General features: G+C 71.2%; 45 protein-coding genes (2 of these 45 running past the window's edge). 19 read left to right on the top strand and 26 right to left on the bottom strand.

The annotated features are described in order from the left end of the window. Window positions 1-339, top strand: partial view of an RICIN domain-containing protein gene (locus ACIA1L_RS21575; RefSeq protein WP_396074643.1) — the 3' end only. 1,326 nt of this gene lie to the left of the window's left edge; 339 of the gene's 1,665 nt are visible here — the last part of the coding sequence; the start codon falls outside the window, past its left edge; the stop codon is at window positions 337-339. Here the strand turns inward: ACIA1L_RS21575 and ctaD are convergent. Then, a complete protein-coding gene (ctaD, locus tag ACIA1L_RS21570) occupies window positions 315-2,060 on the bottom strand; it encodes a cytochrome c oxidase subunit I (RefSeq protein ID WP_396074642.1) in 1,746 nt (581 codons plus the stop codon). The two genes, ACIA1L_RS21575 and ctaD, sit on opposite strands and share 25 nt — an antisense overlap. A gap of 160 nt (window positions 2,061-2,220) precedes the next feature. Here ctaD and ACIA1L_RS21565 point away from each other — a divergent pair, with 160 nt between their 5' ends. The 7 genes from ACIA1L_RS21565 (at window position 2,221) to ACIA1L_RS21535 (ending at window position 13,270) form a co-directional block, all read left to right on the top strand. After that, window positions 2,221-3,213 (top strand): Ppx/GppA family phosphatase, encoded by a 993-nt coding sequence (locus ACIA1L_RS21565; protein ID WP_396074641.1) that lies wholly within the window; start codon window positions 2,221-2,223, stop codon window positions 3,211-3,213. Between the two features lie 126 nt (window positions 3,214-3,339). Further along, complete coding sequence (locus ACIA1L_RS21560) at window positions 3,340-6,957, top strand: HAMP domain-containing protein (protein WP_396074640.1); 3,618 nt, start codon at window positions 3,340-3,342, stop codon at window positions 6,955-6,957. A gap of 74 nt (window positions 6,958-7,031) precedes the next feature. Then, window positions 7,032-8,648, top strand: a complete 1,617-nt coding sequence (locus tag ACIA1L_RS21555; protein WP_396074639.1) for a methyl-accepting chemotaxis protein — start codon at window positions 7,032-7,034, stop codon at window positions 8,646-8,648. Window positions 8,649-8,788: 140 nt separating this feature from the next. Then, complete coding sequence (locus tag ACIA1L_RS21550; RefSeq protein ID WP_396074794.1) at window positions 8,789-9,574, top strand: peptidylprolyl isomerase; 786 nt, start codon at window positions 8,789-8,791, stop codon at window positions 9,572-9,574. Between the two features lie 610 nt (window positions 9,575-10,184). Beyond that, window positions 10,185-10,571 carry a hypothetical protein gene (locus ACIA1L_RS21545; RefSeq protein WP_396074638.1) on the top strand — a complete coding sequence of 129 codons (387 nt, stop codon included), beginning with the start codon at window positions 10,185-10,187 and terminating at the stop codon, window positions 10,569-10,571. 196 nt (window positions 10,572-10,767) lie between these two features. Beyond that, window positions 10,768-11,058 (top strand): hypothetical protein, encoded by a 291-nt coding sequence (locus tag ACIA1L_RS21540; RefSeq protein WP_396074637.1) that lies wholly within the window; start codon window positions 10,768-10,770, stop codon window positions 11,056-11,058. A 232-nt stretch (window positions 11,059-11,290) separates the two neighbouring features. Further along, on the top strand, window positions 11,291-13,270 hold the full coding sequence (locus tag ACIA1L_RS21535; protein WP_396074636.1) for an ATP-binding protein: 1,980 nt from the start codon (window positions 11,291-11,293) through the stop codon (window positions 13,268-13,270). Window positions 13,271-13,285: 15 nt separating this feature from the next. Here ACIA1L_RS21535 and ACIA1L_RS21530 read toward each other — a convergent pair whose 3' ends face one another. The 9 genes from ACIA1L_RS21530 to ACIA1L_RS21490 all read right to left on the bottom strand — a co-directional run bounded on the left by ACIA1L_RS21530 (window position 13,286) and on the right by ACIA1L_RS21490 (window position 24,127). Continuing rightward, a complete protein-coding gene (locus ACIA1L_RS21530; RefSeq protein ID WP_396074635.1) occupies window positions 13,286-13,753 on the bottom strand; it encodes a hypothetical protein in 468 nt (155 codons plus the stop codon). A 99-nt stretch (window positions 13,754-13,852) separates the two neighbouring features. Continuing rightward, complete coding sequence (locus tag ACIA1L_RS21525; RefSeq protein WP_396074634.1) at window positions 13,853-14,518, bottom strand: copper resistance protein CopC; 666 nt, start codon at window positions 14,516-14,518, stop codon at window positions 13,853-13,855. Next, window positions 14,431-15,624 carry a Dyp-type peroxidase gene (locus ACIA1L_RS21520; protein ID WP_396074633.1) on the bottom strand — a complete coding sequence of 398 codons (1,194 nt, stop codon included), beginning with the start codon at window positions 15,622-15,624 and terminating at the stop codon, window positions 14,431-14,433. Before ACIA1L_RS21520 ends, ACIA1L_RS21525 begins: the two co-directional genes overlap by 88 nt. After that, window positions 15,621-16,196, bottom strand: a complete 576-nt coding sequence (locus ACIA1L_RS21515; RefSeq protein ID WP_396074632.1) for a copper chaperone PCu(A)C — start codon at window positions 16,194-16,196, stop codon at window positions 15,621-15,623. The genes ACIA1L_RS21520 and ACIA1L_RS21515 overlap by 4 nt, the downstream gene beginning before the upstream one ends. Window positions 16,197-16,264: 68 nt before the next feature. After that, complete coding sequence (locus tag ACIA1L_RS21510) at window positions 16,265-16,633, bottom strand: MmcQ/YjbR family DNA-binding protein (protein ID WP_396074793.1); 369 nt, start codon at window positions 16,631-16,633, stop codon at window positions 16,265-16,267. Between the two features lie 114 nt (window positions 16,634-16,747). Continuing rightward, entirely contained in the window at window positions 16,748-20,143 is a 3,396-nt protein-coding gene (locus ACIA1L_RS21505) for a Neogenin (protein ID WP_396074631.1), read from the bottom strand. A gap of 110 nt (window positions 20,144-20,253) precedes the next feature. Continuing rightward, entirely contained in the window at window positions 20,254-21,177 is a 924-nt protein-coding gene (locus tag ACIA1L_RS21500; RefSeq protein ID WP_396074630.1) for an ATP-binding protein, read from the bottom strand. Window positions 21,178-21,226: 49 nt separating this feature from the next. Beyond that, window positions 21,227-23,464: an ATP-binding protein gene (locus ACIA1L_RS21495; protein ID WP_396074629.1), complete on the bottom strand. Its 2,238-nt coding sequence runs from the start codon at window positions 23,462-23,464 to the stop codon at window positions 21,227-21,229. A gap of 123 nt (window positions 23,465-23,587) precedes the next feature. Further along, on the bottom strand, window positions 23,588-24,127 hold the full coding sequence (locus ACIA1L_RS21490) for a hypothetical protein (protein WP_396074627.1): 540 nt from the start codon (window positions 24,125-24,127) through the stop codon (window positions 23,588-23,590). Between the two features lie 259 nt (window positions 24,128-24,386). Here ACIA1L_RS21490 and ACIA1L_RS21485 point away from each other — a divergent pair, with 259 nt between their 5' ends. The 4 genes from ACIA1L_RS21485 (at window position 24,387) to ACIA1L_RS21470 (ending at window position 30,867) form a co-directional block, all read left to right on the top strand. Next, on the top strand, window positions 24,387-24,746 hold the full coding sequence (locus ACIA1L_RS21485; RefSeq protein ID WP_396074626.1) for a hypothetical protein: 360 nt from the start codon (window positions 24,387-24,389) through the stop codon (window positions 24,744-24,746). Further along, window positions 24,743-25,963, top strand: a complete 1,221-nt coding sequence (locus ACIA1L_RS21480; RefSeq protein ID WP_396074625.1) for an acyltransferase family protein — start codon at window positions 24,743-24,745, stop codon at window positions 25,961-25,963. Before ACIA1L_RS21485 ends, ACIA1L_RS21480 begins: the two co-directional genes overlap by 4 nt. Before the next feature lie 180 nt (window positions 25,964-26,143). Further along, window positions 26,144-29,851: a hypothetical protein gene (locus ACIA1L_RS21475; protein ID WP_396074623.1), complete on the top strand. Its 3,708-nt coding sequence runs from the start codon at window positions 26,144-26,146 to the stop codon at window positions 29,849-29,851. Then, a complete protein-coding gene (locus ACIA1L_RS21470; protein WP_396074622.1) occupies window positions 29,848-30,867 on the top strand; it encodes a metallophosphoesterase family protein in 1,020 nt (339 codons plus the stop codon). Before ACIA1L_RS21475 ends, ACIA1L_RS21470 begins: the two co-directional genes overlap by 4 nt. Here ACIA1L_RS21470 and ACIA1L_RS21465 read toward each other — a convergent pair. The 4 genes from ACIA1L_RS21465 to ACIA1L_RS21450 form a co-directional block, all read right to left on the bottom strand. Next, window positions 30,836-31,990, bottom strand: coding sequence for a glycosyltransferase family 4 protein (locus ACIA1L_RS21465; protein ID WP_396074621.1), 1,155 nt, complete (start codon window positions 31,988-31,990; stop codon window positions 30,836-30,838). The two genes, ACIA1L_RS21470 and ACIA1L_RS21465, sit on opposite strands and share 32 nt — an antisense overlap. Further along, window positions 31,987-32,850, bottom strand: coding sequence for a glycosyltransferase family 2 protein (locus ACIA1L_RS21460; protein ID WP_396074620.1), 864 nt, complete (start codon window positions 32,848-32,850; stop codon window positions 31,987-31,989). Before ACIA1L_RS21460 ends, ACIA1L_RS21465 begins: the two co-directional genes overlap by 4 nt. A 61-nt stretch (window positions 32,851-32,911) precedes the next feature. Continuing rightward, the gene (locus tag ACIA1L_RS21455; protein WP_396074618.1) at window positions 32,912-34,027 is read right to left on the bottom strand and encodes a glycosyltransferase family 4 protein; all 1,116 of its coding nucleotides are present in this window, start codon (window positions 34,025-34,027) and stop codon (window positions 32,912-32,914) included. 17 nt (window positions 34,028-34,044) lie between these two features. Continuing rightward, the gene (locus tag ACIA1L_RS21450; protein ID WP_396074617.1) at window positions 34,045-35,331 is read right to left on the bottom strand and encodes a lipopolysaccharide biosynthesis protein; all 1,287 of its coding nucleotides are present in this window, start codon (window positions 35,329-35,331) and stop codon (window positions 34,045-34,047) included. A 105-nt stretch (window positions 35,332-35,436) separates the two neighbouring features. Here ACIA1L_RS21450 and ACIA1L_RS21445 point away from each other — a divergent pair, with 105 nt between their 5' ends. Then, the gene (locus ACIA1L_RS21445) at window positions 35,437-36,891 is read left to right on the top strand and encodes a thymidylate kinase (RefSeq protein ID WP_396074616.1); all 1,455 of its coding nucleotides are present in this window, start codon (window positions 35,437-35,439) and stop codon (window positions 36,889-36,891) included. Then, window positions 36,888-39,146 carry a hypothetical protein gene (locus tag ACIA1L_RS21440; RefSeq protein WP_396074615.1) on the top strand — a complete coding sequence of 753 codons (2,259 nt, stop codon included), beginning with the start codon at window positions 36,888-36,890 and terminating at the stop codon, window positions 39,144-39,146. The genes ACIA1L_RS21445 and ACIA1L_RS21440 overlap by 4 nt, the downstream gene beginning before the upstream one ends. Here ACIA1L_RS21440 and ACIA1L_RS21435 read toward each other — a convergent pair. After that, window positions 39,058-39,930, bottom strand: a complete 873-nt coding sequence (locus tag ACIA1L_RS21435) for a glycosyltransferase family 2 protein (RefSeq protein ID WP_396074614.1) — start codon at window positions 39,928-39,930, stop codon at window positions 39,058-39,060. The genes ACIA1L_RS21440 and ACIA1L_RS21435 overlap by 89 nt on opposite strands. 118 nt (window positions 39,931-40,048) lie before the next feature. Here ACIA1L_RS21435 and ACIA1L_RS21430 point away from each other — a divergent pair, with 118 nt between their 5' ends. Continuing rightward, complete coding sequence (locus tag ACIA1L_RS21430) at window positions 40,049-40,663, top strand: hypothetical protein (RefSeq protein WP_396074613.1); 615 nt, start codon at window positions 40,049-40,051, stop codon at window positions 40,661-40,663. Window positions 40,664-40,734: 71 nt separating this feature from the next. Here the strand turns inward: ACIA1L_RS21430 and ACIA1L_RS21425 are convergent, their stop codons facing one another. The 4 genes from ACIA1L_RS21425 to ACIA1L_RS21410 form a co-directional block, all read right to left on the bottom strand. After that, entirely contained in the window at window positions 40,735-41,424 is a 690-nt protein-coding gene (locus ACIA1L_RS21425) for a response regulator transcription factor (RefSeq protein WP_396074612.1), read from the bottom strand. Between the two features lie 73 nt (window positions 41,425-41,497). Continuing rightward, window positions 41,498-42,262: an EAL domain-containing protein gene (locus tag ACIA1L_RS21420; RefSeq protein ID WP_396074610.1), complete on the bottom strand. Its 765-nt coding sequence runs from the start codon at window positions 42,260-42,262 to the stop codon at window positions 41,498-41,500. 170 nt (window positions 42,263-42,432) lie between these two features. After that, entirely contained in the window at window positions 42,433-42,870 is a 438-nt protein-coding gene (locus ACIA1L_RS21415) for a glycosyltransferase (protein WP_396074608.1), read from the bottom strand. Between the two features lie 65 nt (window positions 42,871-42,935). Continuing rightward, on the bottom strand, window positions 42,936-43,415 hold the full coding sequence (locus tag ACIA1L_RS21410; protein ID WP_396074607.1) for a hypothetical protein: 480 nt from the start codon (window positions 43,413-43,415) through the stop codon (window positions 42,936-42,938). Between ACIA1L_RS21410 and ACIA1L_RS21405 the strand changes: the two genes are divergently transcribed. After that, on the top strand, window positions 43,401-44,477 hold the full coding sequence (locus ACIA1L_RS21405; protein ID WP_396074606.1) for a hypothetical protein: 1,077 nt from the start codon (window positions 43,401-43,403) through the stop codon (window positions 44,475-44,477). The genes ACIA1L_RS21410 and ACIA1L_RS21405 overlap by 15 nt on opposite strands. Window positions 44,478-44,483: 6 nt before the next feature. Here the strand turns inward: ACIA1L_RS21405 and ACIA1L_RS21400 are convergent, their stop codons facing one another. The 6 genes from ACIA1L_RS21400 to ACIA1L_RS21375 all read right to left on the bottom strand — a co-directional run bounded on the left by ACIA1L_RS21400 (window position 44,484) and on the right by ACIA1L_RS21375 (window position 51,907). After that, entirely contained in the window at window positions 44,484-45,512 is a 1,029-nt protein-coding gene (locus tag ACIA1L_RS21400; protein ID WP_396074605.1) for a 5'-3' exonuclease H3TH domain-containing protein, read from the bottom strand. Between the two features lie 40 nt (window positions 45,513-45,552). Continuing rightward, window positions 45,553-46,476: an ABC transporter substrate-binding protein gene (locus ACIA1L_RS21395; protein ID WP_396074604.1), complete on the bottom strand. Its 924-nt coding sequence runs from the start codon at window positions 46,474-46,476 to the stop codon at window positions 45,553-45,555. Between the two features lie 11 nt (window positions 46,477-46,487). Further along, window positions 46,488-48,461: a putative bifunctional diguanylate cyclase/phosphodiesterase gene (locus tag ACIA1L_RS21390; RefSeq protein ID WP_396074603.1), complete on the bottom strand. Its 1,974-nt coding sequence runs from the start codon at window positions 48,459-48,461 to the stop codon at window positions 46,488-46,490. 43 nt (window positions 48,462-48,504) lie between these two features. After that, the gene (locus ACIA1L_RS21385; protein WP_396074602.1) at window positions 48,505-49,074 is read right to left on the bottom strand and encodes a TetR/AcrR family transcriptional regulator; all 570 of its coding nucleotides are present in this window, start codon (window positions 49,072-49,074) and stop codon (window positions 48,505-48,507) included. Window positions 49,075-49,087: 13 nt separating this feature from the next. Next, window positions 49,088-50,320, bottom strand: coding sequence for a PEP-utilizing enzyme (locus ACIA1L_RS21380; RefSeq protein WP_396074601.1), 1,233 nt, complete (start codon window positions 50,318-50,320; stop codon window positions 49,088-49,090). A gap of 78 nt (window positions 50,321-50,398) precedes the next feature. Further along, the gene (locus ACIA1L_RS21375; protein WP_396074600.1) at window positions 50,399-51,907 is read right to left on the bottom strand and encodes a glycosyltransferase family 39 protein; all 1,509 of its coding nucleotides are present in this window, start codon (window positions 51,905-51,907) and stop codon (window positions 50,399-50,401) included. A gap of 164 nt (window positions 51,908-52,071) precedes the next feature. Between ACIA1L_RS21375 and ACIA1L_RS21370 the strand changes: the two genes are divergently transcribed. Then, entirely contained in the window at window positions 52,072-54,132 is a 2,061-nt protein-coding gene (locus ACIA1L_RS21370) for a diguanylate cyclase (protein WP_396074599.1), read from the top strand. A 92-nt stretch (window positions 54,133-54,224) separates the two neighbouring features. Next, window positions 54,225-55,073 (top strand): ATP-binding protein, encoded by an 849-nt coding sequence (locus ACIA1L_RS21365; RefSeq protein ID WP_396074598.1) that lies wholly within the window; start codon window positions 54,225-54,227, stop codon window positions 55,071-55,073. Window positions 55,074-55,106: 33 nt separating this feature from the next. Here the strand turns inward: ACIA1L_RS21365 and ACIA1L_RS21360 are convergent, their stop codons facing one another. Then, complete coding sequence (locus ACIA1L_RS21360; protein WP_396074596.1) at window positions 55,107-56,675, bottom strand: diguanylate cyclase; 1,569 nt, start codon at window positions 56,673-56,675, stop codon at window positions 55,107-55,109. Window positions 56,676-56,859: 184 nt separating this feature from the next. Between ACIA1L_RS21360 and ACIA1L_RS21355 the strand changes: the two genes are divergently transcribed. Beyond that, window positions 56,860-57,671, top strand: the 5' portion of a protein-coding gene (locus ACIA1L_RS21355) for an ABC transporter ATP-binding protein (RefSeq protein WP_396074595.1). 295 nt of this gene lie beyond the right edge of the window; 812 of the gene's 1,107 nt are visible here — the first part of the coding sequence; its start codon is at window positions 56,860-56,862; its stop codon lies off the right edge, out of view.

Below are 57,671 nucleotides of genomic sequence, written 5' to 3'. Positions count from 1 at the left end.
GCGTGGGACAACACCGCGAACGGGTTCACGGAGAACTCCAACGCCGGTGCGCTGCGGGTGACGCGCAATGCCGCGTACCGAAATGGCGGGGCCGGGTTCTTCTTCCACGACTCGCAGGCCGCGCTGACCGGCAACCTCGACCTGGCAAACGGCAGCAAGCTGGTGCTCGGCGACCGGGTCGCTGAGCAGGGCAACTCGTGGAACGGCGGTGGCGCGCCGGCGGTGGCCGGCACGGACCCGGCGGTGGCGCAGGGAGCCCGGCGCGCCGACGGTGGGCTGCCGGCGACCGGATTCCTGCGCGACAGCAAGCAGGTCTACGGCGCGCGGTCCTCCGGGTAGCGGGCTCCGCCGTCCGACTCGTCGCTCAGCGGGCGGGCTCCGCCTTCGGGTGGGCCCGCCACCGACTGCTGTCCGGCGGCCAGCTCGGGAAACTTCGCGTCGAACGCCGGGCGTTCCGAGCGGATGCGCGGCATCCGGTCGAAGTTGCGCAGCGGCGGCGGGCTGGACGTCGCCCATTCCAGCGAGTTGCCGTGTCCCCACGGGTCGTCCACGGTGACGAGCTGGCCGGCCTTGTACGACTTCCACACGTTGTAGAGGAACGGCAGCGTGGCGGCGCCGAGCACGAACGAGCCGACGGTGGAGATCATGTTCAGGGTGGTGAACCCGTCGGTGGCCTGGTAGTCGGCGTAGCGGCGGGGCATGCCTTCGGCGCCGAGCCAGTGCTGCACCAGGAAGGTGCTGTGGAATCCGACGAAGGTCAGCCAGAAGTGCACCTTGCCGAGTCGGTCGTCGAGCATCCGGCCGAACATCTTGGGGAACCAGAAGTAGACCCCGGCGAACACCGCGAACACGATCGTGCCGAACAGGACGTAGTGGAAGTGCGCGACGACGAAGTAACTGTCCTGGACGTGGAAGTCGATGGGCGGCGAGGCCAGCAGCACGCCGGTGAGCCCGCCGAGCAGGAACGTCATCATGAAGCCCAGCGCGAACAGCATCGGCGTCTCGAAGCTGAGCTGGCCGCGCCACATCGTGCCGATCCACACGAAGAACTTCATCCCGGTGGGTACGGCGATGAGAAAGCTCAGGAAGCTGAAGAACGGCAGCAACACCTGGCCGGTGGTGAACATGTGGTGGGCCCACACGCTGAAGGACAGCATCGCGATCAGCAGCGTGGCGCTGACCAGTCCCTTGTAGCCGAACAGCGGTTTGCGGCTGAAGACGGGGATGACCTCGGTGATGATGCCGAAGAAGGGCAGCGCCACCACGTACACCTCGGGGTGGCCGAAGAACCAGAACAGGTGCTGCCACAGCATCGGACCGTTGGTCTCCGGGGCGAAGACCTGCGCGCCAAGGATGCGGTCGGCGGCGAGCGCGAACAGCGTGGCCGCCAGGAACGGGAACACGACGATGACCAGCAGGCTGGTGACCAGGATGTTCCACGTCATGATGGGCATCCGGAACATCGTCATGCCGGGCGCCCGCAGGGTGAGGATCGTCGTGATCATGTTGACCCCGCCGAGGATCGTGCCGAGCCCGGACAGCGCCAGCCCGACCACCCACATGTTCCCGCCCAGCCCCGGCGAGTGGGTGCTGTCGCTGAGCGGCGTGTAGCCGGTCCAGCCGAAATCCGCCGCCCCGGACGGGGTGAAAAACCCGCCGACCGCGATGATCCCACCGAACAGGTAGAGCCAGTACGCGAACGCGTTGAGTCGCGGAAACGCCACGTCGGGGGCGCCGATCTGCAGCGGCACCACGAAGTTGGCGAAGGCGAACACGATCGGCGTCGCGAAGAACAGCAGCATGATCGTGCCGTGCATGGTGAACAGCTGGTTGTACTGCTCCGGCGACAGCAGTTGCATGCCCGGCCGGGCCAGCTCCGCCCGCATCAGCAACGCCATCAGCCCGCCGACGACGAAGAACGCAAACGCGGTGACCATGTACATGATCCCGATCTGCTTCGCGTCGGTGGTGCGCAACGTCCGGGCCAGCGCGTTGCCCCGGACGGCCGGGCGCACCGGGTAGGGACGCGGGGTGACGGGTCTCGGGGCGACGGCGGTCATGACGTCCTCCGGGGGGTGACGGCAAGCTCAGCGACCGCCCTGACGCTACGCCGATGACCCGACGCGCGCATCAAGCTCGTCGATGCGATGCCGGCGGTGGCGACAATGGGCCAGGATGAACTGGGTCCGGCGCGCATCCCGGACGAGGGTGGGGTGACTCGTGGGTGGCCGGACGGCGCAGCGCCAGGCGGTGCTCGACATCGGCTCCAACACGGCCAATCTGCTGGTCACCGACGCCGACGGCGGGCTGCCGCTGCCCGCGTTGAGCTGGAAGATGCGCACCGGGCTATCGGAACGGCTGGCCCCGGACGGCACCATCCCGTCCGCCGGGCGCAAACGGCTGGTCGAGGCGGTGGGCCGGGCCGCCGTCGAGATGCGGCGCGCGCGGGTGGACGTCTTTTTCGCGTACGCGACAGCTTCCGTCCGCGACGCGCCGAACCGGGACCGGGTGCTCGCTGAGGTGGAGGCGAAGACCGGCATCCGGCTCGGCACGCTCACCGGCCTGCAGGAGGCGCAGCTGACGTTTCTCGCCGCGCGCCGCTGGCTGGGCTGGTGCGCGGGGCCGATGCTGCTGCTCGACATCGGCGGCGGCACCCTCGAGGTGGCCTTCGGGCGGGACCGGCTGCCGGATTCCGCGCTGTCGCTGCCGCTGGGCGCGGGACGGCTGACCCGCGAGTTCCTGCGCGACGGTGACCCGCCGTCCGCCCGGGCGGTTCGCAATCTGCGGCGCCATGTCCGGGAGCAGGTACGGGAGATCGCGGCCCGGGGTTCCTGGGAGTCGCCCCGGACGGCGGTGGCTGCCTCCAAGACGTTTCAGCAGCTCGCTCGGCTCACCGGGTCCGCGCCGCTGCGCCGCGGTCCGTTCGAGCCCCGGGACCTTCGCCGGCAGACCCTGCGACCGTGGATTGACAAGCTCGCGGCTACCGCATCGGCGGATCGGCAGCGGCTGCCCGGCGTCTCGGCGCATCGTGCCCGGCAGATTCTCGCCGGTGCCGTGGTCGGCTACGAGGTGATGCGCGGGCTCGACGTCGAGGCGGTGCGGATCTGCCCGTGGGGTCTGCGGGAGGGCATTCTGCTGCGCCGGCTGGAGTCCGAACCACCCGAGCCGTCGAATGCGCAGTGGCGGAGCCGGACCGGTTCGTCCGTGATCTGACAGTTCCTTCTCGCGTTTGTCCGCATCCCGTGTCCGACCTCTTGATCTTCCGGCGGTGCATACTGTCCGCCGGTCGCCGCTGCCACCCCTGGCAAAGGCGGCGAAAACGGCGAAAGGGTCGAAGCGGTGAGTGACTACACGCCCGTACGGCAGCGTCAGGCGCCGGCCGCCGCCGTCGCCGACCCGGACCTGCGCCGGTTGCTGGCCGGGCTGACCGCCGTGCGCGATGGCGACTTCCGCACCCGCCTGCCGCAGGACGGGGACGGACTGCTCGCGGAGATCGCCACCGTGTTCAACGGCATGGTCGACCAGCTGTCCCTGTTCACCTCCGAGGTGACCCGGGTGGCCCGCGAAGTCGGCACCGAGGGCCAACTGGGCGGCCAGGCAGAGGTCCCCGGCGTGTCCGGCACGTGGAAAGACCTGACCGACTCGGTCAACGCGATGGCCGGCAACCTCACCGACCAGGTCCGCGACATCGCCCAGGTCGCCACCGCCGTAGCCACCGGCGACCTGTCCCAGAAGATCACCGTCGACGTCCGCGGCGAGATCCTCGAGCTCAAGAACACCATCAACACGATGGTGGATCAGCTGTCGTCGTTCGCCGATGAGGTCACCCGGGTGGCCCGCGAGGTCGGCAGCGAAGGCCGCCTCGGTGGTCAGGCGCAGGTCAGCGGGGTGGCGGGCACCTGGCGTGACCTCACCGACTCGGTCAACTTCATGGCCGGCAACCTCACCAACCAGGTGCGGAACATCGCCCAGGTGACCACGGCGGTAGCCCGCGGCGATCTGTCGCAGAAGATCACCGTCGACGCCCGGGGCGAGATCCTCGAGCTCAAGAGCACGATCAACACGATGGTGGATCAGCTGTCGTCGTTCGCCGACGAGGTCACCCGGGTCGCCCGCGAGGTCGGCACCGACGGGCGACTTGGCGGTCAGGCGCAGGTCAGCGGGGTGGCGGGCACCTGGCGTGACCTCACCGACTCGGTCAACTCGATGGCCGGCAACCTCACCGGCCAGGTCCGCAGCATCGCCCAGGTCGCGACCGCGGTGGCCCGCGGCGACCTGTCGCAGAAGATCACCGTCACCGCCCGCGGCGAGATCCTCGAGCTGAAAAGCACGATCAACACGATGGTGGACCAGCTGTCGTCGTTCGCCGACGAAGTCACCCGGGTCGCCCGCGAGGTCGGCACCGAAGGCCAGCTCGGTGGTCAGGCCGAAGTCGAAGGCGTCTCGGGGACCTGGAAACGACTCACCGAGAACGTCAACGAACTCGCCGGCAACCTCACCCGCCAGGTCCGCGCCATCGCCGAGGTCACCAGCGCCGTAGCCACCGGCGACCTCACCCGCTCGATCACCGTGGACGCGTCCGGCGAGGTAGCCGAGCTCAAAGACAACATCAACTTCATGGTGCAGTCGTTGCGCGAAACCACCCGGGCCAACCAGGAACAGGACTGGCTGAAAACCAACCTGGCCCGCATCGCCAGCCTCATGCAGGGCCACCGCGACCTCGGCGTCGTCGCCACCCTGGTGCTGAACGAGCTCGCCCCGCTGGTCAACGCGCAGCTCGGCACCTTCCTGCTGATGGACGAGAGCACCGGCACCGAGCTGCGGGTGGTCGGCTGCTACGGCCACGCCGGCACCGGACGGCGGTTCGCGCTCGGCGAGTCGCTGGTCGGGCAGGCCGCGGTGGGTAAGCGGCCCATCGTCGTCAACGACCTGCCCGGCGCATACTTCACCGTGTCGTCCAGCCTCGGTGCGGCCGTACCCATGCAGCTCGTGGTCCTGCCGATCGTGGTCGAGGACCAGGTACTGGGGGTCATCGAGCTCGCCGCCATGGCCGCGTTCACCGACGTGCACCGCGACTTCCTCGATCAGCTGATGGAGGCCATCGGCGTCAACGTCAGCACGATCGTGGCGAACGCCCGCACCGACGTGCTGCTCACCGAGTCGCAGCGGCTGGCCGCCGAGCTGCAGGCCCGCTCGGAGGAGCTCCAAGCGCGCTCGGAGGAGCTGCAGCGCTCCAACGCCGAGCTGGAGGACAAGGCCACCCTGCTGGCCCGGCAGAACCACGACATCGAGACCAAGAACTCCGAGATCGAGCAGGCCCGCCAGGAGCTCGAAGCCCGCGCCCAGCAGCTCGCCCTCGCCTCGAAGTACAAGTCGGAATTCCTGGCGAACATGAGCCACGAGCTGCGTACGCCGCTCAACTCCCTGCTCATCCTGGCCCAACTGCTCGCGCAGAACCCGTCACACAACCTCACCGCGAAACAGGTCGAGTACGCCGGCGTGATCCACTCCGCCGGCACCGACCTGCTGCAACTCATCAACGACATCCTCGACCTGTCCAAGGTCGAAGCCGGCAAGATGGACATCGCCCCGGAGGCGTTCGACCTGCGGGTCCTCGTGGAGTACGTCGAAGCGACCTTCCGCCCGCTCACCACCGCCCGCGGCCTCGCCTTCGACGTCTCCACGGCCGCCGACGTGCCCGCCGGGCTGTTCACCGACGACCAGCGCCTGCGTCAGGTCCTGCGCAACCTGCTCTCCAACGCGGTCAAGTTCACCGAAGCGGGCCGGGTCCGGCTGCGCATCGAACACGCCCACCCCGACGAGCTGTCCGCGCGGCTCACCGGGCAGCCGACCGTGCTGGCCTTCCGGGTGGTGGACACCGGCATCGGCATCGCCGACCAGCAGCTCAGTGCCATCTTCGACGCGTTCCAGCAAGCCGACGGCACCACCAGCCGGCGGTACGGCGGCACCGGCCTCGGCCTGTCGATCAGCCGGGAGATCGCCCACCTCCTCGGCGGCGAGATCCGGGCGCAGAGCGAGCTGGGCCGCGGCAGCACCTTCACGCTGTACCTGCCGGCCACGCAGGAGCCCGTGCCGGCGGTGGCTGCGGTGCCGGGCTTCGCACGTACCCGTCGATTGTTGGTGGTGGAAAGCCCGCCGAACGGCCTGCTGACGCTGTTGGCGGAGGGCGCGGCGGCCGCCGTGGCCGGGAAGCACGGTCCGGTCCGGGTCGTCACCGCCGTCGACACTGAGACCGCGATCGCCGATCTGCGGGCCGAGCCCTGTCACGCCGTGGTGCTGGACCTCGCCATGCCGGCGGATACCGGCTCCGCGTTCCTGCATGCCCTGCACGAGGATCCCGCACTGCGCGACGTGCCGGTGCTCGCCTATCAGGGGCAGCGCCTGAGCGCCGCCCAGGAGACGCTGCTGCAGGCGTTGTCGCAGACCCGCCCGCTCGAGGTGTTGCCGGGTCTCGACGAGCTGCGCGAGCGCATCACGGCGCAGCTGAGCGGAGCCGCCGCCGCACACCTGACGCCGGCCCCGGCCGCCGATTTCGGCCGGCTCTCGACGACGTTGGCGGGGCGCAAGGTCCTGGTCGTCGACGACGACGCCCGCAACGTGTTCGCCCTCACCAACATCCTCGAACTGCACGGCATTCAGGTGCGCTACGCGGAGAACGGCCGCCGGGGCATCGAGATCCTCGCCGAGCAGTCCGACATCGACCTCATCCTGATGGACGTGATGATGCCGGAGATGGACGGGTACGCCGCGACCGCCGCGATCCGCGCCATGCCGGAGTACGCGGACCTGCCGATCATCGCGGTAACGGCGAAGGCGATGCAGGGGGACCGCGAGAAGAGCCTCACCTCCGGCGCCAGCGATTACGTGACCAAACCGGTGGACGCTGCGGACCTGCTCGCCTGCATCGACCGGTGGCTGGCCGCCAAGCCCGAATAATTCCTGCTGGCGGCCGAAAGCGACCGCCCTCACTCCGACTCAGTCCGCCGGGGCGAGGCGCCGAAGAGAAAAGTGTGCGAAAGCGACTTCTCGACTTCTCCGTCGGTGCCCGCCTCGGTGCCGCGTTTCTCCTTGTCTGCGCCCTTCTGGTCACCGTCGCCGGTGCTGGCGCCTGGGGCGCCCAGCGCCAGCGCCAACTCCAGAAAGATCTGACCAAGCTTCGCGGCCTCGCCGACCAGGCCGAGGAGCTGCGCCTGCTCAACACCGACATCAGCGGCTGGCAGGGCTACATCATGGCCCAGGCGCTGACCGAAGGCGTCCCCGCGGCCGTCGACCCCGAAGGCATCAACCGCGGTGGCCTGCTGGCCTCCAAGAAGGCCGTCTACGAGCTGCTGCCCACGGTCGACCGGGCCTCGATGAGCGCTGCCGAAGTCACCGAGCTCGACCGGCAGCGCGGCCTCTGGGACACCTACTTCCAGTTCGACGACCAGTTCGTCGCCCTGCTCGCCAAGAACACGCCGGCGACGACGGACCAGGCGAACGAGATCGTCAACAACGAGCTCGATACCGCCTGGCGCGACCTGCTCGAGTCGACCGAGAAACTGATCGCCTCGGTCGCCGCCCGGGTCAAAGCGCTGACCGCCGAGGTCGACCGGATCGGCAGCCTGGTCATCACGACCGTGCTCGGCGCGGGCGGCCTGGCCGTCGTCCTGGCGCTGCTGCTCAGCATCCTCGTCACCCGCTCGGTCGTCCGGCCGCTGCAGCACAGCATCCGCGTCCTGGGCCAGGTCGGTGCCGGTGACCTCACCGTCAGCACCGGGCTCACCAGCCGGGACGAGACCGGACGGCTCGGCCAGGCCGTCGACGCCATGTCCGCCGACCTGCGCAGCACCGTCCGCGCCCTCGCCGAAAGCGCCGACACCCTCGCCGACGCGTCGTCGCAGCTCTCCGCCACCAGCGGCAGCCTCGCGGCCGGCGCCGCTGACACCGCTGCCGAGGCCGCCCGCGCATCCGGCGCCGTTGCCCAGGTCTCCGACCACGTCCAGGGCGTCGCCAGCGGCGCCGTCGAGATGGACGCCGCGATCGGCGAGATTGCCCGCAGCGCCTCCGCGGCCGCCGAATTCGGCGTCGAGGCCGTCAAAGCAGTGGAGGCCAGTTCCGCCACCGTCGCGGAACTCGGCGTCTCCTCCGCGGAGATCGGCGACGTGGTCAAGGTGATCACCTCGATCGCCGAACAGACCAACCTGCTCGCGCTCAACGCCACCATCGAAGCGGCCCGCGCCGGCGAGATGGGCAAGGGCTTCGCCGTCGTCGCGGGCGAGGTCAAAGACCTCGCCCAGGAAACCGCCCGCGCCACCCAGGACATCATCGCCCGGGTCAACTCCATTCAGGGTACGAGCCAGGCAGCCGTCCAGGCCATCAACCGCATCCGCGACGTGGTGACCGAAATCGATGCCTACCAGTCCACGATCTCCGCAGCAGTCGAGGAGCAGAGCGCCACCAGCCGCGAAATGAGCCGCGGCGTCTCCGAGACCGTCAACGGCGCCACCGAGATCGCGGCAGCCGTCCGCGGCGTGGCCGACGCAGCCCGCACCACCGACGCGGGCGTCGACCAGGCCCGTACGGCAGCCTCCGAACTGGCAGCAATGTCCGGTGGCCTGCGCGACCTGGTCGGCAGGTTCCGCTACTGACCCTTGACCTATCCATGAAGCTCGATTAGACCGGCAGGGTGACGATCAGCCGAGCCATGGAGGACGACGTGGTCCACGACAGCCCGCACCGCACTTTCAGCCCGAGCTCCGCCCCACTCCACGATGGCCGTCCGTTCGGTATGCGCCGCGCTTTGCGGTCCGCCGGCGGGGTGATTGCGGCGCTGGTGGTGCTCGGCGGCGGGCTGGTCGGTGCGACACCGGCCGCTGCCAGCCCTGCATCTACGCAGGGCATGCCCACGCGGGTCGGAGCTGGCCTCGCCGGTGCGGATCCCACCGATCCGACCGGCGGGCCGTGCGCCTACACGCCGACCCCGGAGGAACCCGCAGCCCGGCCGGTGCCCCTGCCCCCCGACCCGCGCCGCACCCCCAGTCGAGGCACCGTCCAGGTGCTGTTGCAGACCAACCTCGGACCGATCCCGCTCGAACTCGACCGCGCGGCGGCGCCGTGCACGGTGCAGAGCTTCCTGCACCTCGTCCGGCACCGGTTCTACCACCGCACGATCTGCCACCGGCTGACCGCGTACCCGACGCTCAAGGTGTTGCAGTGCGGCGATCCGAGCGGCACCGGCTCGGGCGGCCCGGGCTACCGCTACGCCGACGAACTGCCCACCGACCTGCCGCCCGCCCCGACCGACCCCACCGGTGAACGCAAGGTCTACGCCCGCGGGGTGCTAGCCATGGCAAACGCCGGCCCGGACACCAACGGCAGCCAGTTTTTCCTGGTCTACGGCGACTCCGCCCTGCGCCCGAACTACTCGATCTTCGGCACTGTCCCCGCCGCCGGCCTTGACACCCTCGACAAGGTAGCTGCCGGTGGCATCGCCCCGACGCCGGAGGACCCGGCGCCCGTGGACGGTGCGCCCGCCCTGACCACCACGATCAAGACCGCCAAAATCCAGCACTGACGCAGGCGGTCGGGGTTCTCCGGCGCTCCAGTGCGGAGAACCCCGCTGCCGAAAGCGTTTGCCGGTCCCGGTCCCGGTCCCGGTCGGCGGCGCTAGGCCTGGCCTGCACAACTGGTTCCGCGGCGGGCCGCTCGACCGATACGCACCGGCGGCCCGCCTGGCCTTGGACACCCTGGGCGACCGAATCCCCCGCGCTGCGGTCATCGCGGTGCTGGACGCCGCGCTGGAAGCCGCCCGGGACGGCCAGCCGGGCTCTGTGGAAGGCGTTGATCACACTCGCCCACGCCGCCGCTGCTGCCGAGCAGCGGCGAGTCATTGCCGAAGGTCTCCTCGACGCGGGCCACGGCGCACACCACCGACGCCCTGGCGGCACTCCCACCTCGACGCGGATAGCCGTCACGGAAATAGTCGATATCGCACGCCTCGCGACGAGCTGACTGAACATTCGTTATGGGGTTAACAGCTTCTTCTTCAGTTGGTGCGAGCTTTCTTGTTCGGGCGCCGCAATTGGACCGTACCGTCATTGTCGCCGCTCGGGAGAAACCCTCCGGCGGGTTCATCGGTCGAGCTGCGGGAGACCCCCGTAGCCATTTTCGAAGGAAGTCGAGAAATGCGAAGCGCCGTTTTGGTCGCGACCGCCGCCGTCCTGCTCGCACCCAGCGCCGCTCAGGCTGCGCCGCGCGAGACCACCACCCTGCTGGGCACGTACGGCTTCGGTCGTGCCGATGTCATCGCCGCCGGAGGTCTGGCGGCGGGGACGTGGAGCTCTGCGCGCGTCTCCTCACGCTTTGCCGGGGATGACCTGGTGGTGACGTTTGTTCCGCCGACTACGCGGTCCGCGACCGAGCAGCAGATCTATACCGCGATGTACAACGAGGTGTCCGACCCGCGTGCCGAGTGCGAGCGGGTCGGGGCGGACGGGGTCGCCAAGGGCGTGTGGATGACCTACCGCTGCCGCACCGGTATCGCGCCCAACTACACCCTTCTCGTGCGCTGACAATTCACCCAGAATTTGATGAACCGACAATTCTCAGGAGTAGACGATGAGGTCTCTCACCGCTCGCGCGTTCACCGTTTGCGTCGCTGCGGGAATCACGTGGGGTGTGGGCGGGTCGCCGGCATCAGCTGCCGATGACATTGAATTCCAGCTGACCGTGGGACGGACGACAGTCACCGGCATTTACGATCTCGCGATGAGTATTCCGGAACAGCCGGTGCCGCCGATCGTGGTCGATGGCGCGCTCGCCGTCCACAGCCGGTCCGGCTGCGCCGTGGTCCAGCTCGCCGCCAACGGGCCGGCCGACGAGATCATCTGGCCCACGATCGCCCACCAGTGCGGCCGGGGCGGCGCCGACTTCCAGGCCCGCACCACCTACCTCTTCGGCGGAGCGAAGCCGCCGCTGCGACTCTGCGCCGGCCCGACGCTGGCAGCCGCCGAAAGCGGCCGCCACTGCGACGTCTACACCCCGCCGGCCGACCGCTGACCTTGCTGGGGGACAGCCCGGTTCCCGTCACCTGTTCGGATGGCGGGAACCGGGTCTTCCACACCCCCGCGGCTTGCTGGCGAGGCGGTAGTGGCTGCTGAGCGGCTTGGGGCCGTCGATCGTGGAGTGCCTGGTGAGCAGCGCGAACTCTGGTCGCGGTGCTGCTGGCGTACGGAAGGGGGAAGTGGCTGTTCTCGCTTTTCGATGCCTGTGATCGCGCTTAGATGAGGACATGGCGTCGGTGCTGGTTGCAGAGGACGACCAGGATCATCAGCGGTTGATTGCCGGGGTGGTCCGGCGGCTGGGGCACGACGTGACGGTGGCCGACGACGGGCGCGCGGCGCTGGTCGCGGCGGCGCATCGGCGGCCGGATCTTGTGGTTGCCGACGTGGACATGCCGGAGATGGACGGGTTGCAGCTGTGTCGGGCGCTGCGGGGGGACCCGGTGCTGGCGGATGTGCCGGTGGTGTTGGTGACGGCGCTGTCGATGATCGACGAGCGGCGGTTGCGGGAGAGCGGTGCGCGGGCGGTCATTCGGAAGCCGTTCACTCTGCAGCAACTGTCTGCGGCGTTGGTGCCGCACCTGGCGCAGGGAGAGCCGCCGCGGAAGGGCCGGCCGCCGCTGGTGCGGGATCCGGCGCTGGAACAGGTGTTCGTGGAGGCGCTGCTGCAGAGTACCGACACCGGGCTGTGTGCCTGCGACGCCACCGGCCGCATGATCATGATGAATACCGTGGTGCGGGGCTTCTTCGGGGACGACAGCGCGGGGATTCCGTTGCAGGAGTGGGCGCAGCATTTCGCGTTGCGGCATCATGACGGGTCGCCGTTGCTGGCCTACGATCTGCCGATCAGCCGGGCGTTACGCGGTGAGGTGGTGGAGCATGCCGGGCTGCTGGCGACCGACCGGCGGGGCCGTCCGCGCTGGCTGACCATCAACGCCAGGCCGGTGTGTGATCCCGACGGCGCGGTGGTCGGTGCGGTCGCCGCGGTGCACGACATCACCGGTGAGTACAAGTCGAGTCTCTATCAGGCCTGCACCACGGAGGTCCTGAAGGCGCTCGCGGAGAGCCGCAGCGCGGCGGAGGCGCACCAGGAGGTCGTACGGACGATCGGCGGCACGCTGGGCTGGCGGTACGTCCGCCTGTGGCTGGTCGATCCGGTCACCGGGCGGCTGCGGCTGGAGGCGAGCTATACCGGTCCGCACGAGCGGCCGCTGCCTGCCCCCGCGAGCATCGCCCGGGGTCAGGGGCTGGCCGGGTTGTGCTGGCAGCGCGGCGAGCTGGTGTGGGTGCCCGACATTCATGCGGCGGACGCGCCGATCCTGCCGGAAGTCGTCGCGGGGAGCCGGTTTCGGGCCGCGGGGGCGGTGCCGGTGCGCAGCGGTGAACATGTCAGTGGGGTGCTGACCTTCTTCTCGTACGACCCGCAGGAGCCGGAGCCCGCCTTGGCCGTTCTGCTGACCGGGATCGCGGGCAGTGTGGGCGCGCACCTGCAGCAGCACCGGGCCGACGACTTGGAGCATCACCTGGCCGCGGCCACCGACGAGTACATCGCGCTGGTCGGGCACGAGCTGCGGACGCCGCTGACGTCGATCGGCGCGTATGTGGAACTCATCGCCGAGGCGCCCGAGTTGACGCCGGAGCTGCGCGGATTGGCCGAGGTGGTGGACCGCAACAGCCGCCGGCTGCGTCAGCTGGTGGACCAGTTGTTGGATCTGGCGGCCCTCGACGGCGGCCACATCGGCATGCAGACCTGCCGGGTCGATCTGACCGAGCTGGTCGCGGCCGCCGCCGACACGGTACGCGGCCCGGCGGCCGACCGCCGGATCGTCATCGACACGAACCTGGCGCCGGACATTGTCGTCCCGGGTGATCGGGGCCGGCTGCGCCAGGTCGCCGACAACCTGCTCGACAATGCCATCAAGTTCAGTTACGACGGTGCCACCGTCTCTGTGCAGCTGACCGGGGACGAGGAGACGGTGGTGTTGACGATCAGCGACACCGGGATGGGTCTGTCCGACGAGGAACAACCGGACCTCTTTCGGCGGCTGCACCGCGGTGACAACGTGCGGCACAGCGGCATTCCGGGCAACGGGCTGGGGCTCGCGCTGTGCCGGGCGGTGGTCGAGCATCACCAGGGCACGATCACGCTCAGCCGGGAACATCCGACCGGCACGGCGGTTACCGTACGGCTGCCGCGCACGGCCGGATGACGGTGGCGCGCCTCGTCAGCGGCCGCCGCGACCGTGACCGCCGCCTCGGCCGCCCTGGGGTAAGACGCCATTCTCGGTGGCCTTGGTGATGGCGGCGGCCTCCTCGGCGGTGAGGGTGCCCGCGGCGACAGCGGCGTCTAGACGGGTCTTGAGTTCGGTGGCCCGGTCGGCTTTGGCTTCGGCCTGGCGCGCGGACTGCACCTTCTCCAACGCGGCGGCGACCTTGGCCTTGTCGACGCCCAGCTCGGCGGCCAGCGCGGCAGCGAGCTCGCCCTGCCGCTCCGCACGGTCCGCTTGGCGTTCTGCTTTGCCGTCCGCGCCGGGCGTCGACGGCGCCGTCGCGGAGTTCGAAGAGGACGGTCCGGGCGCCGAGGGGTCCGCCTCGGCGAAGGCGGGTCCGGCGATGCTCAGCCCCAGAATGCCGGCCGTGCCGGCCAAGGCCGCGCCGGCCGCGAGGGTGGTCAGTTTCGTGGAGCGTTTCAAGTCAACCTCCAAAGACAGGTCCGTGACTCACTCACGGTGAGTCACGGACCTGTCAGGAGGCTGTGCCGGTCCGGGGGAGGACCTGGCAATCCGGGCAGCTCAGCTGCTGCGGCGCCGGAAGAGGAAGTACGCCACACCGCCGGCGCCGATGACGACGGCGACGACGATGCCGGCCACCGCCCCACCCGACATCGACGATTCGGACGACGCCTTCTCGGTCGCCGGGCCGGGAGCCGCCGCGGCACTGGTGGCGGGAGCGGCGCTGGGCACCGCCGCGGACGACGGCGGGACCGAGGCCGGGGCCGGGGCGGCTGCGGCGGGGTCGTTCACGGTGAAGTCGTACGAGCCCTGCACGGTGTGCCCGTCGTGGGAAACCACCCGGTAGGCCACCGTGTACTTGCCGTTGACCAGCGGATCGGTCAGCGCCAGCGTGGCCGTGGCACCGTCCACTTTGGGGTCGGCGGCGGCCACCTTCTGCTTGGCCTCGGTGGAGACGGTGATCGTGGTGAAGTCGGCGTTGAGCTTCTCCAGGAAGCGGAGCTTGACCGTCTTCGGTGCCTCTTCCACGACGGCGCCTTTGGCCGGCGTCGACTCGGCCAGGGCATTGTGCGCCCACGCCGGGGTGCCGGGCAGCACCAGCGCGGTCATGGCGGCGCCGGCGGCGAGCACCAGAGCGGCTAGCCGAGCAGCTGGTCGCCGATCCAGCCGTCCGCGGCGCAGCCCGGCGGTACGGCGAAGACTGCGGATCCGATCGGAGTGATCCATTGGTTCAACAGGTCCTTCTCGGCTAGGCGGCGCTGGATGGGCAGGAACTGCAGGGCGATATCCGCCTGGTAGGAGGCGAAGATCAGGCCGCTGTCCGGGCGTCCGGTCGCGTCCGGTGCGTCATCGTAGTTGTACGGCCGGCGCAGGATCTTGAGCTTCGGGTCGGTGACCCGGGCCCGCGTCATGTGCGAGAAGTCCGGGATGAGCGGCAGCCCGGCCGGGTCCAGGGCGGCGAAGTCCGGCTCGTCGCGTTCGAGTTTGCCGCTCAGCGGCGCGCCGGTGTCCATCCGCCGCCCGACAGCCGCTTCCTTGTCGGTCGTGCTGAGCAGGTCCCACGTCTCGATCTCGGCGCGGACCCGGCGCACCACGAGCTGGGTGCTGTTGTCCGGCGCCCACACGGCGGTGTCCATCTCCGGCCCCAGCGGGTTCGCCGTGCCGTCCAGCTGACCCAGCACGTTGCGTTGGGTGAAGCCGGCGGGCTGCACACCCGGGGTGTTGCGGAAGCCGCGCTGCACCCAGCGGACGTCGGCGAACGGCCGGGCGTCCTTGATCAGCATCCGCTGGGTGTGCGTGACGGTCATCGGGTCGTCGGCGCAGATCTGCAGGACCAGGTCGCCGCCGCTCCACCGCGGCAGCAGCCGGTCGATGCGGAACGAGGGCAGGTCCTGCACGGACGGCGGCCGCTTGTCCTCGAGGCCGGCCGCCTTGTAGAGGCCGGGCCCGAACCCGAACGTGATGGTGAGCCGGGACGGCAGCCCGGCCAGCGTCGCGTCGGTGTCGCCCAGGGCGGGCTCGCCACGGGTGAGCCGGGCCGCATCGTCGGACAGCATCCGCATCATCCGACCCAACGCGCGCCGGTCTGTGCCGGGTTTGAGGGTGAACGCGACGAACGTGCCCTGTGCGGGGGGTTCGGTGGTCACGCCGGCCTGGCGGGGGCCGTGGAAGGGGACTGTCTCCGTACCGAAAACGGCAGCCTCGGGCATGCGGCCGGCCGCGGCGACGTCGGGGGTCTGCCCGCTCGCCGCCGCGCCGACCGCGGCGCCTGCGGCCGCGCTCAGGCCGGCGACGGTGCCGCCGGCCAGGAGGGTGCGCCGGCTGAGGCTCACGGGTGCGCGCTCGCGGACGGCATCTTCATGCCCGGGTCGTAGCTCTCGCCCGCGCCCGCGAACGGCTTGGCGATCGCCTTGAAGGTGAGCGGGTTGCCGCTGGACAACTCGAGGGTGAAGGACACCTCGTCGCCCGGCTTGATCGCCGCGGCCGGCTTCATCAGCATCAGGTGGTCGCCGCCCGGCGCCAGCTTGTGGCTGCTGCGCGCCTTGATGACGAAGCCGCCCTCCTTGGGCATCATGACCATCTTGCCGTCCTTCATAGCCATGGTGTGCAGCTCGATCGGCGACGCGGGCGAGGTGGCGGCCTTGATGGTGATGTCGGCGTCACTGTCGTTGACCAGCTCGGCGAAGCCCGCGGTCATGCCTTTGTCGGCGGCCTTCACCCACGGGTCGCGGACGACGAGGCCGGTCACGGCCGCGGCCGAGCTCGCCGGGGCAGCCGTGCCGGTGGCGGTCGGCGTGGCAGCGTCCTTGTCGCCGCCGCAGCCGGTGAGGGCGGTGACGGTCAGGGCGGCGAGGGCCAATCCGGCACGGGTCCGGGCACGGCGGTTCTGCAACATGTTCGACATCGTCTTTCCTAGGGGATGGATGACTCGGTGGTTGGTCGTCGCGACCGGCGGGAAAGTTCCCGGAAGTTTCAGGCGCCGTCGAAGTCCGCGGCCAGCTCGTCCGGCGCGCGCATCCGCCAGGCGTCCGTGATGAGTTCTCGTAGCCGTTTCACCCCGACTTCGGGCAACCGCAGCATGACCAGGGGCAGGCCGTCGTAGCCCGGTGTGGTGAAGAACAGCTCCGGCTCGCCGAGCAAGAGGGCCTGCTTCTCGGCTTCATCGCCGACGAACACCACCGCGATGTCCGTACGGATGACGCGCGGCTGGCCCGGCACCCGCTCCGGGTACGACCACACGAAGCCCTTGTTCCCCACCCGGAAGTCGAATCCGGCACTGTCGATCTCGACGGTGTGCGGCAGAGCCAGCGCCAACCGGCGCACGTCGTCGGCGGAGGCCATCAGCGCAGCCCGGGCGGATTCGACCACATCGGGGCAGTGAACCACACGCTGACCTCCGGGTACGGACAGGGCCGGAACTGACGTCAGTCCCGGCCCTGCGCTGCTGCTGGTCGATCAGCGCTTGCAGTCCATCGCGAACGCGTAGTAGATCAGCGTCGACGACTCCGACGAGGTGAACGCCGGCTTCCGGCCCATCGACATCAGGATCACCTTGGCGACGTAGAGCAGGAACTGCCGCTTGGTGAGGTGCAGGTCGAACGCGCCCAGGATGTCCCGGGTGCCGTTGTCGCCGAGGTACTGCTTGGTCAGCGCCATCAGCCAGTTCGTGGTCGCCTCGACCGTGTACCTGATCGTGACCGCGGCCGAGGTGTTACCGGCCTTGTCCACGCCACCGGCACAGATGATCGTGTAAGCGCCGTTGCTGGACGTCTGCGTCAGCTTCGCCAGGGTGGCGACGCCGGAGCCCGAGTCGGTGGTCTTGCAGGACACCGCCGGGGCGGAGTCGGCGCCGTACACCTTGCCGTTCACCGCGCCGAGCACCGAGACCACCGGGGCGGTCTTGTCGATGTTCAGGTTCAGCGTGCTGGTGGTCGTGTTGCCGGCCTTGTCGGAGGCCGTACCGGGGACGCTGACCGCGACACCCTCGGCGGTGACCTTCGCGTCGACAGGGCAGGACGCCACGGCCGAGTCGCTGTCGGAGCAGGTGTAGCGAACGGTCGGGGTGGTGCGGTACCAGCCGTCAGCGTTCTTCGTGCCCTCGACGGTGGCGGTCACCTCGGGACCGATCAGGTCGACGTTGACCGTGAGCGCTGCCGTGGTGGAGTTGCCCGCCAGGTCGGTGGCCGTACCGGTGATCTTCTGGTTGGCGCCGTTCTTCGTCACCGTCACGTCGGCCGGGCAGACCGTCAGGCCGGAGCCCTCGTCGGTGCAGGTGAAGCGGACGGTCGGGGCGCTGTTGAACCAGCCGTTGGCGTTCGGTGCCTCCACCAGGGCGGCGGTGACGACCGGGGCGGTCTGGTCCAGGCTCACCGTGACCGAGGTGGTCGCGGTGTTGCCGGCCTTGTCGGCCACCGTACCCATGACGATCTTGCCGAGACCGTCCGCGGCGACCGGGGTGTCGGCCGGGCAGTTGACGATGCCGGAGACCTCGTCGGTGCAGGTGAAGTGCACGACCGGGGAGGTGCGGTACCAACCGTCGGCGTTCGCCTCGCCCAGCACCTCGGCGGTGATGGTCGGAACGGTGCGGTCCACGTTGACCGTGAGTCGGGCGGTGGCGGTGTTGCCGGCCATGTCGGTCGCGGTGCCGATGACGGTCTGCTCGCCGCCGTCGGTGACCATCTCCTGGTCCTCGGGGCAGGTCGCCATGGCGGAGCCCTCATCGGAGCAGGTGAAGTGGATCACCGGCGTGGTGCGGAACCAGCCGTCCGCGTTCCGCTCGCCGAGCACGTCAGCCGTGATCTGCGGAGCGACCCGGTCCACGCTGAGAAGAATGGCAGCGGTGGCGGTGTTGCCGGCCTTGTCGGTCGCGGTGCCGGTGACCTTCTGGTCGGCGCCGTCCTCGTGCAGGGTGATGTCGGCCGGGCAGTTCGTGACGCCGGCACCGGTGTCGGTGCAGGTGAAGTGCACGGTCGGCTTGGTGGTGTACCAGCCCGACTCGTTCACCTCGCCGGCTACCGAGGCGGTGATCGTCGGGGCGGTGACGTCCACGTTGAGCTTCACCGTCGCGCTGGCGACGTTGCCGGCCTTGTCGACGGCCTTGCCGGTGATCTCCTTGCCGACGCCGTCCTCGGTGACCTTGCGGTCCGCGGGGCACTCGGCAACGCCGGAGGTCAGGTCGGTGCAGGTGTAGTGGATCGTCGGGGCCGTGGTGTACCAGCCGTCGGCGTTCACGTCACCCTGCACGGTCGCGGTGATGACCGGGGCGACCTGGTCCAGGTTGATGATGACGGTGTCGGTCGAGGTGTTGCCAGCTTTGTCAGTGGCCGTGCCGGTGACGCTGTGGTTGGCACCGTCGATGGCGAGCGGCGTGTCCGCCGGGCAGATAGCCAGCGTGTTGACGCCCGACACCGTGTCAGAGCAGGTGTACTGCACCATCGGCGGCGTCTTGTACCAGCCGGCCGCGTTCTTGTCGCCCTTGACCGTCGAGCTGACCGACGGCGGCGTCTGGTCCACGGCCAGCGTCAGCGTGACGGTGGCGGTGTTGCCGGCGGCGTCCACGGCCGTGCCGGAGAAACGCTGCCCGGCGCCGTCCTTGCTGACGGTGATCGGGGCGGTGCAGCTCGCGATGCTGCTGGCGGCGTCCGCGCAGGTGAAGCGGATCGTCACCGCGGAGCGGAAGTAGCCGTTCTTGGTGGTCGCCGACAGCGTCGGGACGATGGTCGGCGGGGTCCGGTCGGAGCCGGTGGACACCGTCGTGGTGGAGTGCGTGGTCTCGACACCCGAGTCGGCGGTCGAACCGCCCGAGGAACCGGTGCCCGTGCCACCCGTGCCGCCGGAAGCGGTCGGGGTCGGGGTCGGGGTGGCCGCGGGCGTCGTGGGCTCCGGCTCACTGGTCGCCGTGGGAGCGGGCACCGTCGGCGTCTCCGCCGGCGCCCAGGTCGGCACCGAGCCGGAGGCCGGGTTGCTGCCACCGTTGGCGTTGTACGCCTTGACCTCGACGACCCAGGTCTTCGCCGGGTCGAGCGACAGCATCGCCGTGGTGGTGGGCACGTCGACCTTGACGTACTTCGTCACCTTGGTCTCGCCGTAGCCCACCTGGTAGTAGGTCGCGGCGGGACCGGCGGAGGTGCCCGCCTTCCAGACCACCTCGACGGTGCCCGGCGCGTCGGCGCGACGCTCCACGACCAGGTCGGTCGGGTCGGCCGGACGGAACCGGTCGACGGTCCACTTCGCCGTGTTGCAGGCGCCGTACTCGTTCTTCGGCGTCACCTGCAGCGAGTACGAGCGGGCCGGGTCGGCACCGGGGTAGCGGAACGACGTGTCCATCGAGGTCTCGTCGTACAGCACCACGCCGTCCGCGGTGCGGGTGAGCACCACGCGGTAGCCGGTGACCGGGGTGAGGCCGGGGTTCGACGGGGTCTTCCAGTCGGCGGCGATGACCTGACCGTCGTCCTCGCGGTTGACCGCCAGACCGGACACGTAGCCGGGTGCGGCGGACTTGAACGACCAGTAGTTCGTGCTGATGACGGTGCCGGTGGCGTCAGCCGTACCCACGCGCACCTTGTAGGCGTCGCAGTTGTTGGCCGCGTCCACCGTGTAGTTCAACGTCGAGGTGGGCACGTTGACCACGGTCTGCACGGCCCCGGCAATGGTGTCGACCACGAAGTGATCGGCGCCGGGGACGGCCTTCCACGCCACGTTGATCTTCTGTACGTCGTCCGCGGACCGGGCTGCCTTGAAGCCCCCGGGGTACGGCAGGGCAGCCTGCGCCGCGGTCGGAATCGCGACGACAGTCACCGCCGCTCCTACCACCCCGGCGCTCACCGCGGTGAGCAGTCGTCTGACGTCCATCTGGCCTCATCTCGAAGTCGAGCTCTTGGGGGGTCAGATCGGCGGCCAACCTCAAGCCGATCTCAAGCGAAGCTCTGGGGAACCTCAAATTCGTGGGGGAGAACAGGTGCTCAGCGCACCGCGTCGGCCGCGACGGGCCGCTGCCCGGCGTCGGTCTCCACGACCGCCGCAGGCAGGGTGAACCAGATCCGCGCGCCACCACGGAACTGCGGGTCGGCGCCGATGCTGCCGCCCAGCCGTTGCACGATCCGGCGGCAGATCGTCAGCCCCAGACCGGTGCCCGGGTACGCGTCCGGATGCGCCCGGTGCAGCTCACCGAAGATCGCCTCGTGCTGCCCGTCCGGGATGCCGACGCCCTGGTCGGTCACCTCGACGCGGACGAACCCGTCCGGGCCGGGCCGCACCCCGACGTGCACCCGCGCGGGCTCACCCGGACGGACGTACTTCAGCGCGTTGCCCAACAGGTTCTCCAGCAACCGGCGCAGCATGCCGTGATCACCGCGGACCGCGGGCAGCGGCTCCCAGGTGATGTGCGGAGCCGGCCGCGGTGCCGCACCCGGCCGGGGCAGCTCCACCGCGCGGTCCGCGACGACGTCGTCGATCAACGCGTTCAGGTCGATCTTCGTCAGGTGCAGCCGGGCACCCCGGACCGTCGAGTACGCGAGCACGTCGTCGATCAGCCGTCGCATCCGGTCCGTACCCCGGTTGATCTCCGCCACGAAGTCGTCGTAGTCGTCCGGCCGCGGGTAGCCGACGTCGAGGTGGGTGAGCAGCTGGGCGTACCCGCAGATGCCGGCGAGCGGCGCCTTGAGGTCGTGGCTGATCTCCCGGGAGAACGCCTCGAGGTCCTGCACCGAGCGGCTGAGCTCCTGGACGCGGTGCTCCAGGGCCGCGTTGCGCCGGCGTTCCCGCTCGAGCTCGGCGTACACGTCGCGGCGGGGCCGGGTCGCGGATACCACGTACCAGCGGGGGGACCGGCCGAGCTGGCGCCGGCGCAAGGACCAGCGCTGGGCGCGGGATGACACGAGTCGCATGGGGGTTCCGTCCCGGGTCGCGTCGGTCGGGGAGAGGCGGGGGTCAGAGTCAGACAGCACTGTCGGCCCTCTCGTCGGCGGCGAGGTAGCCGGACATCACGCGGACAGCACTGGCAACGGCGCTTTCCACCTCGGCGACCAGCGCGATCAGGTCCTTCTCGCTGGTGCCGGCGACGGCGTTGCGTTCCACCTCGGCGCAGGCCTCGGCGAGCGGGTCGGCGCCGAGCAGGGCGCTGGAGGACTTCAGCGTGTGTGCGGTCGCGCGCAGGGCGTCGTGGTCCTGCTTGCGCAGCGCCTCGGCCAGCGCCGAACGGCGCCCGTCGAGCTGGGACAGGAACGTGTTGACGGTGGTCACGACCAGCGCCCGGTCCTCGAGCTGTTCCTCGAGGTCGCGCAGCTTGCTCAGGTCGGGGGCATCGGCGTCGTCGTCCACCGCGGCGGGCTCGGCCGGTATCTCCGGCTCCTCCGGCGCGTTCAGATACGGCTCCAGCGCCGCCCGCAGCTCGGGCAGGGTGATCGGCTTGCTCAGGTGACCGTCCATCCCCGCCTCCAGGCACCGCTCGCGGTCCCCGTGCAGGGCGGTCGCGGTCAGCGCCAGGATCGGCGTGGAGTTGCCGGCCTCCCGGACCCGCCGGGTCGCCTCCAGGCCGTCCACCCGGGGCATCTGCAGGTCCATCAGCACCACGTCGTACGTGGACTCGCCGAGCAGAGCATCGACCGCGGCAGCACCGTCGGCGACGGCGTGGCACTCGACGCCCAGCAGTTCGATCATGCGCCGGAACACCGTACGGTTGACGTCGTTGTCCTCGGCCAGCAGCACCCGGCCACCGTTCAGCGGCGGGACCGTTACCGGTGCACCGCGGACGCCGGTCCGCTCCAGGTTGAGCGCGGCGACCAGGCGGCCGAGCACCAGCGGCGCGGTCAGCACGCCGGGCTTGCGCACGATGCCGGTGCGCGGGTCGGTGGTGCTGATCATCAGCGCGCGGCCCTTGGGGCCGAGCACCTCGATGACGGCGTCGGCGCGGCGCACGGCCGCGGGGTCGTGCGAGTCGTCGCACCAGAGCAGCGTGTCCACATCGGGGATCTGCTTGGTCAGCTCCTCGAAGCGGGTCGGCACCGGCTCGGCGCCCGCGCTGGTCAGCAGCCAGGACAGGGCCAGCTCCGCGCGCGGCGACGGCGCGACGAGGGCGACGCGGCGCCGGGTCAGCGGCAGCGGCAGCGCGGCGACCGGCTGGTCGCTCGCGGCCTTGAGCGGCAGCCGGATCAGGAACTGCGAGCCCTTGCCCGCCTCGGACTCCACGTCGATCCGGCCGCCCATGGCCTGCACGAGGCGCGCGGCCAGCGCGAGGCCCAGACCGGCACCCTCGTGGCGGCGCGCCGCCGAGGAGTCGGTCTGCACGAACGGGGCGAAGATCCGCTGCCGGTCCCGCTCGCCGATCCCGGGACCGCTGTCGGAGACGGTGATCAGGTACGAGTCGTCGCCGTCGCGCTCGGCCGTCACGATGACCTCACCGGAGTCGGTGAACTTCACCGCGTTGCCGACCACGCAGGTCAGCACCTGGCGCAGCCGGTGGATGTCGCCGAGGACGGCGGCCGGCAGGTCCGGGGCGGGCGCGGCCAGCAGCAGGATGCCCTTGCGGCGGGCCTGCTGCTGCAACGGCTCGACGATGCCTTCCAGCACCGGGCGCAGCGCCACGGGCTGGCGTTCCACCCGCAGGCTGCCGGTTTCCAGGCGAGCCAGGTCGAGCAGGTCGTCGGTGAGTGCCTTGAGCGAGTGCACCGAGCGGTGCACGCTGTCCACCACCTCGCGGACGCCCTGCTGCAACGGCTGGGCGCGGAGCAGGTCCACCGTGGCGACGACGGTGGTCACCGGCGTCCGAATCTCGTGGCCGAGCAGCGCCAAGAACTGCGACTTGGCTTGGGAGACAGAGTCAGCTTCGGGCTCGCCGGCGCTCGGTGCCGCGACCCGCTCGACCGTGATCAGCCGGCGGTGGGCACCGCAGTCGCTTTCCAGGTGGGTGACGCGGACGGTGTGTTCCGTCTGCTCACACCGGCACGGCAGCACCACCGGCGCGGCCTGCGGGGTCATCCGCTGCACCGCACCCGGGAGCTGGTGGTGGGCCGGACACCCGGTCTCGGCCGCCAGCAGCGCCCCCTCCGCCGGGTATGCGCCGCCGCCGTCCGGCCGCGACCATCGCCCGTTGGCGACCAGGACGCGGCCGTCCGGATCCACGATCGCCGCCGGACCGGGAACGACCTCGACCAGCGTGCGCGCCGTAAATCCCATGCGCTGACCTTTCGCGGGAGCGGGACCCGGGTGGTCGAGTCCGTGCCATCAGGTTGGGGGCGCCTGGGGGCAACGGGGTCAGCGTTCGGGAGCAGTCCGGTTTCAGCGGTCTGCGCCGGTGGTTCAGGCGATAGCGTGCCGCGAGCGGTAGCCGGCCGGGGCGGACGTGCGGGCGGCGGAGGTGGCCGGCCGGCGAGCGCGGCGGCGGCGCTGCAGGGCGCCGAGCGCGATGCCGACGAGTGCGATGCCCGCGACCGACCAGGGCAGCACGTCCGCCGGGCCGCGCACCGCGGCCCGCGGCGGCACCGCGGAAATGAGCACCCGGGCCGCGCCGGAGACGGACCGGCCCGCGACGATGATGCTCGCGCCGGGCTGCCCGGCGGCGATCAGCTCCTGCGGCACGGTGAGGCTCACCCGGCCGTTCTCGTCGCTGCGGGCCTGCTGCAGCGGGCTGTCACCGAGCCGCACGTCCACCACGGCCTTGGGCCGGTAGGCGATCCCTTCCACCAGCAGCTGCTCGCCGCTGGCGTCCCAGGTCAGCACGAGCTTGTCCGTGCCGGCTGCGCTGGCTGCGGTGCCCGGCGCGAGCAGGACGACGCTGAGGCCCAGCACCGCGAGAACGGCGACGAAGGCGCTGCGCACAGCCGGGGGAAGGTTCCGCATGTTTCCCAGCGTGCGGCACGCCACCCGGCTGAGGGAATGGCCTCGAGCCAAGCTTGCCCCGCGCCTGAGTCAACCTTGAGCTGGGCACCGGGGAGGCCGTCCCTGGCCTCATTCTGGGGCACTGACTGCCGATGTAAGAGAACAGTGACCCGTGCACCAACGGCTCGGAAAGCCTTCAGGTCCGCGAGACGGGGACCGATGGAGGGACGCCGGAGCCCACTCCGGCGCCAGTTCCGCGCCTGTCAGGGAGGGGATCGTCATGTCGCTCGATCTCGCTGAGGCGCCCGCCCCCGTCGCGGCGCCGGTCCCGGCGGTCACCGACCCGGAATCCCGGCCGCCCGCCCGCCATCGGCAGCACTTCACGCTGCGGGCCCTGCCCGCCCTCGCCGACCGGTTGTGGCGCCTTCCCATCGGTACGGCCGCTGTCATCTTCGCGTCGTGCGGCCCGGCCCATTCGCTCGGATACACCGACTACGTGTTCAACGCCGTGCTGGTCGGCCTGGGGCTGAGCGGGATCGCCCTGCCCCTCGGCGTGATCGGGCTGAAGAACAGTGCCGCGGACGAACCGGCCCCCGTCGACCAGGTCCCACCCCACCCCCCGGCAGGAAACCGCGAATGACAGCCACCATCCCCGCCCCGGCCCGCGCCGCGGCACCGGCCAAGACCGGCACCCACCGGGCACTCAACGCACTGCGTACGGTGGCAGCCGTCCTTGTCGTCGTCTACCACCTGCGTACCCTGCTGTTCGTCGACGCCGCCGCGGCGGGCGACGGTGCCCTGACCGGGTTCCTGTACGCGGTGACCGGCCTCGGCCCGGCGGCTGTCCTGGTCTTCTTCGTGCTCAGCGGCTACTGGGTGGGCGGCAGCGTGCTCGCCGCGTTCCGCAACGACCGGTTCCGGTGGGCGGGGTACGCGACCGCCCGCCTGAGCCGGCTGTGGATCGTGCTCGTTCCCGCCGTGGCGCTCACGGCTGTCCTGGACCACCTCGGCCTCGCCCTGCTCGGGCACACCTCGATCTACCTCGGCGACCCGGCCTACCACCACACCGTGCCGGCCGAGGACCTCGCGGGGCGGCTCGACCCGCTGAGCGCCCTGGGCAACGTCACCTTCCTGCAGACCATTGCCGTGCCCACGTACGGCACCAACGCCTCGCTGTGGTCCCTGGCCTACGAGGCGGCCTTCTACGCGATCTTCCCGCTGGCGCTGTACGCCTGGAAGGGCAGCGGCGGCGTACCCGCGCGGATCGCCAACCTGGTCCTGCTGCTGGCGGTGTGCGCGCTGGTGGGACCGGCCGTGCTGATGTACCTGCCGGTGTGGCTGATGGGTGCCGGCGTCGCCCTGTTCCGCCGGCAGATCGCCGAACGGCTCGTCGCGCTGCGTCCGCTCGTGCTGACCCTGGCTCGTACGGCAGCCGCGGTGGCGGTGGCGGCCGCGATGTGGTCCACCTACCTCAGCTACTCCAGCCGTAACGTGCTGGTGCTCGCCGGTGCCACCACGGTGCTGCTGGTGTTGTTGGTGGAGGACCTGCACTGGACCGGCCTGCCCGGCCGAGTCCTCGACGCCCTGTCCGGGTACGCCGAGTCGTCGTACTCGCTCTACGCGGTCCACCTGCCGATCGCCGCGATGATGGCGGCGCTGCTGGTTCCGCAGGCGGCACACCGGTGGGCGGCCACGCCGGCGCATTGGCTGGCCCTGCTGGCGCTCAGCGCGGTCCTGGTCGGGGCGGGCTGGCTGTTCGCGTGGGCCACCGAGCGCCACACTCCGCGCCTGCGGGCACTGCTCGACGGCGTGATCCGTGCGTTTGCCCGTCGCTCGCGGGTCGGTGCCCACCGCTGACGATGCGGTTACCAGACAGGCGGCCTCGGCCGCAGGGAAATCCCTGTTCCCAGCGGAATCAGCGTCCCCTGGCGGTCTCAGTCAGCGCCGCCTGACTCAGGGCAGCGGCACCGTGGCCGATCAGCACTGGGAAGCGCGCGACCGCCGGTCGAGGTGCGACCGGGCTGGGAGGGGGCGAGGGTGCATCGGGTTTTCCACCGTGCCGCCTGGCTCGCCGCCCGGCCCTACCTCATCGTCTTCGCCATTTCCTCGCTGATCGTCAGCCGCTGGTTCCGCACCGGCACGTTCATCGCCGGCGGCGACATGGGTCCCTTCATCCGGCAGGGCTGGGAGCCCGAGGCGATGTGGGCCTGGAACCACCAGACCACCGGCGCCGGCTCCGCGGGCTACACCATGGCGCGCGGGTTCGAGTTCGTGGTGATCTGGGTCTGCAAGACGGTGGGGCTGACCGAATACTCCGCCCAGTGGCTGTTCTACACCATCATCTACGGACTGGTCGGGTTCGGGATCGCCTACCTGGCCGGCGCGTTCGTCCGCAGCGAGGCCGGCATCGTGATCGCCGGCGTGTTCGGGGTGCTCAACGGGTTCTTCATGACCCGGCTGCCGAACCCCCTCAACATCATTTCCGTCGGCGTGGTGGCGCTGATCACCGGGATCGCGATGCGGGTGGCGATGGGGCGCCGAGTGCCTACCCCGATCGCCGGTTTCGCGCTCATGCCCACCTCGTTCCTGTCGTTCAACCCGCCGATGCTGGTCGTCGCGTACGCGTGGGCGATCGGCGGCACCCCGTTGCTGGCCCTGCTCGTGCTCGGCCGGAAGCCCGCCCTGCGCCTGGTGAAGTGGTTCGTGGCGGCCGCGCCCTGGGCCATCGTGTTGAACGTCTACTGGTTGTATCCGCTCGCGATGAGCTTCGTCGGCGGTGGTGGCGCGGCCGCGAACGCCACCTTCCAGGACCCCACCAACTGGTCCTGGTCGCAGGTCAACAACACCCCGCCCAACATCCTCACGATGGTGGCCAACTGGGCGTGGTTCCGTCCGCAGTACCTGCCGTACGCCGCTGACCTGGACCGGCCCGCGTGGATCTGGATCCGTTACCTGCTGCCGTTCGTGGTGTTCCTCGCCCCGCTGCTGGCGCCGCGTCGACTGCGGCGGCTGGCGTTCGGGCTGCTGCTGCTGATCCTCATCTTCGTCTTCCTGGCTAAGGGTCTGCGCCCGCCGCTGAACCAGTTCAACATGTTCCTCTACCTGCACGCGCCCGGCTTCTGGCTGTTCCGCGAGCCGATGAGCAAGCTGGGGCAGCTGCTGGTCTCGTTCTTCGGCATCATGCTGGCCATCTCGATGGAAGGCTTGTTGACCCGGCTGCGCGCCTCGAAACGGTTCCGGCCGGGCTGGCCGCGGCGCCTGGTGACCGCGGTCGCCGTGCTGCCGTTCATCGGGGTGGTGGCCTACCCCTATCCGATCTACACCGGCCAGGTGATGCCGGATGAACGGCCCACCCAGCCGTCCGCGCACGTCCGGGTGTTGCAGGACTGGTGGGATGTTGCTGACAAGATCAACGCCGACCCGCGCCCCGGCAAGGTGCTGATCCTGCCGCTCGACGACTACTACCAGATGCCCACGACCTGGGGGTTCTTCGGCGCCGACAGTGTCGCGAACCTGCTGCTGAAGCGGCCCGTGGTGGCACCCAAGCCCGGTGGGTACTTCGGCGAGACCCCGGGGTTCAACGCCAGCGTGCACGGCATCGAGAACACGCTGCTGGCCGGCGACCTGGCTCCCGTGCCGAAGCTGCTGGAGGCGATCGGCGCCAGCAAGGTCATCGTCCGGCACGACCTGGTCCGCGGGCTGCCCAACCGCTACTTCGCCGACGACCGCATCCTCGGCGCCGCCATGGCGAAGGTGCAGGGCGGGGAACTGGTCCACGACGGGACGCTCCAGGTCTGGAACTTCAACGGCGGTACGAGCCCGACCCTGCGTACTTTCGACCGGGTGCTGGACGCGCCGGCCCGGGCGGACGCGGGTGCGGCGGTGCTGGGCACGGTGGACAGCCGGACAGGTATCGCGGCGCGGGTCGACACGTCGCCGGTCAACTTCAACCCGTACGTGGACGACACCGCGGTGGTCACGCCGGACGTCGTGCACTGGCCGGTGCCTGCGGTGGACAGCGGCTCGCCCACCACCACCGTCTCCGTCACCGCCGGCACGTACACGCTGGCTCAGCGGGCGCGGGCGGCCGCCGTGCTGGTGCCGCGGATCGACGTGGCCGGTAACCGGTTGGTGCTCGAGGATCCGGCCGTCCTCAAAATCGACGGCAAGGCCGTATCCCAACGTCCCGCGATGGCGATTCCACTGCCGCGCGGCCGGAAGATCGTGGCGTTGAAGGTGGGCACCCGGACGGTGTCGCTCGACAACGGCGTCAGGACGACCGTGCCGGTGGGATCTGCCACCTCCGTGACGCTGCTGGCGACGGCGGCCAAGCCGGCGGACACCACCGGGTACTCCCCGGTCTTCGACTGCAACAACTACGAGCCGCGCCCGTGGAGTCAGCTCCAGCTGACCGCGACCATCAAGCGGGGCACCGTGCGGCTCTCCGCCGCCGACCATGCGGCCTGCACGAAGGTGGTGGCCCGTAACACCGTGCCCGGCCAGCACCTCCGGGTTCGCCTGCAGTATCGGCACGTCACCGGCGCGCGGCCGCAGATCTGCCTGTGGCAGGCCGGTGTGAGCGGTTGCGAGCTGGCCGCCCGGCCCGTGCTGAACGACGGCTGGACCTCCTACGAGCGGGTCGTCACGATGGACAGCCTCTCCCGCGAGTTGCAGGTCATCCTGCGCGCCGACGTCGGCGAGCGGCTGAAGCCCAAGACCGTCGCCGAATACCGGGGGCTGCGGATCGACGCGCTGGAGTCCGCGGCGACGCACACGGTGTTCCCGCCCGCGATCCCGGAGACGTCCGTCAAGCTCACCGCCGGCAAGCACCAGTTGCGCGTGGACGGTGGCCTGTCCGGCTCGATCCTGGCACCGTTCGAGCCGCTGGACGACTGTTTCCGCTACGACGACGAGACGGTGGAACAGGCGGGGCTGGAGGCCGAGGAGCAACTGGGCTCGGACGGCGACACCACCTACACGCTGAAAGCGGTGCGGCACCTTGCCTGCATCGGCGCGCTGGCCGAGGACATGGGCGCCGCCTCCCTCTACGAGTACGCCATGGAGGCGCGCAGTGTGGCGCTGCGTAACCCCAAGTACTGCATGTATCTGCGCGGACCCGACCTGTGCCGCACGATGCCTGGCGTGGCGATCTGGAACGGCTGGACGTCGTACGAGACGCTGGTCGAGCCGGACCCGAACGCGGTCGAAACCCGCATCTATCTGTACGGCCTGCGCGACCCCAAGGGCCAGCAACAGTCCCAAGTGGAGTATCGCGGGGTGCGGCTGCGTCCGGTCAACCCGTCCGAGGTGGTGCTGGTGCGCCAGGAGGCGCCCGCGGTGACCTCATCGGTGGACTACAAGAAGGTGAACCCCACCCAGTTCACCGGCACGGTCACCTCGTCGGGTAAAGCCGCGGTCGCGCTCGCCGAGAACGCGGCGCCGGGTTGGGTGATGACCGGAGCCCAGGGCGCGCAGAAGGTGACGCTGCAGGGCTGGATGAACGGCTGGCTGCTGCCCGAGGGCGGCGAGGTCGCCGTGCGCTACACGCCGGCCCGCCTCGCCCGATACGCGCTCTATCTGCTGCCCACCGGGGTCGTCGCCTCGCTGATCTTCATGTACGTGGTCCGGCTCCCCGAGGGTCGGCCCGGCTCCTGGACGCTACGGCATCGCCAGCCGGGTCGTCTCGGACAGCTCTGGGCTCGTCGTCCCCGCCTGCGCCGACTTCTCTTCCGGCGCCGCACATGAGGAATCTCTTCGCGCGGGAGCCGGCCGCGGAAGCCGGCACCCCCACCCGCCGCCTCCGCCGCCGGCTGTTCACCTCCGTCGCTTTCCTCACCGTGCTGGTTCTCGTCATCGTGTGGCTGCTCTCCCGCTGCTCGCCCGAGCCGGACACGGTCCGGGTGGTAGCCGTCGGCGACATGGCCTGTGACCCGGACGATCCGGAATTCGCTACCGGTGCGAACGACCACTGCAAGCACAAAGAGGTGTCCGACCTGGCGGTAGGGCTGAACCCGGCGGTCTTCCTGGGGCTCGGCGACTACCAGTACGAGCTGCCGGCCGCCGAGGCGTTCCGCACCGTGTACGGGCCGACGTTCGGCCGGTTGCTCGACCGCACCGTGCCGGTCATCGGTAACCAGGAGTACAAGGTGCAGGACGCGAACACGTTCACGGCGTACTTCGGCGACCGGTTCGTCGACGAGAAGGGCTACTGGTCGCAGGACATCGGCCGGTGGCACCTCGTCGTGCTGAACTCCAACTGCTCCGCGGTAGCCGGTGGCTGCGGCAAGGGCTCACCGCAGGAGAGCTGGTTGGCGGCCGACCTGGCCGCCAACGACCGCAAGTGTGTGCTCGCCGCGTGGCACCACCCGCGCTGGTCCACCGGCATCGCCGGCCCCGACCCGCGCACCAACGAACTCTTCAAGACGCTCTACCACTACAAGGTGGAGCTGGTGCTGTCCGGCCACGAAGCGGACTACGAGCGGTTCGCACCGATGAACCCGGACGGCAAACCGGACCCGCTCGGCGTACGCCAGTTCGTCGTCGGCACCGGCGGCCAGGCCCACTACCGGCCGGCGACGGCAGATGGTGCGACCGACGAGGCGGGTGTGCCGAAGGTCCGCGCCGGCATCCCGGCGAGCGAGTTCGTGGACTACGACCACCACGGCGTGCTGGACCTGGAGCTCAAACCGGATTCGTGGACCTGGGCGTTCCACCGGGTGGGTGCCGAGGTCACCGACCGGGGTGAGGCCGCCTGCCGCTGAGCACGTCGGCGTACGCTGCGGCGGTGGTCTCCGCGACCCGTTCCCAGCCCATGCCTTGCGTCGCCGACTCCAGGCCCGCCGCCGCGAACCGGTTCCACACCTGCTCGTCGCGCAGCAACGTGATCAGAGCGTTCGCCAACGCCGGGGCGTTGTCGGGCGGTACGGACAGGCCGTTGACGCCGTCGTCGAGGACCGCTCGGACGCAGGCCACGTCCGTGCCGACCACGGGCAGCCCGACGGCCATCGCCTCGACCAGGGCCATCGCCGGCGGCGACGTGGTGTAGTCGAATTTGAACGGCCAGGTCCCCACCTGCGCGGCGGCCAGTTCGGCCAGCAGGTCCGGCACCGGTTCGGTGACGACGTCGACGGCCTCGGCGGCGCCGGTCCGGGCCAGGATGCGGGGCAGTTCCGGCCGGGGGATGAGCAGCAGTCGCAGCCGGGCGTTCGGCACCGCCGCCCGCACCCGCGGGAACGCGGCGAGCAGCGTGTCCAACCCCCGGACCGTCTCGGCCCGCCCGGCGAAAACGATGGTCGGACTCTCGGCGTCGAAGGCGGCTCGACGCGGGTCGGCAGGTGCCCCGGAGGTGAAGCGGATGACGTTCAGCCCTCGGCGCTTGCCGAGCCGGTCGGCCACCCGGGGATCCGGGGTGAGCACGGTGGTGATCCCCGCGCGACGCAGCGCTGCGGCCGCGAGCGGCACCGGCAGGACCGACGTCAGGAAGACCCGTGCCCGCAACACGTTGGACGAGCGCATCTCGGCCACGGTCGCCCGCCGCCAGGCCCCGGGGCGGGGCAGCGTCGGCCACGCGTACGCGGTCAGCAGCTTGCGGTACGGCCGCAGCACCGGCAGCAACGCCAGGAACGGCCCCAGCGCCCCGGCGTGCAGGTGCACCACGTCCGGCCCGATCTTGTCGAGCGCGTCCTTCAACGCGGTGGACCGCCCGAGCGGGAACGTCTCCAACGCGCCGCCGAGCTCGTGGACCCCGGCGAACGTGTCCCGTCCGTCGACCGCATGGGTGGTGATCAGGTGGTGTTCGCCGGCGACGCGGTGCACCAGTTCGGTGACCGTACGCCCCATCGCTTCCTTGCCGGAGAACTCGGCGATGACATGTGCGATCCTCATGCGGCACCGCCGGGCGCGCCGTGCCGGACGGCGATGCGGTGCCGGATGTGCCCGACCGCGCCGAAGCCGAACTCTCCGACCTTCATCGCCCACAGGCCGCCGTACAGCAGCGGGTGCGAGAAGGCGTACGGGAAGTTCTTCAGGTAGAGGCCGAAGCGGTTGAAGATGTTGGTCTGCCAGCGGAACGCCTCGGGGTGCTCGGCGGCGAACAGGTCGGCTGTGCCGGAATAGCCGAGCTTCTTGCGCATGGTCTTGCGTAGCTGCAGGTCGCCCTCGTTGTGGTAGAGGAAGTTGCGGGTGCGGCCCACGCGGAACCCGGCCTTGCGCACGCGGAGGTCGAAGTCCTTGTCCTCGGAGAAGACCATGCGTTCGTCGTGGCCGCCGAGCTTGTCGTAGACCTCGCGGCGTACGCAACGCAGGGATTCGATCTGTTCCACGCCGTCGTAGATCTTCTTTTCGAGCCACTTGCACTGGGCCCAGAAGGTGGTGCCGAAGGACTCCTCGGGAATGACGAGAGCGTCGAGGTCGCCGGCGAGCTGATCGACGCACTCGCCGATCAGCCCCGGGGTGACCTTCATGTCGGAGTCGAGGTGCAGCAGGATCGACCCGCGCGCCTCGGCCGCGCCGCGCTTACGGCCCTGCGCCATCGACCGGTTCTCCTGCAGATACGTCACGTCGAGGCCGTCGGCCTGGAACTGCTCGACCAATGCCCGCGTGCCGTCGGTCGAGCGCAGGTCGTCGTTGATGATGACCTCGAAGTCCCGGTACTGGGAGTTGGCGCAGGCACCGAGGAAGTCCCGCAGCAGCGGCGCGCTGTTGTAGGCGGGAACGATCACCGACACCACGGGGTGGCTCGTCATCTTTCCCATTATGGGGCTATTTCGGCACTTCGTGACCGTTATGGTCAGGCAGGCATGGGGCTCAGGCGGCGCGCCGCAGTTCCGTCACCGTAGCCAGGGCACCAGGCACCCGGGCGTGCATGCGGACCGCATCCAGCACCGCGGCGGCAACCTCGTCCCAGGACTTCGCACCGCCGAACGGCATCGGGGCGGTCGCCGCTGTGGTCAGGCCCGGCAGCAGCTCGACGATCCGGCTCGCCATGGCCTCGGGCGTCGGCGCCGTCACGACACCGTCCGCCGCCCGGGTCGAGTCGCGCAGGCCCGGCACGTCGTACGCGATGGTCGACGTGCCCAGCGCGGCCGCCTCGGTCACCACCAGACCCCAGCCCTCACGGACGCTGGTCGCCAGATGGACATGGGCACGCGCCATCCGCTCGTGCTTCTCCTCCTCGGACACCCGGCCGAGGAACTCGACACCCTCGGGCGCGGCGGCGCGCAGCCGGTCCAGCATCGGACCGCCGCCGATCATCCACAGCCGCAGGTCCGGGATCTCCTGGCGGGCGAGGCGCACCGCGCCGATCACGTCCCACGGCCGCTTGTAGCTGACCATCCGGCCGCAGAACACCGCGGTCGGTGTGGACTCCTTGGCGACCTGCGGCAGGGTGGCGGGCGGCTCGTAGCCCTCGGGCACCACAGTGACGTCGTGCGCACCGAAACGGGTCAGCGCGTCGCGCGTCGAGTCGGAGACGGCGAGGATCGGCGAACCGGACAGCCGGCGCAGCCAGCTCGGCTCCAGCAGATGCCGGCCCAGGTGGGCGACCCCCGGCGGCGCGTTGTGGTGCCAGATCTCCTCACAGGTCTGGTGCACCAACGCGATCGTCTTTGCGCCGTCGTCGACCCACTTGTGTGCCAGGAACGGCACGGTGTTGGTCTCGTCGATCACCACGTCGAAGCGGCCCCGGCCGTACCGGTTCCACCAGCGCTTCGCCTCCCGGTACACCGTGAACCGGTTGCCGGCGCGGACGACGCGGTAGCCGTCCACGATCTCCGCGACGGGCCGCCCGTTCACGGCCGCGGCGAACAGCGTCACCTCGTGGCCGGCAGCCACCCAACGACGCAGCACCTGCTCGGTGTAGACCTCCGCGCCGCCCGCGGCAGGGTGGGTCAGGTCGCGCCAGTTCAGCACCAGGATGCGCACGGAGGCCTCCGGGGGGATCAGGCCGCGGTCGCGGCAGGACGGGAAGCATCGGCGCTCGCCGGTGCCTCAGGAACGTCTGTCTCTGCCGGCGGCGTGGCCCGCACCCAGCGGCGCCCCTCCAGCAGCAGCATCGCCAGCAGCGTCGGCACCAGGGCGGCGGCCGAAGCCGCGGCGATCTGCGCACCCGAGCCGTGCCACGTCTCGATGAGCGCGATCTCCAGCACCGCACCGATCCACGGCACGGCGATGAGCCGCGAGCGGCGAGCCAGCGCCGCATGGGTCAACACGGTGACGAAGGAGGTCAGCGCCGCCACCCCGCACAGCGCCCGGACCAGGCCGTCCGCGTCCGGGTACTTGTCGCCGTACAGCACGAGCAGCACCAGCGACGGCAGGGCGATCACGGCGGCCGCGCCCAGGACGGCCGGACCGGTCACCGCGGCGCCGCCGGACAGCAGCGCACGGGTACGGCCCGGCGTCGGCCAGGCGGCGAGCAGGCGCGGGAAGACGGCGGCCATGATGCCCGCGGGCAGCGCCAACACCGTCTTCGCGATCGTCGCGGCGGCCACGTACGAGCCGGACGCGGCATCGCCGAGGTGGTGCCGGGCGAGCAGCAGGTCAGCGGTGGAGAACAGGAACAGGCCGGTCACCGCGATCCCGGCGTGGGCGACGGCGCCCAACCGCAGGCTGGTGGTGCTGGTCCGCCCGGCCGTACCTCGCAACCGGGGGAGGGCGACCAGCAGGGCGGCCACCTCCGAGGCGACGGTGGCGGCCAGGGCGCCGGAGATGCCGAACGGCACCATCAGCGCGAGGCCGAGAGCGAGCCGGACCGCGGTGGAGACGAAGTAGGTGTTGGCGACCGTGCCGACCCTGCGGTCACCGAGCAGCAGGCCGCGGGCGGCAGACACCACGGCCGCGGCCAGCAGGTACGGCGCGAGCTGCGCGGTCTCGGCCAGCGAAGACAGGTGGAAGTAGTCCTGCAGCAGCGGCGCGCAGAGCAGGACGAGCACCGCCGGTGGCAGTGACCACAGAGCGACCGCGCGCAGCGTACGCCGAGCCGTCTCCCAGGTGAGCCCGTGCTCGGCCACCAGTGCGGACGCGGCGGTCTGCAGCGCGCCCAGCGGTACGGTGAGCATCACCATCGCGCTGAGCACCGCTCCAAGGGCGCCGTACTCGCCGGGGTCCAGCAGCCGCCCGACCGCCGAATGGAAGGCAAGGTTGCCGGCGCTCTGCACGGCCACCGCCACGGCGATCGGCGCGGCGCCGCGGGCGGCGAGGCGCGCGAGGCGGCGGGTCAGGGAGGTCACGAGGTCTCTATCGGCCGTCCGGCCCCCGACCTGTCTGATTTTTGGTGGAGCTGCGTCACGCAACTCGGCACGCGGGTCGGGCTCCCGGGCAATAATCGGGGTGAAATGACCGATTCCTGGCAAACAGGCGCGGAACGCCGGCCGTCACCCGACGCCCCGGCCAATTCCCGCGCGCCTCGGTCCGGACTGCCGAGCCGCACCGAGTTGCTGTCGGCGATCACCACCGCGCTGGAGGCGACCGGGCAGCCCTGGGCCTGGCAGGGCGAGGCGGACGCGGCCGAACGCTGGGCCGCCGACACCGGCCCCAAGGATCTCGACATCTGGTACGCCGCCCCGCCCGCCGCCGGCGACCCGGTCGACCTGCTCACCGACACGTACGCCGGCGCCCGGGTGGCCGAAGCACACGACCCGCGCCGCCTGCGACACGTCAGCCTCTCCATCGAAACGAGCACCGGGCCCGCCGTGGTCGATGTGACATACGGTGATTTGCGGGTCGGGCCGGTCCTGCTGATGCCGGTGGGACAGGTGACCACGGACCCGGCCAGCCATCGGCTCACCGGCGCGGCGGCGACTGCCGACCTGCTGATCCGCCCGGTGCTGCGCGGCCGGCTGCCCGGCGGGGAACGCCTCGCCGAGGCCCGGGCCGCCTGGGTGGCCGCCGATTCGGCCCACCGCCGGGAGCTGGCCCGCCGTCTCTCCTGGCAACTCGGCCCGCGGGTCGCCGCCGAGCTCGTTGCGGTCGCCGGGGGCGCCGCACCCGACCCGCGGCTGCCGTTACGCGCCCGCATGCGGCTGGTCGCGCTCAGTCTCACCCCCAAGGCCGTGGGCGCCACCTGGAACCAACGCCGAAGCGTCCTGCCCGCCGCGAAGGCCGCCGGACCGCTGGGACTGCGGGTCCGCGGCGTCGTGGTGGCGCTGGTGGGCACGGACGGCTCCGGCAAGTCGACGGTCGCCGACGGTCTGCACGAACGGCTGCACCAATTCGGCCTGCCGACCAGCGCCACCTACTTCGGCATGGCGCGCGGCAACCTGCCCGGCGTCGCCCTGGCCCGCCGCCTGCTGAACGTCGGCTCCACCGCCCCGACCGGCGCCGCTTCCGACCACGCTGCCGCCCCGATCGACCCGGCCGCCGACCACGGCACCCTGCGGCGAGTTGCCGCCTGGTTCTATGCGGGTGAGTACGTGTGGCGCTACCTGCGCAACGTCGCGCCGGCCGTGGCGGCGCGACGGGTGGTCATCGCCGACCGTTGGGTCTACGACCTGCGCGAATCGCCGTGGCCGGGATCCCGCGCCGCCCGGGTCGCCGAGTTCGTCGTCCCAGCCCCGGACATCCTGGTGCTGCCCGACGCCCCGGCTGAACTGATCCACGAGCGCAAGCCGGAACGCACCCTCGCCGAGCAGGCCGACCAGCAGCAGCGGTTCCGCGAGCTCCTGGCTGAACGCCCCGCCCGGCACGCCGAGATCGTGGTGGACACCTCCGGCGCCACCGAGGACCCCCTGGCGCCGCTCGTCGCGGCGGTCGTCCAGGCCGCCCACGGCCCGCGGCGCCGCCCGCGGTGACCCTCGTCGCCCGGCATCGGGGCGGCCGGCGCGCCCCCGCCGCGGCGGGAGCGCCCGCGTACGTGCCCCGGCACCGGCGGCTCCCCGGCGTTGATCCGCGGGCGACCCGTCTCGCCACCGAATCCGGGCTGCTCGGACTGATCGCCGGCCTCGTCGTCGTCGCACCCTGGACCCAGGACGGGCACCTGCTGTTGCTGGACTGGGTGTCTGGTCCGAACCAGGCCATCACACCCGGCCTGTACGGTCTCGACCCGGCCGCGCTGGACGCGTTGCCGTACCGGCTGCTGACCGACCAGGTGCGTTCCCTGGTCGGCCCGGGCGCGACGAGCTGGCTGGTCATCCTCTGCTACTTCCCGATCGCCGCGTCCGGCATCTCCGCGCTCGCCGCTGGCGGCCGGTGGCGCCGGCACACCGCAGCGCTGTTCGTCTGCTGCAATCCGTTCGTCATCGAGCGCATCCAAGCCGGGCACGTCGCGTTCCTGCTCTCCGTCGGCCTGCTGAGCTGGCTGCTCGCTTCGGCCGTCCGTGCCCGCCGCCGCGACACGTGGTTCGCTGCCCGGCCGGCGGGCTGGTATGCCTTGGCGATGGCGGTCGGCCCGCACGCCGCCTGGCTCGGCGGCGCCGGCCTGCTGGCCGTTGCGCTGCTGCCCCGTCCGGGCCGCAAACATCTGGCCCGCACCGCCATCGTGATCGTCTGCGCTGGGTGCATTTACGCGTACGCCGTGACAGTCCTGCTGAGTGCAATCCTCACCGTCCGAGTCGGCAGTCAAGACCTCGAGGTGTACGCCCCGCACGCGGGTTCGGGCGGAATGCTGGTCACCCTCGTCTCCTTGCGCGGCTTCTGGCGCGGCGGCGCCGACAGCAGCCCGCCCATCGACCTGGGGCTGGTCCCCGCCACGGTGATGGCGGTAGCCGCCCTGGCCGGGTTGTACCGGCTGTGTCGCCGCGGTCCGCTCTCCGGCGGCCCCCTGTCCCTGCTCGCCGGCGTGGGCCTGCTGTTCGGCGCGGGCATTCACGGCCCGCTCGCCGCGGTCTACCGATGGGCCTTCGACGTCGTGCCGCTCTTCGAGGCGATGCGCGAGCAACAGAAGTGGGTCGCGCTGACCATGGTGGCGTACGCGGTCGGCATCGGCGTCACCGTGGAGGTCCTGGCACTGGCCTGCCAGCGGGCGCACCGTTCCCTGCAATTCCGGCTTGCGGCAGCCGGCGGCCTCGTCGCGGTGGCGGGCGTGTTCGCGATCATCGCGCCGTCGCTCGCCTGGGGGCTGGGCGGCTCCATCAAGGTCAGCCACTACCCGGAGTCCTGGTACGCCGCCGACAAGATCATGGGACCGGGCGACGAGGCCATCCTGTTCCTGCCCTGGCACCTCTACCAGCCGTTCGGCTTCACCAACGCGCGCACCGTGGCGACACCCGCCGGGGCGTTCTTCCAACGGCCGGTGCTCAGCAGCGACGCGGTCGAGCTCGGTCCGGTGCGGACGAACTCGGTGTCGCGGCGGATGGCGTACGTGCAACGCCTCGTTGCAGCCGGTGGCGCTGGCAGCTTCGGCCGCCTGGTGGCCCCGCTCGGAGTGCGCTTCGTGGTGCTGTCCCGTGACCGGGAAGCCGCGGAATACCTGTGGCTGGAGAAGCAGGCCGACCTGCGACGGGTGCTGCGTACGCCGCAATTGGACGTCTACCGCGTCGAGGCGGACGGCACCGGGCGGGTGGTCGGTGCCCGCCCGGGCGGCTACGACACGGCGGTCACGCAGGCCGGGAAAGGGGCATTGGGCACCGAGGCCGTGCTGGACGGCGGGGCGGATCGACAGCCGCTGCCGTCGACGGCGGCGGGTGGCCTGCGCCGGAAAAGTTCGACGAGTTGGTCGGTCGCGGCCGGCGCTCCCGGCTGGACGGTGATCCCGGAGGAGTGGTCACCGGGCTGGTCGGCGGGCGGTCTGCCGAGCGCACCCACGGCGGCCGGCACGGTCGCGATCGACGCCGGGGCCGAGGCGGTGACGGTGTCCTACACGCCGTGGCGCTGGCTGCGCCTGGGGCTGATCGGTTCGGTGCTGTCGTTGCTGGTCCTGCTCGTCGTCGGGTTGCTGGAGCATCGCCGTGATCTGGTGCGCTGGTGGGCGGTGCCGTATCCGCAGGCGGCGAGTCCGCCGCCGGCGCAGCAGCCGCGGGTCAGGCCGCCTCGGCCAGCTGCTGGTTCCAGGCGGTCACGGGACGCAGGACGAGGGCGCCGGTCGGGGCCGGGCGGTACTGGGTCGTGAAGTGCAGGCGGGCGAAGATGACGAAGGTGTCGCGGATGGTGCGCAGGATCGCCTTCGAACCGACCGTCGAGCCGGCGACCCGCTCTTCGAGGGTGACCGGGGCCCCGACGAACCCGCGCACCCCGGCCGCCTTGGCGGCGACGAAGAACTCCAGGTCGAAGGCGAAGCGGCGCTCGCGCAGCCGGGGGAGCAGCTCGGCCAGCACGTCGCGGCGCAGGACCTTACAGCCGGTCTGGGTGTCGCGCATGCCGAGGAAGAAGAGCAGGGTCACCAGGGTCGAGTAGACCATCGACACCAGCTTGCGGAACGGCGAGGAGGCGCTGCCGGAGGTGCTGTGCCGCTTGTCGGCGTACACGCCGGCGTGGCCACCCGCGCGGGCCACCCGCAGGTACTCGGCGAGGTGCCGGGGGTCGATGTCGCCGTCGGCGTCGACGAAGCCGATCCAGGCGCCGCGGGCGGCGGCGAAGCCGAGGTGCAGCGCGCCACCCTTGCCCTGGTTGACGCCGCTGACGACGACCCGGACGCCGGGGAGGCCGGCGAGGGTGCGCTCGGAGCCGTCGGTCGAGCCGTCGGAGACCGCGATGATCTCGTAGGAGACCTGCTCGGCGGTGAGGCAGGCGACCAGCTTCTCGATGGTGGGGCGCAGCGCCGCACCGGGGTTGTAGAACGGGACCACGACGGTCAGCTCCACGGCCGGGTCGGCCGGGGCCCACAGCCGGGCCGCGTTGTACAGCGGCGCGGGGGCGGTGGTGGCAGCGGTGGGGGCGAGCAGCGTGGCGGTCATGCCCCACTAGTTCGGAGCCCAAGCTCAATCCAGCCTCTAGGCGCCTTCAAGGACCCGGCAAGTTGCGATCGGGTTTGCGCCCTGACGCTTTGCACCTTTTGCGTGGCACCATGAGAACGTGACCTCTCGACGTTCGCGCAGCTCGGCCCAGCTCGTCCTGGCCGCCGCAGTGCTGGGCGCCTTCCTCGCTCCCAGCGCCGCGCTGGCCGACGGCCCGGGCTACGGCGGCACCGCCGACGCCCTGACCGTGCAGTGGCAGCCCCCCGCCGGGGCCACCGGCGACGGCCTCGCCGTCTACGCCGTTGGCTTCAAAGCTGGTTCGGCGGTCAACATCAGAGTGGGTTCCGATCCCGAACGCCCCGTCGTCGCTGACCCGGCCGGCGCCCTGCGCGTCCTGGTGCTCGTCGCCTCCGCCACCCCGACGCCCGCCTCCACCCCGGACACCACCGTCCTCACCGCGGCCGCCGGCGCGGTCGGGCGCCTGGCCAGCGGCACCAGCGTGCTCGCCGTGGGGGAAACCCCGACCGGTGTGCTGCGGACCCTGGTCGGCTCGGTGCCGCCCCCGGACTCCGGCCGCGGCCTGCAGGACATCGCGCCCTGGGCCGGCGCGGCGGCGCTGCTCAGCAGCCTCGTCGTCTGGACCCGCCGCCGCACGTTCGTCGCCTCCGGCGAGCGCGGCGGCGCCCACCGCCGCTTCCCGCCCCGGCCCGCGCCCCGCCACCGGATGGCCTGAGAACCGCCGCATACAACGAGACCCACACACCTAGCGGTGTGTGGGTCTCGTCACAGGCGGAACGGTGGGACCTACGGCTCGAAGCGGTAGCCGACGCCTCGCAGCGTCCGGATGTGGCGCGGCGACGAGGCTGACTCGCCGAGCTTCTTGCGCAGGTTGCCGACGTGCACGTCGATGATGTGGTCGTCGCCGTACCAGTTGTCGCCCCACACGTCCTCGAGCAGCTGGCCGCGGGTGAACGTGCGGCGGGGCGCGGAGGACAGCAGGTCCAGGATGCCGAACTCGATCTTGGTGAGCTCCAGCACCTGCCCGTCGAGGGTGACCTCGCGGACGTCGGGGTCGATGCGCAGCTGCCCGTACTCGCGAATTGCTGAGCTCTGACCCGGCGCGTTGCCGCGCGGCCGGCGGCGCATCGCCTGGATGCGGGCGGCGAGCTCCCGTGGCGAGAACGGCTTGGTGACATAGTCGTCGGCACCCACCGAGAGGCCGACAACCTTGTCCAGCTCGTCGGTCCGGCCGGTCACCATCACGATGTACGCGTCGGTGAACTGCCGGATCTGTCGGCACACCTCGATCCCGTCGACGTCGGGCAGGCCGAGGTCGAGGATGGCGATGTCGGGCTTCTCCTTCTGCGCCTGCTCGACCGCGCCCTTGCCGTCGGTGGCGACGACGACGTCGAAGCCTTCCTTCTCCAGCAGATGTTGGCAGAGCAGCATGAACTCGGGTGAGTCCTCGACGACGAGCGCGCGGGGCCTGGCCACGGGACCTCCACTTTCACGGGATCGACGGACGGCTTCGTAGTCCTATCGGTCGCGCCGGAGCCGACCGAAGGGGTTACGCGCCGCCGATCAGGATCCCGTCAGCGGTGATCTCGGCGCGGGCGGGCAACGGCCCGGGCCGGGCCATGAAGTAACCCTGCCCCAGCTTGACACCCAAAGCGCGTAGTTTCTCGTGCTCTGCCACAGTCTCGATGCCTTCGGCGATCAGCATGGCGCCGATGTCCTCGGCGAAACCGACCAACGAGCGGGCGAGCGCTCCGCGCACCGGGTCGGTGTCGATGCCCCGGGTGAGCGTGATGTCCAGTTTGATGATGTCGGGACGCAACTGCAGGATGTGGCTCAGACTGGCGAACCCGGCGCCCGCGTCGTCGACGGCGAGCAGGATGCCGGCCGAGCGCAGCCGCTCGGTCACCCGCACCAGCGTCGGATAGTCGTGCACCTGCGTGTGCTCGGTCAGCTCGACGGCGATGCCGCGGGTCGCGTGCGCCATCAGCGTCTCGCAGACCCGCGGGTCCAACAGCGCCTCCACCGACAGGTTCGCGCTCAGCCACGCCCCCGCGGGCATCTCGCCCAGGTAGGCGAAGGCCCGCTCCAGCGCGAGGAGCTCGAGGTCCACGCCGACGCCGGCCTCGGTGGCCGCCGCGAACGCGTCCGCCGGACTCTTGAAATGCGCCTTGTCGAAGCGGGCCAACGCCTCGTACGCCTTGACGACGCCGTCCTCGAGGCGCACGACCGGCTGGAACGTGGGCTGGATCGCCTGGGAGTGGATTACTTCCCGGAGATTGCGCATGGCGGGCACGGCAGGCGCGGTGAAGGTCATGCCTCCTAGTTCGGCCGCGTCTCTCAAGCCAGCCTCAGACCGGTTTCAAGAGCTCAGCAAGCCCCGAGTCCCTGGCTCAAGGGCGGCTATGCGCCGGTGCGCAAACGCGACCGACCCCGGCACGCGGTGGCGTGCCGGGGTCCGGAAAAGAAGCGCGGAGAGTACGCGGGTCAGACGAGCACGACCTCCCGGTCCCGGGCCCGGTGCAGACACTCGATCAGCTCGTACGGGTCGACCTCGGCGTCCGCGTCGACGTCGACGACGCCGACCCAGGACCCGCCGGCAGCGGCGAGCCCGGCCTGCAGCGCGGCGCCCTTGTCCTGCAGCTCCCGGTCGGAGATGACCCGGATCCAGGGCAGGCCCGAGAGGTTGCGCTCGGAGCCGTCGGTGGAGCCGCCGGAGACGACCACCATGTCGAAGGAGATGTTCTGGGCGTAGAGCGTCTCGGCCAGGTGGTCGACCGTGCGGCGCAGGGCGGGGCCAGGGTTGTGGAACGGGATGACCACGGTGAACTCGACGGCGGCCTGGCCCGACGAGGAGCCACGCTGCGTGGGTCCGGCGACGACGAAGGGGGGGACGGCGATGAGGTGAGCAACAGCGCTAGTCATGCCCTGTGTTTCGGCCTGCTACCTCAATGCAACCTCATCCGGCTCTCAAGCCGGGCGCAAAGGTGTCAGGCGTTCCCGGCGTCGCGGCGCAGGCGGTCCATCCGGTCGGCACCGCGCTGGACCGCTTCCCGGGAGCGGTGCAGCAACTCGTTGCTGCGGTCTGTCCGAGCTGACGTCCGGGCGAGCGATCCCTGAAACCGGCTGATCGGGTCAGCCGGCGGGCTGTCCAGCTGGGTCGCTTCGGCGTCGAGCAGGCGCTCCCGCTCGTCGGCGGCGGCGTCGCGGGCATCCGCCGCGCGATCGCGCAGATCGGCTCGGCGTTCGCGAGCGTCGTTGCGGGCGTCCCGGAGATCGGCGGCACGCTCCCGCTCGCCCACCCGTCGTTCCCGCTCGTCGAGATCCGCCGGGTCCGTCGGTTCGTCCCCGGGCCTGTTCGTGCCACCCACGTCGCTCACGATACTCAACGCGACCCGGGCGGCCAGCACGATGCTCGGGTGGGCGTGCCGCTGCAGCGCAGTAGCATCGGGGCCGTGCCGCGTGACCATCGATTCCGGCCCAGTGCCGGGCTCGCCGCCGCGCTGGCCGCGGGGGCCTTGCTCCTGGCTGTGCCGCCGGCCGCCCAGGGCCGTGAGACCCCACCCGCGCCGGCCGCGCTCGCCTGGCCGACCGCCCAGCGCGCCAGCCTGCCGGCTGCCCTCGCTGACGGCACGGCGTACGAGCCGGGCACCTTCGTCGACGCGCGGACGTCGGCGGGCACCGCGCCCAGCGTCGACGGCAAGTCCCTGCGCCTGCTGGTGCGGGCCGGCGACGGCACGGTTCGCCAGGTGCGCGCGCTGTCGACGGCCCGTCATCCGTCGTTCCAGAGCCTCACTGTCGCCGGTGACCTGCTCGCGTGGTTCGAGCGTACGGACGGCGGCCTGGAGCTGTGGTCGGCGGGACTGACCGGCGCCCCGGCGGCGCACCGGATCACCGGTGACACCGGGGAAGCCCGCTTTTACCGCTCGGAGACCGACCTTGTCGTGGCTGACGGGCGGCTGCGGTGGGTCGCATCCGGTGCGGCAGGCACCACCGAGGTCCGTACGGTGGCCCTCGCCGGCGGCCCGGTCGAGGTTCGGGCAGTGCCCGGGATGTGGCGGCTGTTGACCTGGCCGTGGCTGACCGACGGGGTCGCCGATGCGGCCGGCGCCCGGACCCTGCGCGATCTGGGCACCGGCCGGGAGGTCGCGGTGGCCCGCCCGCACGCGGGGGCGGTCGGCTGCGGGGCCACCTGGTGCCGGATCGTGTCGCTGGACGCGGACGGTTACACCCGGATCGAGCTGATGCGTCCGGACGGCACCGACCGGCATCAGATCGCGGCGGGCACCGCGGCGACCGAGATCGTGGACGTGGCGCCGCTCGACCGGTTCGAGGTGTTCGTCAAGATCGGTGCGAATTCCGAGCTCACCGGCAACGCGCAACTGCTGATCCACCAGACCGACACCCGCAGCACTGTGGAGATCAGTCCGGACGCGGGTGGCGTGGTGGTACGCAACGGCGTGCTCTGCTGGACGACGGGCAGCCTGGAAACCTTCGTCCGGCACACCTTGGATTTGCGGACTGTGCCCTGACCGCGGTCAGAACAGGGACAGCTGTCCGGGGGTGGGATCGCGGCGTCCGCTCAGCCCACCGCGGAAGACCCACGGCCGCAGCTCGGGGATCGGGTCCTCGTCCTGCGGCTCGCGCTGGGGCGGAATACCGCCGGTCAGCGCCCACAGCGAGGGTCCGAGGTTGATGCCGCGCTCTCGCAGTGCCCGCCGGACGACGGCGAGATCCAGGGGCAGCCGCGCCTCGGCCAGCTCCGGAACGGCCAGGTCGGTGCGCATCCGCATGAGTCGCCGGTTGCGCTCGACCGCCGCCCGGGCTTCCGGCTCGGCGAACTGCCCGGCGGCACGGTCGCCGACCGCCTCGACGATGAGGTGCGCCGCCCCGCCGTCCAGCGCCTGCCAGGCGCCGTCGACCGTGCCGAAGGCGGCCAGCAGCTTCGCGGCGGTGGCCGCGCCGAAGCCGCGTACGCCGGGCAGATTGTCGGAAGGGTCGCCACGCAGTGCGGCAAAGTCCCGGTATTGCGTTGGCGTCACCCCGCACAGCTCCGGCAGGCCGGCGGCGTCGACCAGCACCGCCTCGTCGAAGCCGCCGTTGCGGACCCGCAGCACCGAGGTGGTCTCGTCGATCAGGGCGAAGGCGTCGCGGTCGCTGGTCATCAGCACGGAGCGCCAGCCGTGTCGGCGGGCCTGCGCGGCCGAACTTGCCAGCACGTCGTCGGCCTCCCAGGCGGGCGGCACCAGCGTGCACACCCCGGCGGCGGCGAGCAGTTCGGGCGCCGCGGCGAGCTGGTCGGTGAGGTCGGCGGGCTTGGCTGGCCGATGTGCCTTGTACCCCGCGAAGTCTGCGCGACGGGCCGAGTTTTGGGGGCAGTCGAAGCCGACGATCAGGGCGTCCGGGCGCAGATAGGCGGCTGCCCGTGCGGCGAAGCCGAAAAGGCCCCGCAACGCCCACACCGGGCGCCCGGAGCCGTCGAGGAACCCGTCCGCCGCCCCCGCGTGGTACGCACGGTGCAGCAGGCTGTTCCCGTCGAGAACGAGCAGCAGCGGGGCGGAGGGCACCTGGTGAGTCTAGAGGTGCCCTCCGCCCCGCTGGGCAGGCTCAGTCGGTCGGTGCGCCGCCACCGGCGCCGTTGATCGAGGACGCGCTCAGCGAGCCGCTGCCCAGGCCCCACCGCTCCAGCAGATCCAGGTACGCGCCGGAGCGCATCAGCCGGTCCAACGCGTCGCGCAGGGCGTCGCGCAGTTCGGCCTTGTTCTTGCCGACGGCGAGGCCGTACAGGCCCGGCTCGTACTGCACCGTCGAGGCGAGCTGGTAGTAGGAGCGCGACTTCTGGTCGGTGGTGACGTGCACGGCCGGCGGGAAGTCGTTGAGGACCGCGACGGCCCGACCGGTGCGCAGTTGCAGCAGCGCGTCGGCGTTGGTCTTGTACTTGCGGACGACGATCGGGGCCGACCCGCAGCCCGGCTGCGACCGTTCGAGGAGGTCCTGCTGGACGGTGCCGTTCTCGACCGCGACGACCTTGCCGCAGAGGTCCTTGAGGTCGGTGACGCCGCTCGGGTTGCCGCGCTGCACCACGATCGAGGTGCCGGCGGCGAAGTAGTTGATGAAGTCGGCCTTCTTCTCCCGCTCCGCGGTGTCGGTCATCGAGGAGAGCACACCGTCGTAGGTGCCCTTCACGGTCTGGTCGAGGAAGGTGTCGAACTCGCCGCCGGCGACCATCTCGACCTTGACCCCCAGCACGGCGCCCAGGGCGGCGGCGAGGTCGGGTTCGAAGCCGATGATGCTGCGGCCGTCGGGGCCGTACGACTCCATCGGCGCGTAGCTCGGGTCGGTGACCAGGCGGATGGTGCCGCGGTCGCGGATGTCCTGCGGCAGGGCGTCGTGCAGCGCCTGGTCCATGACGATGCTGTCGGAACCGCCGGTCTGCTCACTGTCCTTCTTGTCGCCGCCCCCGCAGCCGGAGGCGGCCAGGGCCAGTACGACGCCGGTAACGGCACAGACGGTCCTGGTCAGCTTTCTCATCGCCGGTCCTCTCATGAGCCGGCCACGGCGGGGATTTCCCGACGGACCGCGCCTTTCGTGGTGGTCTCGATCAGGTCGTTCCAGGTGAGCGGGGAGCCAAGGAGGAGGCCTTGCGCGGCGTCACAGCCGGCCTCTTCGAGCCAGCGTCGGACTTCTTCGGTCTCGACGCCTTCTGCGGTGACCCAGCAGCCCAGGCCGTGCGCTAGCTCGATCACGGAGCGGACGATCGCCTCGCTCTGTGCGTTGCGCGTCAGGCTCTCGACGAACAGCCGGTCGATCTTGATCTCGGAGACCGGGATCGCCCGCAGTTGCGACAGGCTGGTGTAGCCGACGCCGAAGTCGTCGACGGCGACGCCGATGCCGTGGTCGACGATGTCGACGACCGCCTGGACCGCGGCCGGGGTGTCGCCGGCCAGGGCTGTCTCGGTCACTTCGAGCATCAGCCGGTCGGCCGGGGTGCCGGCCTCGGCGAGCAGGGCGGACACCGAGGCGGCAAAGCCCGGCTGGTCCAGGTTGCGGGCAGACACGTTGACCGCCACGGGCCAGGTACGCCCCGCGGTGTACCAGTCCCGTTGGTCGGCCAGCGCCCGGCGCAGCACCCAGGCGGTGAGCGGCTCGATGAGCCCGGACTGTTCGGCGGCGGGCAGGAAGTCGGCCGGCGCGAGCAGCCCGCGGATCGGGTGCTGCCAGCGGACCAGGGCTTCGACGCCGGCCACTTCGCCGTCGGAGAGGCGGATCTTGGGCTGGTAGTGCAGGACCAGCTCGTCACGTTCCAGGGCGTGCCGCAGCTCGGCCTGGACGACCAGCCACTGGGTCGAGTGGGCGACGTCCTCGCCGGAGTAGACGACGATGCCCCGGGTGCCCCGCTTGCCCTGGTACATGGCGGCGTCGGCGCACTGCGACAGTTCTTCGACGTCGGCGGCGTGCTCCGGGTACAGCGCCACCCCGAAGCTGGCCTCGATGGTCAGCGGGATGCCGTCGAGCACGATCTCCTCGGTGAGCTGGTTGCGCGCTTCGGTCAGCAGCCGGAGCACGTCGTCGCGCTCCACGCCCGGCATGATCAGGCCGAACTCGTCGCCGCCGAGGCGAGTGACGGTGTGCTCGGTGCCCAGCGCCTTGACGAGCCGTGCGGCGACCACGCGCAGCAGCTCGTCGCCGGCGTGGTGTCCCAGGGTGTCGTTGACTTCCTTGAAGTGGTTGAGGTCGACGAGCACGATCGCACCGCGGCGGGCGCCGGACTCCACTGCCGTTTTCGCGCGCAGCCGGAAGGCGGCCCGGTTGGGCAGGCCGGTGAGCGTGTCGTGCAGGGCCTCGTGTTCCTGCCGGGCCGCGTACCGGCGCAGGGACCGGGTGGTGGACCAGGAGATCAGCGCCAGAACCAGGTAGAGCCCGACCAGGCCGGCGGCGAGTCGCCAGTACGTGACCCGCATCTGCTGTTGCAGGTGGGCCGCGATGCTCTCGTACGGCAGGTAGAGCTCCAGCACCCCGATGGCACGGCCGGAGGCGCTGGCGACCACGGGTTCCAGCACCCGGATCACCTCGCCGGGGCCGCGCTCGGTGTCCGGGACGACGGCGACGTCGGTCTGGCCCAGCGTGGCGGATCGGAAGGCCGGGTCGGCGACGGGGATGCCGCCGGCGGTGGAGCCGTCGTCGGAGAAGACCACCTGTCCGCTGAAGCTGCGCAGTCGCAGCCGCACGACGGAGCCGTGGAAGATGGCGAAGTCGGTGGCGGCGTGCAGCCGGTCGCGCTGGCCCTGGGTGAGTCCGGCGGTCAGGTCGGCGTCTTCGAGGGCCGGGGCGACCGCCATCTCGGCGATGACGACCGCTTGGGCGCGGCCCTGCTCCTCGGCCTGGCGGGCGGCGTCCTCGCGGTAGCCGGTGACCAGGACGGCACCGAGCACTGCGACGGGCACGAGGCTCGCGGCGGCGTACGCCACGAACAGTCGTGACCCGCCCTTCGCCCCGAATTTGCCTCGCAACCCCACGCTGGAACTATCGGCTTCCCCGCGGAGTGATGAAGGAAACGGGCTATTCCGGGATAAGCAGGTTTAGGTGCGCGTCGAGAGCTGCGAGCGCCTGCTCGGCGCTCAGCTGCCCGCCGAGCAGATAGACGCCGAGGCCTTCCATGAGTGCCAGCAGTCCGGCGGCGGCCGCCTCCGGGGCTGGTCCGGGCAGCATCCCGGCGAGAAAACCGGACATCTGGTCGGTGTCTTCGCGCAACGTCGCGGCGGCGGCCGGGCGAACGGCCGTGTACGCGAGGAACGCCAGCGCGACCCGCCCGTCAGCGCGGGCCTGCTCACCCAGCGGCAGGATCGAGGTGATCATGGTGCGCAGCAGGTCGCGGGGCTGCGGCGTGGCACCGAGCCCGGCGATCGCCTCGGTGACCCGGACCTGGGCGCGGTCCCGCACCACCTCCATGGCGAAGCGCATCATCTCGTCCTTGGTGCGGAAATAGTGCTGCACCATTCCGGCCGAGACTCCCGCCGCCGCCGCGACGTGCCGCAGGCTGACCGCCTCGAGCCCCTGCTCGGCGGCGACCCGCATCAGCGCGTCGGCGATCCGGGTGCGCCGCTCCTGGGTGTCCACCTTCCTCGGCATGGCCGTGATCGTTTCACAGCTCCGCGGCCGGCTCGGTGAGCCGGTCGGCGGCGGGTCCGGTGAGCGGGTCCGGCGGCCCCGGATCGATGGTGACGATTCCGGCCGCACCGTCGACGGTGATGAGTTGTCCGGTGCGGATCCGCCGGGTCGCGCCGGGGACGCTGATCACGGCGGGAATGCCGTATTCGCGCGCCACGGTGGGGCCGTGCGCCATGATCGCGCCAGTCTCGGTGACCAGCCCGCCGGCGGTGAGGAAGAGCGGTGTCCAGCCGGGGTCGGTGGTGGTGGCGACGAGGATCTCGCCCGGTTCCACCCGCGCGGTGGTCGGATCGTGCACGATGCGGGCCGGTCCCGTCACCCGCCCGGCGGCTGCGCCTACTCCGGTCAGCGTTCCGCCGGTGTGTGGCCGTGCGGGGAGGACGGTTTCGATGTCCGTACCGTCGGAGAGTAGGCCGACCGGAACGGCCCGGCGGCGCGACTCGGCTTGGTGCACCGCCTTGCGGGCCGCTGCGGTTCCGCGCTGGTCGGCGCCGTCGTGCACGGCCTCGCGCGCCTCGTCCAGCGTCAGGAACATGATGTCGCCCGGCTGATCGAGCCGTCCCGCCGCGGCGAGCTCGGCCCCGATGAACAGCAGGTGGTGGCGCATCGCCCGCAGCCGGTAGAGGCCGGCGAACTTGCCTGCCTCGCGCAATCCGGCCAGCGCGCGGGCGCGGCCCAGCAGAAAGATGGCGATCCGGCCCCGCACCGGGCGGCGGCGAGCCCGCACGCTCAGGTCACGCAGCGTCGCCTCGGCGGTGGCGGCGGCGCGGGCGAAGCGCCGGTCGGGTGCCTGGTCCGGGTCGGTGCCGCGCAGCAGGTTGGCGAGCATGGCGAACACCGGTTCCAGATTCTCGTCCCAGCGCGGCACGCCCAGGTCGACCTCGGCAACACCCCGATGACCGTACGCCCGCAGAAAGTCGGCCAGCCCCAGGTCCGGCAGTGCGCCGCGCTGGCCGGCGAAGCTCGCGTCCGGCAGGTCCTCGGCGGTCGCGCTGGACCGGACCGCGACCGGGCCGTCGCCGAGCTGTGCGTACGCCTCGGCGATCTCCGCTTCGGGGACTATGCCACCTCGGTAGGCCTCGGTGGTGATGCAGAAGCCCGCGGGCACCCGCTCGCCGCGTCGGATCAACCGACCCAGGCCGGCAGCCTTGCCGCCGACCAGATCGGTGCGATCGGCGCAGGACTCGGTCAACGCGATCACCAGCATGCCGTCGGCCTCCGTTGCAATACAACTGCACTGGATTCGACGGTACGCCGTTGGCAATGCAGCTGCAATGTGAAGATGTCAGCGCGCGCGATACAGGGCGACCGTGGCCTCGTTGCGGTGCCACAAGCCCGCCACGACGTACTTCTCCCGCAACACGCCCTGCACGGCAGGCACCAGCGCGGTGGGATCTCGTCGGTCGCCGCCCACCACGAGCCATACCCGCGAGGTGCTGGTGAGCCGCGCTGCTGCGTCCGCGCCCGCATACTCGGCGGCCCGTAGTTCGCCGACGTCCGCCGCCGACCGGCGTTGCAGCACGTCAGTGGGGCGCTGGTGGCTCAGCCGCAGGTAGTAATCCATCCCCGCCCGCAACGCCCGGGAGTCCGTCTCGAACACGATGACGTCGCCGGGGCTCTGCCGCTTCTCGATGATCGCCGCGACACCGCGGTAGTCCGGCCCGTTCTTCGCGGTGGCACTGCGGACCCGGCCGTGCCCGGGCAGCGCGGTGATCGCCAGCAGAAGCACCACCCCACCAACTCGCGCGAGAGCCCCCCAGCGACCTCGCCGGGTCGCCCAGCCGCCCACGCCGACCAGCGCCACCGCGGCCAGGATCGCCAGCGGCGTCAGAATCACCAGCAGATAGCGCGGCACCCACAGCGGATATACCGTCAGCGACGCGGCGGCGACCAGCACCGGCGGAGCCAGCGCCAGGACGGCCAGCAGCCGCACCGGCTCCCGCGGCCGCCACCGGGCGAGGACCGCGAGCCCGATCAACAGCCACGCCATGTTCGACGCCCCGAAGATCTCGCCCGGAGCCAGCAGGAACGTGTCGCGGGTCAGGAACTCGACCCAGGACAGCTGCTCACTGCGATGCCGTACGCCCATCAGTACCACCGGTGACAACACGAGAACAGCCGCCGCCAGCGACAGCACCCAGCCTTTGACGGCCCGAGGCGCCGCGCCCTTCCTGTGGTGTGCCCACACGGCCACCCCATGCGCGACGAGCGTGCTCAGGGCGATCAGATGGCTTGCCCCCAACAGCACGACCACGCCGGCGTACGCGGCCCAGCGCCGCCGCCGAGGACGCTCCAGTGCCCGTACCAGCAACAGGACGGCGAGCACGGAGAACAGGCAGGTGAAGGCGTACGGCCTGGCCTCGGCGGCGTACCGCGACGTGTTCGGCACCAGGCAGAGCAGCACGCCGGCCAGCAGCCCCACCGCCGGCGTGAACAGACGCCGGCCCAGTTCCCCCGCCAGCCCCACCGCCGCGGCCATCGCGACAATCGACGGCAGCCGCAGCGCGGTCTCAGACTCACCCGCGACGTGCGACCACGCGTGCATCAGGAAGTAGTACGGCCCCAACACGGCATCGACGTGCTGGATCAGCGCCCAGATCTGCCCCGGCGTCCGGCGCACGATGTCGGCGGTGCTGGCCTCATCCCAGCTGAGCGTGGGCCGACCGGCGCGCACCAGCCCCACCAGCAGCATCAGCACCGCGGGCACCAACGCCGGCGTCAGTGTTACCCAGGTCTGTCGGGAGAAGCGAGCGGTCCGGGACCCGGCCTTGCTCTCCGGGTGATCGTCCGGCACCCGACGAAGGCTAGCCACGGTTTCCGCAACCGGCGAATCCCGTGCACTAGCCTCCTAGGACGCTGTACGCGTGGTAACCGCCGCCGCGAAACCTCACCTCGCCGATGCCCCCGCCGATGGGGAGATACGGATTCGAGGAAGGGACGCACCGGGTGATGCCAAGCGTGGGGGAGCCTCGCGGCGTACCCGAGAAGCGCGCGCGGCAGACCCGCAGCGGCGCTCTCCGGGCGCTGCTCACCCCCATGCCCGCAATTCCGTACTTCCTCGCCACCTGGTCCGACGGCAATCGGCCGGTGATGTCCGCGGTAGTCGGCGTCCTAGCCCTCTGCGCCATCGTCATGTGGCTGGCAGCGCCCGCCGGGCGATCCCGCTTCCGGGTGCCGCTGCACATTTTCTCCCTCGTGGTGAACACCGCCGGCTACGCGGCCCTCGGTCTGCTCGACGGCGGCGTCGCCAGTCCGCTCGGCGCTCTGCTGCCGTTCGCTGTCATCGTGTACGCCGTCACCCTGCCGCCGCGTTCCTTCGCCTGGGCAGCGGGCCTCTCCGGGGTCGCGTACTGGGTCGTCGCCCTCGCCGGCAGCCCGGCGCCGCCCGGCTACGCGGTCATCTACACGGTGGCGTTCGGCGGCATCTCCCTGCTCTGCCTGCGCTACTCCGGGGCCATGGCGTCGCTGCGGCGGCGCCTCGACGAGTTGTCCCGGGCCGACCCGCTGACCGGCGCGCTCAACCGGCGCGGCTTCGACGAGCGGCTCACCGAGGCGATGGCCGAGGCCGACCGCACCGGCACCCCCGTCGTCCTGCTCTCGCTCGACCTGGACCGCTTCAAGGAAGTCAACGACACGTACGGGCACCAGGCCGGCGACGAGTTGCTGACCTGGACCGCCCGCACCATGGCCTCCCAGCTGCGTGCCGTGGACGCGGTCGGCCGGCTCGGTGGCGACGAGTTCGCGGCGGTGCTGAGCGGCCTCGACGCCCAGGGGGCCGCCGATGTTGCCACCCGTCTGCGCGCCGCCCTGGATGGTGTGGTCACGGGCAGCATCGGCTACGCCTGCTATCCCGCCGAGGCCGCGGATGTCGAATCGCTGCGCCAGCGCGCCGATGAGCGCGCCTACCAGGACAAGACCTCCCGGGAGCGCCGGGTGCCGCCGCCCGCAGCGGTGGCCCGGGCCCGCGCCGCCGCCAAGCCGGCCGAGTCGCCCCGGGTGTCCCGGCATGAGCGCCGGCGCCGCGCGATCGCCGACTCCGGCCGGCTCGGCCTGTTCGATCCGGGTGTCGGCCTGCTGTATGTCCTGTTCTTCACCGCGGGACATCCGCACCGACTCGCGATGGGCATCCTGCTGGTCTGCGCCGGCCTCATCGGCCTGGGTACGCTCTGGCTGGCCGGCCCGCTGAGCCGGTACCGGCGCAGTGACCGGGTGATGTTCGGCGTCGGGCTGGCACAGTTCGGCATCGCCGGGTGGGTGCTCTGCCTGGACGGCGGCGCCACGGCCACGCTGGCGCTGGGGTTGTTCGCGCCGCTGCCCCTGATCGCGTTGACCACGCCGAGCGTCGGCCGGCCGCTGGTCGCCGCCATCGTCACCGGCTACGTCGCCATCGCCGCCACCGTCGGCGACCCCGACCCCTGGTACGTCGTCATGCACCTGGCCGGCGCCCTCGCCGTGTCGGTCATCTGCGGCCACAAGGGGCGGATCGCCGCAAGCCAGCGCCGCCAACTCAGCAAGCTGTCGCGCCTCGACGCGTTGACCGGCTGCCTGAACCGGCGCGGCTTCACCGAACGGTTCGCGGCCAGCCGGGCCCATGCCCAGCGGCACCACCGTGCACCTGCTCTGCTGATCTTCGACCTGGACGGCTTCAAGCAGGTCAACGACCTGCACGGGCATGCTGCCGGCGACGAACTGCTGATCTGGGTGGCGGCCACCCTGCGCGCCCAGGGCCGGTCCCGCGACCTGGTGGGCCGCCTCGGCGGCGACGAGTTCGTGATGCTCCTCAACCTGCGCGAAGGTGAGACCGCGGCCGGGCGTGCCCAGGCACTGCAGGACGCCCTCGCCGAACGCACCGCCTGCAGCATCGGTGCCGCCGTCCTGGGCCAACACGGTGACGACTTCGCCGCGCTCTACGCCCACGCCGACGCCGAGCTCTACACCCGCAAGGTGGCCCACGGCGGCGGCCGCAGCCGTCGTTCGGCGCCGGTGGCGCACCCGCCGTACGAGGAGTCCCACGCCTGAAATGCGGGCAGTTGTGACCAAGGGTGGTTTTCCGGCAGGCTGACGACGCCGGCGCGCGATGGCGTGCTGGTAGGAGCGTTGGCGGGATGCCGGTGGAACAGCAACGATGGGACACGCCAGCCGGCGCCGCCGACTGGCTGAGCCGGGCGGTGCGAGCACCGTATCTCCTGGCGCCTTACCGCCCGGAGCGCGGCGACGGGATCAGCGTCAACCTGGAACTGGATTCCTCGACGGTGCATCTTGTGGTGCACGGCTCCTGGGGCGTCCCGTTGCGACTCGCCGCGCATGTCGCGATCCGCAAGAGTCTCAGCGAGCACCCCGACACCTTGCTGATCGACCTGCTGGACCTGCGCGATGTGCATGCCACCAGCGCCTCGTTGTGGCTCACCGCCCGTCGCTCCGGCGCGGCGATGGACCCACCGGTCGAGGTGGCGGTTTGTGCGCCGGCGGATGCCGCGGTCGCTGGCCTGCTGCGGCGCTTGGGGGCGGCCCGGTTCCTGCCGTTGTTCGAGACCGTGGCGCAGGCGCAGGCCGCGATCGCCGAACGGCGGCCACTGACCGAGCGCATCGAGCTGTGTCTGCCGGCCGAACCCCACTCCGCCGCCCGGATCCGCGCGGTGGTCGCGGAGGTGTGCGCCGCGTGGGACCTGGCCGACCTTGTGGACCGCGCCAAGCTCGTCGCCTCCGAGATAGTGGCGAACGCCGTGCGCCATGCCCAGCCGCCGATCACGGCGATCATCTCGCGTCGCGGCAGCGGCATCCACGTGGCAGTACGCGACGCGGACGCACATTTCCCGCACCGCCCCCGCGTCCACCTTGTGCGGTCCGCAATCCCGCCGCCGAGCGGCCTCGGCCTGAGCCTGGTGCACGCGGCTACCCCGCTCTGGGGTGCGATGCCGACCCCGGGTGGCAAGGTCGTCTGGGCCACGGTCCGCCGCTGAGCGCCGATGGGGGGTCGGCGGGGCGCCGGCCGGTCAGCAGACGACGCGGTCGCGGCCGGTGCGCTTGGCGACGTACAGGTTGCGGTCGGCCTCGGCGAGCAGGCCCGCCTGGTCGTCGCCGGAGGTCAGCGGGCCGGCTACGGCACCGATGCTGACCGTCACCGGCAGGTCGCCGGTGATGGGGGTCCAGGGGTGGTCACGGACGGTGTGCCGCAGGGAGCCGAGGAAGGACCGGGCGGCGGCCTGATTGAGGCCGGGGATGACGACGAGGAACTCTTCGCCGCCCATGCGGGCCACGAAGCCGTCCTTGTGGCCGGTCAGTGAGCCGGCGAGCAGGTCGGCGATGGCGACCAGGACGCGGTCGCCGACGTCGTGCGAGAGGGTGTCATTGATCCGCTTGAAGTGGTCGAGGTCGACCAGGGCGATGCTGAACGGGGATCCGGACCGGATCGCGGCGGTGAGCAGTTGGGGCAGTCGCTCGTCGACGAAGCGCCGGTTGTAGAGGCCGGTGAGGGGGTCGCGGCGGGCCTGCTCGCGATACCGTTCGGCCTCGCGGCGAGCTTCGGCGGTTTCGAACATGACCTGCCGGGTCCGGGCACGCGCCTCCTGCTGCTGGGACCGGAGGTCTTCGGCTGCGGCGTGAAACCGTTTGTACTCTGCGAACGCGTCGGCGAACCGGTCCGCGGCGGCGTACAGCTCGGCCTGTTCGGCCATGGAGCGGACCAGGAAGCCGCGCAGGTTGTCGCTGGTGCAGATGGCCCGGCAGCGGTCGAGGGTGTGCTGGGCACGGTCCAGGGCGCCCAGGCGCCGCTGCACGGTAGCCAGGGTGAGACTGGCGTCGGCGACGTCGTGGGCCTCGAACCAGCGCGGTGCGTCGGCGATGCCGGCCAGGGTCTGCTCGGCGCCCGCGTAGTCCCCGGCGCTGATCTGGACGTTGGCGATGGTGTCGCACTCGCCGGCGGTGAAGTCCCGCCCGAGGACGCGGAGGTGGGCGCGCATGCGGTCGACGATCTGGCCCGCGAGGTCGTCGTTGCCCGCTTCCATCTCCGTGTACGCGAGATTGTTGAGCACCAGCATCTGGCGGGGCAGATCGGCGGCGTCGATCGCGAGGCGTTCGGCCTGGGCGTAGCGCTCCCGGGCGGAGTCGAGTGAACCGCTTTCGGCCAGCGAGTTCGCCAACCGGATGAGGACGACGATCCGCAGCCCGGCCGGTGCGGTCTCCTCCAGCAGCTCGGCGGCGGCGATGCAGTGTTCGAGGCTCGACTCGTGGTCGCCGAGGTAGTGGTGGGTCAGGGCGAGGTGGAAGTGGCTGCGGGCGCGCAGCGGCTGGCAGTCGTGCCGTTCGGCCCAGGCGTGGATGGTCAGGAACACCCGGGCGGCTGCGTCGGGGCTGCCGGTGCGCTGGCGCATGTCGGCCTGGACGAGTTGGGCGCGGCGCAGCAGAACCGGGTCGCCGAGTGCTTCGGCGGCCCACGCGGCCTCGGCGGCCCGGATGAGCAGGGCGTCGACGTCGTGTCCCTGGTGATCTTCAAGATCATCTAGCGCGGATGAGAGCTTCGCCGCGGCACTGACGGGTGCCGCGACGGCGTCTGAGGTCCACACGCTCACGGGCCTCCGATCGGCTGCCACAGCCCGAAACGAAGTGTTCGTGACCTCCCCGGTGGCCTCGGGAAGCGTCGGGTGCCGCCCCGCGCAGATCGGTGCCGCGGCGGACGGTAACGTGCGGCGGGCGGCGGCCGGGGATGCGCGGCGCTTGACGGGTCATTTCGGTGGAAAAGGTACGGCGATGGAGATGAGTGCCGCGATCGAACTCGCCGGCGTACAGAAGGACTTCCGGTCCCACGGCGAGCTCGTGCCGGCACTGCGTGCGACGGATCTGACCGTCGGGCGCGGTGAGTTCTTCTCCCTGCTCGGCCCCTCCGGATGCGGCAAGACCACCACCATGCGCCTGATCGCCGGCTTCGAGGAACCCACGGCCGGCACCGTCTACCTCGACGGCCACGACGTCACGGGCGTGCCGCCGCACCGCCGCGACGTCAACATGGTGTTCCAGTCGTACGCCCTGTTTCCGCACCTGAACACCTACCGCAACGTGGCCTTCGGGTTGGAGCGCCGCAAGGTGGGTCGCACCGAGATCCGCCGCCGGGTCGGGGAGATCCTCGACATCGTCGACTTGACCGGCCTCGAGCAGCGGTTCCCGCGCGAACTGTCCGGCGGTCAACAGCAGCGGGTGGCCCTGGCCCGGGCGCTGGTCAACCGGCCCCGGGCGCTCCTGCTCGACGAGCCGCTGGGGGCGCTCGACCTCAAGCTGCGCCAGCACATGCAGGTCGAGCTCAAACGCATCCAGCGCGAGGTCGGGGTCACCTTCGTCTACGTCACCCACGACCAGGACGAGGCGCTGACCATGTCCGACCGGATCGCGGTGATGCGGGCCGGCAGCATCGAGCAGCTCGGCACGCCGCGGGAGATCTACGAACGCCCCGCCACCCGGTTCGTCGCCGGGTTCATCGGCGCCGCCAACCTGCTCGACGGCGCGGCGGACAGCGTCGCCGACGGGATCGCCGTGCTCGCGTACGGCCCCGGCGAGCGCGTCCTGGT

Source organism: Actinoplanes sp. NPDC051859, assembly GCF_044452725.1.
In the GTDB taxonomy this organism is placed as follows: domain Bacteria; phylum Actinomycetota; class Actinomycetes; order Mycobacteriales; family Micromonosporaceae; genus Actinoplanes.
The sequence above is the reverse complement of the archived record's forward strand: the minus strand, read 5'-3'. Positions and strand labels throughout refer to the sequence as shown.

Bases quoted from the DNA above. Each gene is read 5' to 3' on its own strand.
- ctaD (WP_396074642.1), bottom strand. From the start codon at position 2,060: ATGACCGCCGTCGCCCCGAGACCCGTCACCCCGCGTCCCTACCCGGTG.
- ACIA1L_RS21550 (WP_396074794.1), top strand. From the start codon at position 8,789: ATGCGCCGCGCTTTGCGGTCCGCCGGCGGGGTGATTGCGGCGCTGGTG.
- ACIA1L_RS21545 (WP_396074638.1), top strand. From the start codon at position 10,185: ATGCGAAGCGCCGTTTTGGTCGCGACCGCCGCCGTCCTGCTCGCACCC.
- ACIA1L_RS21540 (WP_396074637.1), top strand. From the start codon at position 10,768: ATGAGTATTCCGGAACAGCCGGTGCCGCCGATCGTGGTCGATGGCGCG.
- ACIA1L_RS21535 (WP_396074636.1), top strand. From the start codon at position 11,291: ATGGCGTCGGTGCTGGTTGCAGAGGACGACCAGGATCATCAGCGGTTG.
- ACIA1L_RS21525 (WP_396074634.1), bottom strand. From the start codon at position 14,518: ATGGATCACTCCGATCGGATCCGCAGTCTTCGCCGTACCGCCGGGCTG.
- ACIA1L_RS21515 (WP_396074632.1), bottom strand. From the start codon at position 16,196: ATGTCGAACATGTTGCAGAACCGCCGTGCCCGGACCCGTGCCGGATTG.
- ACIA1L_RS21510 (WP_396074793.1), bottom strand. From the start codon at position 16,633: ATGGCCTCCGCCGACGACGTGCGCCGGTTGGCGCTGGCTCTGCCGCAC.
- ACIA1L_RS21505 (WP_396074631.1), bottom strand. From the start codon at position 20,143: ATGGACGTCAGACGACTGCTCACCGCGGTGAGCGCCGGGGTGGTAGGA.
- ACIA1L_RS21500 (WP_396074630.1), bottom strand. From the start codon at position 21,177: ATGCGACTCGTGTCATCCCGCGCCCAGCGCTGGTCCTTGCGCCGGCGC.
- ACIA1L_RS21495 (WP_396074629.1), bottom strand. From the start codon at position 23,464: ATGGGATTTACGGCGCGCACGCTGGTCGAGGTCGTTCCCGGTCCGGCG.
- ACIA1L_RS21490 (WP_396074627.1), bottom strand. From the start codon at position 24,127: ATGCGGAACCTTCCCCCGGCTGTGCGCAGCGCCTTCGTCGCCGTTCTC.
- ACIA1L_RS21485 (WP_396074626.1), top strand. From the start codon at position 24,387: ATGTCGCTCGATCTCGCTGAGGCGCCCGCCCCCGTCGCGGCGCCGGTC.
- ACIA1L_RS21480 (WP_396074625.1), top strand. From the start codon at position 24,743: ATGACAGCCACCATCCCCGCCCCGGCCCGCGCCGCGGCACCGGCCAAG.
- ACIA1L_RS21470 (WP_396074622.1), top strand. From the start codon at position 29,848: ATGAGGAATCTCTTCGCGCGGGAGCCGGCCGCGGAAGCCGGCACCCCC.
- ACIA1L_RS21465 (WP_396074621.1), bottom strand. From the start codon at position 31,990: ATGAGGATCGCACATGTCATCGCCGAGTTCTCCGGCAAGGAAGCGATG.
- ACIA1L_RS21460 (WP_396074620.1), bottom strand. From the start codon at position 32,850: ATGACGAGCCACCCCGTGGTGTCGGTGATCGTTCCCGCCTACAACAGC.
- ACIA1L_RS21445 (WP_396074616.1), top strand. From the start codon at position 35,437: ATGACCGATTCCTGGCAAACAGGCGCGGAACGCCGGCCGTCACCCGAC.
- ACIA1L_RS21435 (WP_396074614.1), bottom strand. From the start codon at position 39,930: ATGACCGCCACGCTGCTCGCCCCCACCGCTGCCACCACCGCCCCCGCG.
- ACIA1L_RS21420 (WP_396074610.1), bottom strand. From the start codon at position 42,262: ATGACCTTCACCGCGCCTGCCGTGCCCGCCATGCGCAATCTCCGGGAA.
- ACIA1L_RS21415 (WP_396074608.1), bottom strand. From the start codon at position 42,870: ATGACTAGCGCTGTTGCTCACCTCATCGCCGTCCCCCCCTTCGTCGTC.
- ACIA1L_RS21410 (WP_396074607.1), bottom strand. From the start codon at position 43,415: ATGGTCACGCGGCACGGCCCCGATGCTACTGCGCTGCAGCGGCACGCC.
- ACIA1L_RS21395 (WP_396074604.1), bottom strand. From the start codon at position 46,476: ATGAGAAAGCTGACCAGGACCGTCTGTGCCGTTACCGGCGTCGTACTG.
- ACIA1L_RS21385 (WP_396074602.1), bottom strand. From the start codon at position 49,074: ATGCCGAGGAAGGTGGACACCCAGGAGCGGCGCACCCGGATCGCCGAC.
- ACIA1L_RS21380 (WP_396074601.1), bottom strand. From the start codon at position 50,320: ATGCTGGTGATCGCGTTGACCGAGTCCTGCGCCGATCGCACCGATCTG.